Source organism: Dyadobacter sp. (assembly GCF_039919315.1).
Classification (GTDB): Bacteria; Bacteroidota; Bacteroidia; order Cytophagales; family Spirosomataceae; genus Dyadobacter.
The window spans coordinates 1-42,959 of the sequence record NZ_JBDSFX010000073.1; the positions used below are offsets into that span (position 1 = coordinate 1).

The window sequence follows — 42,959 nt, forward strand, 5'->3', positions numbered from 1 at the left end:
CGGCTATTGCTCAGTTCAACGCTCATCAGTTTGAACTCCTTGTCAAATACTCTTCTTTCTCCTGACATAAGTGTTAAGTTATAAAAGTTCCCTTAACTCAGTGTCCACTTAAAGGTATCAAGTCCAAAGTCGGGTGTTGCGATATTCGTATTTTTACAGGCCGCAACCAGTAAAAGAGCCGCCAATGCCAGGGGTATAATTTTCATTTCAACGATTTTAATTGAGCTTTTTTGCGAAGCTACATTGGTTATGAGGACAAGGGATGCTGTTCACAATGGTTTAATGCGTTCTATTTAATAGCACATACCAATGGGATCGCGGTAGCAAAATTGCAGAAAACTATATGGCCTACTGTTCTAACTTATCAATCCGAACATCAGGAATTTGATTGAAGCTCAATGGATTATGATTTTTCTTGAATTCGGTGGGGGTTTGACCCGTCGTTTTTTTGAAAGTGGTGTTGAAAACCGTTTTGGAGTTGAAGCCCGCCTCGTAAGCAATACCTACCAGGTTCAGGTGATTCATTTTCGGATCAAGAATCAGACGCTTCGCTTCTTCCACCCGGTAGCGGTTTATGAATTGAAAAAAGTTTTCACCAAAACCGTTATTGATAATGTAGGAGAGCAGATGGGGCGAAGTATCAAATTGCGATGCCAACCGTATCAGGCTGATCTCAAAATCCAGGTAGGGTTTTTCTACATTCATTAATTGCCCAAGCATTTGAACGTAATCTGCCAGTTTCTCATCCGTCACTAATTTCTTTTTGCCCTCAGCTTCTTTTTGAGCTTGGTCGATAATGGTATCAAGCTGTAATTTTTCAATGGTATTGAATGGAAATATTTCTTTTTGCTGCAAGCCATAATAAGCAATATAATAGATGCCAATAAAATACAGCAGGGTAGAAGTGTAGTCAAAAACAAGTGACCCTTCCGATATCTTAAATACGGCGTCAGCCAACCATAGCACGGCAATCAGGATTACACATACCACATTTTTTTTCAACCATTGCAGACTTATCCGCTCCGTGTTGGAGGCGTATGTTAAAAGATTTTGTTGGTAGCGGGTAATTTTATGAAAGGCAAAAAGGCAATAGGTAAAGACTTGCAGACAAAAGGCAGCAGTAAATATCAGTATCACTGCGGCCTCCACTTTCTTTTCAACAGCTGTTTCCGCCGAGCTTGGTGGTACAATAAATGAAAGGATTGTTAAAAGCAGCATCAGCACAACGAATAAAAAATGAAGGTTATCACGTTTTCTCCATTTTCGATTAGGCTCTACATAGTAGACAATGCTTAGGTAAAATACCGGCGCGATAATATAGCTAGCCAGGTTAATGAACGCGTCAATAGATGAGTTTTGGTCAAACATTTGGACGTCGTCAAAAAGGACACCTAACTCAATAATAAAAATCAAGAGTATAAAAGTGCCGAACCACCTATTGGCTTTGACATTTACATGATTAAAATTGGCATATATTAACAGCGCAACAATTAACGTTGGTCCAATGAAAAGGGCCTCAACTGTACGATTCATGGTGGCATGTTCATTTGCCTCAAATATAAGAACTTGGTTTGAGGGATTGCATCTCTAAAAAATACCGTTTCACAGATAACGCCGGTCAACCAGGATTACAGCGGTCGGCCATTGATATCCAGCTCCACCAATTTAGCTTTTCCAAGTTTTTTAACTTCCTCGAACTGAGTGGCTTTATCACCCACTACCAGGTATATCATTTCCTGCTCTTTCATTTGTTCTTGAATGGTCGTTTTAAAATCGGGCAATTGCATATTTATCAGCTGTTGTTGCTTGTCTTCCAGGAATTTTAGAGACTTGCCGTATTTACTGATCTCGCCCAGCATTGCTAGCTTGGACGCCTGGCTTTTATATAAGAGTGTATTTCTTTTCAATACCTTATTTTTAGTGATACTCACCTCAGGTTCTCCAAAAGTTTGCCCGTAATCACGAAGCATATCCCGGATAACTTCCAGGGAAGCCAGCGTAGCATTTGCCCTTACGCTCGTATAAATCGCAAAAGGCGAAGTTTCTTTTAATTTCACCAATGTCGAAGACGCACCATAAGTGTAGCCCTTGCCAATTCGGAGCACCTGCGTAAGTCTTCCGCTGGACCCGCTGCCGAGTATTTCATTGGCAAATTCAAGCCGGTCACTGTTCGGGTCCGTAGCCGGGACTGCTAATTTGCCCACATACAATACGGACTGTTTGGAGCCGGGTACATCAATAAAAAAAATAGATCCGGCATTTACCTCGACTGGAATTTGATAAGAAGGTAATGCTACCTGTTTTGGCTTCCAGTCATTTTCAAGTGCGGCAATTGACTTTTTTACTCTTTCCCGGGTGATATCACCGGCGATATGGAAGGACGCAATAGATGGTGAAAAATACTTGTCATAATAGGTTTTGAGATCTTCCAGGGTAATGACTGACACCGTCTTCAATGTCCCGGTAGCAGGATAGCCGAAGATATGCTGATCTCCGTAAAGCAGTTTGTTGAAGTTGATAGCGGCAATGGCTGTGGCATTGGCTTCCCTTCCTTTCAAATTCGTAAGAAGTGCCTGATACAAACGTTCATATTCCGTTTTATCCCAGCGTGGCTGCAGCAGTATTTCCTGCATTAATGCGAAAGTCCGTTCAAAGTTTCGTTGCAAACACGTAGCGCTGATCCGCATTTCCTCGTTGTGGCTAGTCACCGTAATGTTTGCGCCCAACAGGTCTATGGCCTCTTCCAGTTGTGCAGCTGTTTTGGTTGCCGTTCCCTGCATGAGCATACCTGCCAGCAGCGATGACACTCCGGACTTCTCCATCGGATCAGCCCAATGCCCCCCATTCAATACTACTTCAAAATTTACAAGCGGGATCTCACTGGTTTCCAGTCCGAACACTTTCATGCCGTTTGCTTGTGAGCTGGTCCAGATTGGTGGCATCCTGAACATGGGCGTTTCCCCGAAAGCAGGCTCAGAGCGATCGTGTTTCGTTTTTGTTTTTTCAAATTTGGCGTCCTCGCCCGGGGCCACATTTTCATTTTCTATCCCAGCAATAACCGGTTCTACCCAAACAGTTGCAGGTAAGGCACCATCCATCGCCAGTTCTTTTTTTCCTTTGGGTACAAAACTCGTGGCTATATAGGGCCTATTTTTAATGTATTGGTTAAATACCCTTTTCACATCTTCGCTGGTAACTGCCTGCAAAATGGCAGCCTCTTTGCTGATATAGCCAGGATCGCCCTTAAATTCATTATCCTGGCCGAGGCGCTGGGCTTTATCCAGAATGTTTTCAATGCTCAGGTATAGGTCGGTTTCTAACTTTGCCTTAATACGTTCGAGGTCTTTAACCGGAAATGGCGCTTTGTCGAATGTATTCAGAGCCTCATCAACTGCTGTTTTGATATCGTTCAGTTTGGTGCCAGCATTGCCTCTTATCCTGATATAAAATTCACCGGCAATTTCTTTGCTGTAATGGTAGGCATTTACAGAGGGCGCGAGTTTTTTATCTTCCACAATGACCTTATAGAGCGGAGCGGTTTTGCTGCCGCTGAGTAACTCTGCCAACACATTCAATACATACCCATCCTTATGGTATTCTTCGACAGTTGGAAAGACCAGGGTCAGTTCTGGCAGCGTCGCAAAATTATCTTCATAATAGAGTGACTTAGCCGCCGTTAGTTTTACAGGCCTGGGTTTTAGGGGCGCTACCGCCGGCCCTTTTCTTATTTCTCCAAACCAGAGCTTTACCCTTTCCTTTGTTTGGGCAATATCGATATCTCCTGCGATCACCAGGGTCGCATTGGCTGCCCCATAGTACTTGTCGTAAAACTCTTTAACGTCCTCTAAGGTAGCCGCCTGAAGGTCGGGGAGCAAACCGATCACCGTCCAGTTATAGGGATGTTCCTTAGGATACATGTTGGACATGATCACCTCATTCGTGTTTCCATACGGTACATTGTCATTGTTCTGACGCTTTTCATTTTTAACCACCTGTATTTCCTTTTCCAAAGCCTCTTTGGTTACTGTATTGATCATATAACCAAGTCGGTCCGAATCGATCCAAAGTATTTTTTCAAATGCATCCTTTGGGATCACTTCATAATAGATGGTCCCGTCATTCCACGTACCTCCATTCCGGCTACCGCCCCACTCCGGGATCAGCTTACGGTTTGCGCCCCGAGGCGTGTTCTCGGAATGGTTGAAAGACATATGTTCAAAGAAATGAGCAAAGCCAGTCTTACCTGGTTTCTCCCGGTTTGAGCCTACGTGGACGATGGTGGATACAGCCACAATAGGATCCGAGTGATCTTCGTGCAGCACGACCTCCAGTCCATTGTCCAGCACAAATTTTTCGTACTTAATACCAAAAGTTTTAGTTGCTGCACTTTGACTGGTTTGTGAAAATGCATGGCCGATACCAACCATGAGCAACATGGGGAGCAGGAGTTTCTTTAGCGCGGACATGGCGGTTGAATGATGATATGATGAAGGTAGTGAATTGTAAAAATTATCTTGCTACCTGTACCATCGTGCTGCTGGTGCTCGCCGTATTTTCAATCCGGATCCAGTAGCTACCTGCGGCCAGATTGGAAACATCAATCTGCTCCTGTTCTTTCAATCCGGCGATGTTTTTTCCGAAAATCAATTTCCCATCCACAGCGAATATGTTTATTCTGCCTGAATGGCCGACCAGATCGGGTCTTATTTTCACATGCAACTGGTTACTGACCGGATTGGGATAAAAGATCGTGTTTTCCGCATTGGTAAAATTGACCGCAACTACTTTACTGTAAGCGAAATCGCCATCGGTTTCGATGGATTTCAACCTGTAATAATTTATTCCAGGGGCCGGTTTGTGATGCGTAAAGCTGTAAAATGTGGTATCGACCGCTGGCGTTTCGCTAATGGCCTTGAACGTTTTGACATCCGTACTATGCTCTACCACATACTTTGACATATCGATCTGATCCGCTACTTCCCATCTTACGGTGACCAGATCACCTTCTCTCACGGCACTGAAATCCACTAGCGTGACCGGAAGCGAGGCTTCGGAGAAAAGAACGGATAGTCCATATTGATTTGATATCCAGAGGCTTTCATTTTTATCAACCCAGAGATCACCACCGAAATCCCGATAGGGTAGGGCGGCCCCGGCCTTTTCCCAGCTTGTGTTATTGAATTTGTAAGCCTGCGTTTCGTTACCGGATGCCAGCATATATGGTTTGCCTGAAGGTGAAAGAGCCAGACCGGTAATCTGGCTGCCAAAAGGAGCGTTTGATGCATTAAAAACCGACCAGACCGAACCATTATAATAGGCGATGGAATTTTGATAGGAGGAAAGATCGGTCTGTCGGAGCCAAATTTTTCCATCATTCTGAATTTCGATCTGATCGATAAAAGTCCCAATCGCCGGACTGGTTGAGGAATTGATCGTGTACATCGTGTTAGGGCTGACCAAGTCCATTACCTGGATTTCACTGCTGTAAACCGGGCTGGTATTGACCACGAGGATCCAGGCCTTATTGTTGTGAAACCTGACGTCCTGAATGCGCTGGCTGTCGGAAAGCTGCCGAAGCGCAACCGGCCCTGCAGATGTTTCTTTGAATATCTCCCGTTGCGTCCAGAAAATCCCGTTTTGCGGGTTGTAATCTCGTATATTACTCGTGGTAAGTATCTGCGTTACCAATGCGCCCGGCGAGGGTACTTCATTGACAAGCTTAACTTTGCGTAAGATACCGGCAAGTCCGGAATTGAGCACGTAAACATTCAGATCATCATCGGTACGAACGGCATTGTCCAGGCCTACGCCTAGCAGTCCATCGGTGTTTGACCTGTTGAATGCCTGATAGGCAAGCGTTTTCGGATCCATTTTGATAAATCCTGCATCAATCACTCCGAGCCAGATATGCTCCTTGGAGACTGTAATCTTTGGATTCCCGCGGCCGAAAACGAGCTGGTTCTTTTCGCTCAGGAATGTGAGCCCCGGTGGCGAGCTGATACTTCCTGTGTTGAATTCAACAACATAGTCCATCTGGTCGCGATCGGGATAATTAATCAGATCGTCGGGGCGCCCCTGCACGCGGAAATACAGCTTTGTATTGGCCGGCAAGTCCTTGGCAACATCAGCAATCTCTAAATAGGGCTTATAATTCCGCCGGAAGATCGGGTTGCTAAAGCCTGGGTTGTCAGCGATAGTAATTGTAATATTGAGATAAGTTTCAGAGGGCAAATAGGTGAACGGAAGCGTTCTGGGCACATTGAGCCCATTCTCAGCAATGGGTAGGAAAAGCCCGACAGAGTTAAGCTGCGGGTTAGCCGAAAAATAACTTGTCTCCGACCATTTTCCTTCTTTCCCGCCTTGAATAGCCTTCACGCGCCATTTGTAGCCGCCAAGATAAGTTGAATACACAAATTGGTTTTGCGTAATAATCTCCTCGGTCGGATAGGAAAATTCGAAATCATACAGTGGCGCTACCTGGATCCGGTATGAGGTTGCACCCGGAACATTTGAGAACGATAACGTCACAGATTGTTGTGACGGAAAAATAGAGCCTGCCGCCGGGCTAAGCGGCACGGGCACATCTGGCTGGTCGGGATCGATCTTGATTTTGATAGAATTCGACCAGTTTGAAATGCCAAAGGAATTGACCGCCCTGACGCGGACAAAATAGGTTGTCCCCAGGGTTTGCTGTAATAAGGAAATTCCGTTAAATGGAGTCGGACGGATGACCTCGCCCGTAAAACTGCTATTGGTAGCATAGCTGAATTGGTAGGATCCGGCACTCACGGAAGCTGGCCAGCTGTAAAAATTCCCTTTGATAGCCGTAATGTCGCCAGCAAGTGAAACTGGCAATGGCGCGGATTCTATTTTAGCAAAATTAGCCTCTGCATGCGCTTTAATCACGGCCTGTATGATCGGATGAAGCGGGCGCCCGGCAGCATTGCCGCCGCATGGGCTCATCAGCGATGAAGTAGTGCTCACTTCGAAGGATCTGTCATAACACTCGCTGCCTTCCACCCCGCCGCAAAAGTCGATCGGGCCACCTGGCCATTCGCAGCTATTGGAGTGCAGAGCCCCGAAGTTATGCGCTGTTTCGTGCAGAATGAGGAGGATATTTTCGAGCGCTGACACGTTGTAGGATCCTCCCAGAAAAGCAAGGCCAGTGAAACCGCCGGTTACCGGTTTGGTATAGAGGTATAGCTTTTTATCGAAAGTGGAGTTGGTACCACTGCTGGCCAGGATGTTAAGGAGTGCGTAAATGTCATTCTGAGCTGCGTAAGGATCAGGGCCACCATCTTTAAATATGCGGATGCTGGTGACCATCAGCCTGATATTTGTTTCCCTTTCAAAAAATTTCGAAGCTTTTTCAATATTTTCAATCACTTTCTGAATGATGGCGACTGTATCGCGTTCGTATTTTACATAGGTATCAGAATCAATGTCCACGGCAATGCGACATATTCTGGTCTCCCCGATGTTAGTCCGCGCGTTCTGCTGTGCCATGATCGCCGGAAGCCTGCTGATCATGCGCATCACTTCCTGCGGGGCGTCGTGATCTTTGGTGCCACACGCGAAGGGCTTTTCCTGGCCGAAAGCCGATCCGCAGGAAAGTAAAAGGATCAAAAGATATTTGAATCCCGTCGAGTTAAAATTGAATTCATTCATCAGGATGCGAGGTGACTTGTTAAGGATTCCCAGGTTTCGGGCACAATGAGATAGACACTACTTGGCAACACCACCGTTGCACTTTACGTGTAAATTTTATTGATATATGGCGGATGTGCAGGAAGCACTTGCTTCAATGCTTTGTAGGTTTTTTTTAACATTTTTTACGGTGAAATTCCGTCGCTCGCGCAACCAATTGCTGAGGAGCGCTGTCATGGTTTTATAACTCGTTAATTTTTTCCATGAAAACAATTCGCATCTGGATAGTTACTCTTTCTCTTGTCTCCATTTTTTCGGCCTGTTCACCAACAGAGACTGAGCAGATGATCAATGAGCCGGCAGGATCGGCGCGGTATTTTATCGATAACCAAAGCGACAAAGAGTTGATCGTTGAATTTCCAGTCCCCGTTTACAATTTTGAAAAAGATGCTATGCAGGATGTCGATAGTCTCATCCGTCTTAATAGCAGGACGAAGTCAGTTGTCTTTGAAGATGGAGGGTTTGGTATCAATCCGGATCCGGAAAAGTCTTTCAAAGAAATCCGTTTTTACACCATTACCAATGGGCAAAGATCTCTGGCCTTTACAATGAAGCCGATCAAAAACGCGGCATGGGCCAAACTCATTCGCAGCAGGGATAATTCCGGATATGGGTTAACCGAGTATTCATTTACAATTACAGAAGCTAATTTAAAGTGAAGGCCCAACACCTTTTTCTTACTATTTCCTCATATACGATTAAAATCAAGTTTGGAAGGTAACCGTGTTCCCTAGGTTTGCGTTGGTCAGGTCAACCTGATAGTTTCCTTTTTTAATTTCATAGAAAACCCTCATTAGCAGCTAAAAAAAGAAATAGAAAGACTGATTTGTACATTGACCGCCTATTATTGTAAACGATCCTCGCTGAGTCTGTGGGTTTGGTTTTTGTATTTGTCTGAGTTCATACTTATGGGTTCCTTCATTCAAATTGTAAGCAGTGACAGCACCATCTTGACCACAACGTGGAGCAATGACACGATGAGCGAATATCGCGGTTCCAACCAGGATGTCATCAACAAAAACCTGTACAGGAAGTCCGCCGAAATCGTATGTGTGAAACACAGCGGATCCGGTAATATTAGTAACAGAGATCTCCTTTTTTACAGAAACTTCACCAGCATTCCCAGAAGCTGTTACGCTCACCAGGTACCTCCCGTTAAGTCGATAGGAGTGTGTGGGTGACCTTTCACTGGAACTGGCTCCGTCGCCGAAATCCCACGAATAGGAATCAGTATTTGAAGAAATAAGATTGAATACAACTTGCCCTTCATTTCCGGGTGAAACGCTAAAATCGACAGTTGGCACCGGTACATGATCAACCAGCGTACACGAATGAAGCATTACCAAGACAGCAATACCACTAATCAGACAGCGAACAGTTTTCATATTGATTTCTAACGAGTTAAGTGTGCTAAAAGTAACAAAAAAAGTCAATCGCCTGCGGATGACCCGTAGAAAAACAGACTCGCAAGCAACAATCGATCATTGTTAAGACGTTTCGGGCGATGCCCGAAAGCTTTTGGTTACCCGACAGACAAAGGAAATATAGGTAATTAACAGTTTCAGAAGCAAGCCTTAGACGAATCATGCAAAGTAGACGCATCGGAGATAAGCCTTTGCTGAATATAGTCGGTATGCACTGCAACCTGTTTCCAAGATCCATTCTTTGCTTTTATGAAGATCATTTTTGTTTTCGGGATTCTTTGTGGCTTACTGGCCTCTTGTAAAACCAAGGAAAATCAACCACCACAGATTGCCGTACGCGATACCACCATTAAAGTTGAGAATTCTTTCACTGAACTTTTTATCGATACTACCGCGCTGAGCCGCTTTGTTAGTAGGCAAGCCACCCAGGATAGTCTGGCCAATAAAATGCAAAGTTTTTATAACCGCCGCAATTACCAGTTTGCATGGTTTTTTCCCGATGGGATGGCTGACTTCGTCCATACCTTTCTGAGCTTGCAGGATGATTATATCCATGATTCGGGGGATAGTTCACTCTACGATTCCAGACTGATGGCCCGCATCGATTCTTTGCAGCTGCGGAAGCGTATTCTGCCCACAGACTCAATGGTAATTCAGACTGAGCTGGGATTAACCGAGCATTTTTTCAGGTATGCCCAAAAGGCCTACTCGGGCGATGGTAGCATCAATATTCGGGAACTGGACTGGTTTATCCCGCGAAAAAAGATCAATCCAGGTGCTTTTCTGGATTCTCTTTTAAAAAATAAAGGTGAGAACCTGGCCTCCTATGAACCCGTAAACCGCCAGTACAATTTACTCAAAGAGCAGCTAAGGTCTTATTATGAGCTTCAAAAGCAGGATTGGACTGAACTTGAACCAGTTAAGAAACTCAGAAAAGGCGACAGCTCGTCTGTGATTCCCGAAATCAAGAGGAGGCTGGTTTTGTTGGGGGACATGGTCCCCGCCGATTCTACCGATATGTTTGACTCAACCCTTGTTGAAGGGGTCAAATCCTTCCAGGCGCGCTTTGGACTGAAAGCGTCGGGGGAGATAGGGGCGGGGTTTTTTACAGAATTGAATGTGCCGGTCAGCGAACGGATACGGCAGATGCTGATCAATATGGAGCGCATCCGCTGGGTGCCGGCAGCTCCTTCCACGGACTACATTCTGATTAATATTCCTGAATTTCGCCTGCATATGTATGAAAAAGGACAGCTTGCCTTTGATATGAATGTGGTCGTTGGTTCACAAGCGCATAGTACGGTGATATTTGCAGGAAAACTAAACCAGATCGTTTTCAGTCCCTACTGGAATGTACCGCCGGGCATCTTGAAAAATGAAATTTTGCCGGGTATTAGAAAAAATAAAAATTACCTGGCCAGACACCATATGGAATGGAACGGCAGCAGTGTGCGTCAGAAACCTGGGAAGTCCAACTCGCTGGGTCTGGTTAAATTCCTTTTCCCAAACAGCTATAACATCTATTTGCACGATACCCCTTCCAAGAGCCTTTTCGGGGAATCGCAGCGCGCATTCAGTCATGGATGCATCCGATTGTCTGAGCCTCAAAAACTGGCCCAGTTCCTGCTTCGCAAAGATTCCACCTGGACCAAAGAGAAGATAAAGGCTGCCATGGAAAGCGGCAAGGAAAAGTATGTCAGATTGCGCGGTATGAATGAAGTGCCCGTTTTTATCGGCTACTTTACCGCATGGGTAGACCATACCGGCAAGCTGAATTTTCGAAAAGATGTTTACGGCCACGATCAGAAAATGGCGCAAAGACTATTTGCATCAGCTAAACAAGTCTCTGCATTAGAGTCTGACTAGCACTATACCTTAACGCTCCACTTGCGGATCAAGGCCATAAGCTCTTCCAGTTTGATAGGCTTTCCGATGTAGTCGTCCATTCCCGCATTGAAGCAGTCTTGCTGGGTACCTTCCATGGCATTGGCCGTTAAGGCAACAATGATGGGTTGTTCAACGACCGTTTTGCGGATCACCCGCGTAGCTTCAAGGCCATCCATGCCCGGCATTTGCATGTCCATCAAAATTAGCCCGTAGTTTTTTTGATTGGCAGCTTCCACAGCGTCTTGTCCGTCGCTGACCAGATCGGGCTCATATCCAAGTTTTTGAAGGATACGCACGATCACGTGCTGATTGATCTCGTTATCTTCGGCCACCAACAGCCGGAACGGGTATTTTGCAGCGAAGTCCGCCGATAGTTTGTGCGATGCAATGACGTCTGTCTTAGCAAGCAATTTGGTTTGCAGCGCATTCATGATGTGGCTGCTAAGTACATGCTGCCTGATGGGTTTGGTCAGTATGGAGGTGAAAAGCTGCCGCTGCTGATCCTTGATATCCTCACCGATCGAGCTCAGCAAAATGATAGGGACCTGCGGCAAATAACGCTGGATGTGTACGGCCAGCGCAATGCCATCCATTTCAGGCATTTGCATATCGGTTAGGACCAGATCAACTTCCTGTCCGTCAAAGACGAGCTCCATGGCTTGTGATCCCGAAGAGGCCATAATGGGTTGCAACTTCCAATTTTCCATCTGCCGTTTGAGTATGGCCAGGTTGGTGGCATTGTCATCGACAATCAGGATTTTCTTTCCCCTGTGCTCATCCATATCCTGATCCACGTGTTTGGGCAAAATTTTGCTGCCTTTACTTGTTCTCAATGTAAAGGAGAACGTGGATCCGTGGTTTAGCTGACTGGCTACGCTGATTTTTCCACCCATCAGGTGCACTAGTTTTTCTGATATGGCAAGTCCCAGCCCGGTTCCGCCGTATTTGCGGGTTGTGGAAGAATCTACCTGGGAGAAAGCCTTGAAAAGCCGGTCTATTTTGTCTTCTGAAATGCCAATTCCGGTATCGCGGATATCAAACCGGAGGCGCAGTGTGCCGTCTTGCATTTGCTGTTGCAAACTCACCGATACACATACTTCCCCGTGCGTGGTAAATTTCATGGCATTGCCCACCAGGTTGATCAGGATTTGCTTTAAGCGTAGCTGGTCGCCGACGATCTGCTGCGGAACCAGCTCGTCGATCTGATAGACCAGATCCAATCCGATTTTGGCAGCTTTGCTTCCGAATATATCCAGGACATCCTCAATGTTTTGACGCAGATTGAAGTCTTCATTTTCTAATTCCAGGTTTCCGGATTCAATCTTTGAAAAATCAAGAATGTCATTGATCACGTTGATAAGCGTATCGCCGCAGGTTGCAATAGTTTCAGTAAACACACGCTGATCTTCGCTGAGCTGTGTTTCCTGCAGCAACGCAGCCATACCAATCACCCCATTCATGGGTGTGCGGATTTCGTGGCTCATGGTGGCCAGAAAAACGCTTTTTGCCATGTTGGCCTTGTCAGCTTCCTGTCTGGCTTTGACCAGCTCCGCGTTGGCTGCACGCAGGTGCGCATTGATGCTTTTTTGAATTTCTTCGTTTTGTTTGCGTACCTGGGAAAGCTGTGCTTCTTTTTGAAGTTCAGCCATTTGCATGGCCTGACTGATATGAAGCTCATAGTATTTGTTGAGCATATAAGCCCAAAGCCCGCAAATGAAAAAGATGGCTGCCGCCAGTAGAATGTGAATGACAAAGGTCAGTAGGTCAAAGTATTCCAGTCTGGTAAAATAAATCTCTGACTGGCCGCTATTTTGCAGATAAGCGAAGGAGGCATGATGAATCAGGACAATGAGCATCATCGGGATTTGCAGTTTCCATTTTTGGTAGGTAATCAATACTGCGCTGCCGATGAAGGCAAAAAAATGCATTTCAAACAATCCATGCATTTGATAGATGAACTGCGCCATATAAATACCCAAGACGACACTGAGTACATATTGGTACAAGTCAGAGTCGGGCAGGGCAAGTTTGACCGAGTAAAAGGCCACCATTAAAATTCCGCCCACCCCCACAGCGATAAACCATGTGTCGTAAAATGTGGCCAAAATCAGCCCTATTACAAAATAGCCTGCCAGAAAGAAATTCATCAGACGATCTGATCTTTCCCTGACTGCCAATTGAAAGTTACCGTCCGCGGCGTTTGCGGAAGCGCTCTTAGGATTCATATAGATTCAATAACGTTAATTTTTGCAAACCGGCAGCGTGCAGCCGTACGATTGTAAAGCCTTGGCACTCAGCATAGGAAGTGGTTGCCTTTGGAGCAATCCCTGGATTGCAATTTGGGCATAAGCCGTTTTTTCGTCACTACAATAGCGACTTGCGTTGTAATTGCCGCGGTAGTAAAGTTTTTGCTCGTTGTCAAGGAGTGCGGCCTGCGGCGTAGAATAGACCCCGCATTGGGTAGCAACCGATGCATCAAAAACGACAGGGATGGCAAGACCTACCTTCTCCTGAACTTCCTCGGCGGAATATTTCTTATCGGATAATACAACCACCACAAAGTCAATGTCTTTTCCATAGCGACGCACCAACGACTGGAAATGAGCGCGATTAAACTTGGAACACGGACATTGCGGATTATAGAAATGAAGAAAAACCGGTCTTCCCGGCTGCTGCGGGATTTTTTTATTTAAATCGATGGGTGTTCCGATCGAGACTGGCTTGTAATTTGCTGGAATCGGAGTAGGCAGCTGGTAGATCCAGTCATGATACCAGAACAATGCGCCAACCGCTGAAAGCAGTAGCGTAAGCCACATGATGACTAAGACCATTCTATTCATTTAACGAAAGAGTATGGAGCGTAATCTTGTAAAATTAATTTTCTCGTGTTTGTCAAATTTACTCTAAAAACATCAGAATCAGCCGCTTTTTCAAACTTAATTTTTGCTTTAATGCCGCCCGGCTGCGACTTGCTAAATCAGCTTGGGGCCAAATCCAGCATATTGATTCAAGCCGGTAGGGACTATATGATGTGGTTAATCGTTACATTTGTAGAATCAGTACGGCTTGTCTTGCTGATCGCGAACCCTTTAGGTGATACGCAAGACAAGGAAACAGGTTTAGCTGGGTAGCATCCAGTTATAAACATGCATAGATAATGTCAACGGGAAATCAGGAAGGTCACTGCCATGAGCGACTACAGGGAATTGATTGAATCTGGAATATTGGAACTTTATATTTTAGGCCAGACCAGCGCAGCAGAAACTGCGCAGGTCGAGCGCATGAAAGATGCCCACCAGGAGGTCAGAGATGCGCTTTTTGATTTGGAAGTAAGCCTGGAAAACTATGCGCTCAGTCAGGCGAAGGCTGTTGATCCGACCATCAAGCCGTTTTTAATGGCAACCATTAAGTATATGGACCGGCTTGCGGCAGGGGAGAAGGAGTCCTTCCCGCCCAGGCTGCATGCGCAGTCCCGAATTGAAGATTACCGCTTCTGGCTGGAAAGGCCCGACCTATCGCTGAGGATTCCTCTCGATCAGATCGATGCTCATATCATCGGTGCAAGTCCTACTTTGACCACAGCCATTGTATGGATAAAAAACGGCGCCCCGCCAGAGACCCATCGAAAAGAACTGGAAAGCTTTCTGATCCTGGAAGGAAGTTGCAATATTGTCGTCAATGGGCAGGATCATCACTTATATGCGGGAGATATCTTTACCATTCCCCTGCACTCATCCCATCACGTGCTGGTCACTTCTCAGATTCCCTGTAAACTAATTTTGCAACGGGCGGCAGTGGCAGCGTAATACCGCAGCTAGCTCCGCTGAACAAACTCATCCGCAACGCTAGCGAAAGCGACTTGATATTTTTTTATAGTCTATTAAACCTATATAGCTTATATTTTTTATATATTTGCCGCTGAACCAATCGTAAGTATGAGACAAGCTTTAAAATCCATCATCTATCTGGGTGCCATTCTGCTACCTATGCTCCTTTCTGCACAGGATACTCCCATTGTCAACTCAACGATCTCAGGGAAAGTGATCGATGCCGCCAATAGCCAGGCGCTCATCGGAGCAACCGTATCGATCAAAGGCACCACCAACGGCTCCTCCACCGATGCTAACGGAGAATTCAGCCTGATTACAGGTCAGAGACTGCCTTTTACGCTGATCGTATCCTATCTAGGCTATGTGAAAAAAGAAATTTTGATCAATGAGAAAAAAGTTGAGATCAAACTTGATGCCAATAGTAATCAATTAGATGACGTGATCGTTTCCTCGCGGCGCCGTCAGGAGTCCGTTCAGGATATACCCATTCCGATCACAGTGATTCGTGGCGCGACTGCCGAAGATGCAGGTGCGTTCAACCCCAACCGTCTGAAAGAACTGATCCCATCTGTGCAGCTTTATTCTTCCAATGGACGCAATACCACCCTGAACATTCGCGGACTGGGCTCGTCTTACGGTCTTACCAATGATGGTATCGACCCGGGTGTAGGATTTTACGTGGATGGTGTCTATTACGCACGTCCGGCGGCTACGGCCATTGACTTTGTGGATATCGATCAGATAGAGGTACTGCGCGGACCGCAAGGAACATTGTTTGGAAAAAATACCACTGCCGGTGCTTTCAATATCACAACCCGCCCTGCCAGCTTTACGCCGGGAGCTAGTTTTGAAACCAGTTATGGAAACCTGAACTACATACAAGCCAAAGCGTCGGTGACTGGCCCATTGGGAAAAAAACTTGCGGCCCGTCTTTCTTTTTCAGGTACGCAACGTGATGGAACCCTTTATAATCAAACTACGCTAAAGCCAGTTAATACACTCAATAACGTTGGTTTTAGGGCCCAGCTGCTGTATACACCGACTGACAAAATCAATATCACCTTTGCCGGCGACAACGCGCGCCAAAGACCCGATGGCAATGCGACAGTGGTAGCTGGCGTGGTGACCACCAAACGCGCCGCTTACCGGCAGTTCAACAACATCATTGCAGATCTTAACTATAAGCTGCCTTCCACGAATCCATTTGACAGGATTACCGATGCGGATTCACCGTGGCGTGTAAACAATGATTTTGGAGGCGCATCGATTAACATTGATGCCAAGATCGGGAGAGGTAAACTGACCTCGACCACCGCGTGGCGTTACTGGATATGGGATCCTTCCAATGATCGTGACTTTACGGGCCTGCCTGTGTTGACCAAATCACAGGGCAATTCAAGACACGACCAGTACACGCAGGAAATTCGTTATGCAGGACAGTTCTCAACCAGGCTTAGCGGGGTTTTTGGGATCTTTCTGATCAATCAGGACCTGAAATCTGACCCTGTACAGACAGAAGAATCCGGCTCTGCCCAGTGGCGCTTCTCGCAAAGCTCAACGAGCGCGCTTTGGAAAACGCCGGGGCTATTTGACGGCTTTGGTACCAACACGACATCCAGGCTGAAAACTTTCGGCGCGGCAGTATTCACCCAGTTCGACTGGGCGATCACTAATCAATTGCACCTTTTGCCTGGTCTGCGCTTTAATTATGATAAGAAAGATGTTGATTACAAGCGTCAGACTTATGGTGGACTTCAGACTACGGATGCTGCCCTGATTGCCTTGAAGAATGCGGTCTACACCAATCAGGCCTTCAAGTTCAAGGTGGATGAAAATAACTTTTCAGGTCAGATCACACTGGCCTATAAACCCAGCACCAATGTCAACCTGTTTGCCACCTACGCCAACAGTTACAAACCGGTGGGTGTCAATTTGGGAGGACTTCCTACGGCCAACGGCGCGGTATTAATTGACCTGGCAAGGGTTAAACCAGAATTTGTGACCCATTACGAGTTCGGCATCAAAACCAAGCCATCTGCCAAGTCAACCTTAAACTTGGTGGTCTATAACACAGAGATCAAAGACTATCAAACTTCGGTTCAAACCGCGGAAGTGGGCGTCAACAGAGGATATCTGGCCAATGCCGAGAAGGTTCGTGTAAGAGGCTTCGAGTTGGACGGAAACCTGCGGGTTAGCAGTAATTTTTCATTGACTGGCGCAGTTACATATACCAACGGCAAATACATTTCATTTAAAAATGCCCCGGTTCCTTTAGAGGAAACGGGCGGAGAATCTGCTTTTAAAGATATTTCGGGTGGCAGACTGCCCGGGATTTCTAAGTGGGCAGGCTCGCTGGGTGGTGAGGTTTCCAAGGATGGGGGCCTGCTAAGTTTGAAAGGCAAGTATTTCCTTGCATTGGATGGTTACTACCGCTCAGAATTCTCTTCGAGTGCCTCACCCTCTCAGTTTCTTAACATTGATGGTTACACACTGGTTAATGGCCGGGTAGGCTTCCGGGCTTCGAATGGTATCACCGTTTTGGTTTGGTCCCGTAATTTGACCAACAAAAACTACTTCGAGCAGCTGCTTCCTGCCGCAGGTAACGCAGGTCAGTACGCTGCGGTGCTGGGAGATCAAAGAACTTACGGCATTACTTTAAGATATTCTTTCTGATCGGTTACCACCAGGTGCCAGCATCAATTGCTTTTAATGAGACATGTTTCCGCCCCGATGGACAATTCCATCGGGGCGGTTTTGTTTTGTAAGTCTGCCCTTATTAGTAGACGAAAGCCGTTCATATACCTTTCCGGGTTGTATGTCGTCGTGTTTTTTTAATGTCCCAAATTCGCTCTTATTTTCCGCTATCAGCTGAATTTACTCATATCCTATTATGACCATGAAAAAACATTTATTCGTCTTTATGATGCTGGCAGGCGCTTTTCAGTCACTGCTGGCACAAAACAGAACGGTTACCGGAAGGGTTACCGATGCAGCTACGGGGGAGGCGCTTCCCGGTGTTAACGTTCTCATCAAAGGAACTCCGCTCGGGACAGCCTCCAATACCGAGGGTGCTTTCAAACTGGAAGCGCCGGCTGGACCCGTCACTTTGGTTTTTAGCTTTATTGGTTATGCCACCATGGAAACTCCTGTCGATAATTTGCGCAATATCGAAGTGTCCTTGCAGGCGGACGCCCGTCAGCTCAGCGAGGTGGTGGTTACTGCCCTGGGCGTAGAGCGGACCCGCAATTCGTTACCCTACGCTGCCACGCAGATCGATGGAAGCTCGGTAACTGCGGGACGCAATCCTAACCTGATCAATTCGCTTTCCGGTAAGGTAGCGGGATTGAATATTACACAAACCAACACGCTGGGCGGATCTTCCAATGTGGTCATCAGAGGTACCAAGTCCCTGACTGGAAACAATCAGGCGCTTTTTGTCATCGATGGCGTTCCTGTCAACAATGATGTGGCCAACACCCGCAGCCAGCGCACAGGGAGCGGTGGATATGACTATGGTAGTCCAGCTGCGGACATTAATCCCGATGACATCGCTTCGGTGAGCGTTCTCAAGGGGGCTGCTTCAACAGCATTGTACGGTTCGCGGGCATCCAATGGCGCAATTTTGATTACTACCAAAAAAGGTAAAAAAGGACTGGGTGTGACCATCAATAGCGGACTAACCATTGGCAAGGTCGACAAAAAGACATTGCCGGTCTATCAAAAAGCATATGGCGCAGGTTATGAAGGCATTTGGGGCGAGTTTGATGTGGACGGCGATGGCAAGGATGACAACACAGTCTCATTCTCAGACGATGCTTCGTATGGCTACGCCTTTGATCCCAATATCATGGTCTATCATTGGGACGCCTTTGATCCGGCCTCGCCAAACTTTAAGAAAACAAAGCCTTGGGTCGCAGCAGAGCACGGTCCCGAGTATTTCATGGAAAAATCAGTTTCCAGCACCAACAGCATTATGGTCGAAGGCGGCAATGAAAAAGCGACCTTTAAGGTGGGCTACAACCGCAGTATTGATAAAGGGATCATACCCAACAGCCGCATTACCAAGAATATGGTCAATTTGGCGGGCTCTTTGAAGATGACTTCCAAATTGTCAACCCAGGCCAATGTTAATTTTTCCCAGCAGGATGGTTTGGGGCGTTATGGCTCAGGATACGGCTCGGCAAACCCCATGCTGGGTTTCAGGCAATGGTTTCAAACCAATGTAGATATCAAAGAACAAAAGGAGGCATACTTCCGTAACAGAGAGAACATCACCTGGAACTGGAAGGGGCCCGACGTGCTGGCGGCAGCTTACTCTGACAACGTTTATTTTACCAGATATGAAAACTATGAAAACGATAAGCGATACCGCACTTTTGGTAACGTAGCTGCCATTTATGATCTGGCTAACTGGATTAAAATAACAGGCCGCGTTTCGCTGGACAGTTATGATGAGTTGCAGGAAGAAAGGTATGCGATCGGAAGTACGACCAATGAAGACGATCCGTCCTATACCCGCTACAATCGTACTTTCCGCGAGTTCAATTTCGACCTGTTTGCTAATTTTCAAAAAAGCCTCAGCAAAGAGCTCTCGTTGAATGGTCTGGTGGGGATGAATATGAGGCGCTCACAAGCCAATTCATTGCAGGCATCCACCAGCGGCGGCTTGGTAGTGCCGCGCCTGTATTCGCTGTCGAATTCCAAGAGCCTGCTTTCACCGCCGATTGAAAGCGCCCAAAAGATTGCTGTCGACGGGGTATTTGCCAATGCGACCCTGGGCTTTCGTGAAATGGTTTTTCTGGATTTGTCTGCACGAAGAGATCAATCCTCGACTTTGCCGAAGGCTAACAACGCTTACTTTTATCCATCGGCTGCTGTGAGCTTTGTATACTCCGAATTGCTGAAAAATGTATCTTGGCTCTCTTATGGAAAGTTCAGGGCCAACTATGCAGAGGTGGGCAGTGACGCCCCCTTTGGTGCTACCAATAAGTATTTCAATAAACAGGGTGATGAGATAGGAAGTCCGATAGGCGGCTTTGATGGCATTCCATTGTTTTCCGTACCTAACACCAGATTTAATTCAAGTTTAAAACCTGAAAGAACCAAAAGCTCTGAATTTGGCTTGGAAATGGCTTTTTTTAGTAACCGGCTCGGTTTTGATTTTACAACCTACAGTGCCCACACATTCAATCAGATCCTGCCTGTGAGTGTACCCACCACTACTGGTTATAGCTATAAATACATCAATGCCGGTGAGGTTTCCAATAATGGCGTTGAACTTTCAGTCTTTGTGACACCTGTTAAAACCCAATCATTCAGCTGGACATTGAATGCAAACTGGACGCGCAACCGAAACAAAGTAGAGGCCCTTGCAGAAGGCGACAATATGGTGCTGGCCACCTACCAAACCAGTGTAACCTCCAATGCAAGCGTGGGCAGGCCTTTTGGCGTGCTGCGGGGAACAGGCTATGTCATCCACGAAAACGGCGGGCGTGTCATCAATGAAAAAGGACAGTACAAAAAAACGGGTACCAGTACTGAAATCGGAGATCCGAACCCGGACTGGCTGGGCGGGATTTCCAATACATTGAATTTCAAGGGGCTTTCCCTGTATTTTCTAATAGATGTTAAAAAAGGCGGACAGCTCTATAACCTGGATACCTATTACGGCTTTGGGACAGGGTTGTACCCGGAAACGGCGGGCCTGAATGAGCTGGGCAATCCCTCACGGCTGCCGGTTGCGCAGGGTGGTGGCATCCTGCTGGATGGTGTCAAGGAGGACGGCTCACCCAATGATGTCAGACTCGAAAACGTAGCGTATGCACTGGGCTCGGATTCCCCCCAACAAACCCAGATTTACGGCGCTGGTTTTGTCAAACTCCGTGAAACTTCTCTGACTTATTCCTTACCTGCCAGCTTGATGGCCAGGCTGAAAGCATTCCAAGGAATTGATTTGTCGCTGGTTGGCCGCAATCTGTGGATCATTCACAAGGATGTGCCTTACTCGGATCCCGAATCAGGGTTTGGCGCAGGAAACCTGGGAATGGGCTTTCTAAGTGCAGCTTACCCTTCTGCCCGTAATGTCGGCTTCAACATTAAACTCAGATTTTGACAAACAAGATGAAAAAGATACTCTTATATGGTGTTTCGACGCTGTTTTTGACAACCGCCTGCGTCAGTGGCCTGGACGAGGACTACAACATTGACCCTAAAAAGGCCACGGAGGTGCCCGCTGTCACGCTGGTGGGCAATGCGCAATTTAACCTCACTAACATTATTACGACACCGGATTACAACCTGAATCCCTTCCGGTACTATCTGCAATACTGGGCCGCAGTGCAGTACCCCGACGAAAGCCAATACAACATCAGCGCGCGGGAAATCAACAGTAACTTTTGGGACATATTGTACCAGGATGTGCTGAGCGACTTGCGGGAAGCCAGAAAAACAGTTGAGATCAATACGGTACTTCCCCCGGCAGAAAAGGCCAATCAACTCGCCTCCATTGAAGTGCTGGAAGTTTATACCTGGTCGGTTTTAGTCAATACCTATGGCAATATTCCCTACGGCCAGGCGCTGGATATTACCAATGTTCAGGCCATATACGAGGACGATGCAGCTATTTACGCTGATTTGGTAAAGCGACTCGACGCGGCCATTGCAGCCTTCAACACCGATGCCCCGGGACTGGGCGATGGAGATCTTTACTATGGTGGAGATATGGAAGGTTGGATTAAATTTGCCAATTCACTCAAATTGAGAATCGGTATCACACTCGCCGATGTGGACCTGGCAACAGCCAAAAAGATCTCAGAGCAAGCTGCTCCGCATGTATTTGGATCCTCCACCGATAATGCGCAGCTGAACTACACGGCCAATCCGCCCACGGCTAGCCCGGTCTATGATAATTTGAGGCAGCGTAACGATAATGTCGGTGCTAATACCATGGTGGATATGTTAAATGGGTGGGCTGATCCGCGATTAAACGAATATTTGCGGCCTGCCACAGCGGGCGCGAATGCAGGCAAGTATGTAGGTGGCATTTACGGCAGTTCCAATGTATATGCGCAGTTTGCCCAACCCAGCTCCGTATTACGTGACCCGCAACTGGCAGGTGTGCTGATTTCCTATACGGAAGTTGAGTTCCTGCTGGCAGAGGCCAAAATGAGGGGTTTTAATGTGAATGGCGTTGCCAAGGATCATTACGATCAGGCAGTTACCTCCTCTATCGTCGAAGACTGGGGTGGTACAGTCGCCGAGGCTGCCACCTATCTGGCCAAACCCGCCGTCGCATTCGATGCCGCCAACTGGAAAAAGAGCATCGGCACACAGAAATGGATTGCACTATACAATCAGCCCGTGGAAGCCTGGAAGGAGTGGCGAAGACTTGACTTTCCCGCTTTGAAAAAACCCGCACAAGCCCAATCGGAGATGCCACTGCGTTTTCCTTATCCCTTTACAGAGCAAAACCTGAACAGTGCCAATTACCAGGCCGCATCCACAGCCATGGGCGGAGATGTGGTCACATCAAAGATATTCTGGGATCTGAAATAGTTGATCTGAGCGATCATTTTTTGCAAAATGGGCCTGAAGCATTACGCTTCAGGCCCATTTATTGGTTTCAAACAGCTCGTTATGACTTGGTAGCTACTTTTCTATAAATAAAAAGAAGAATCACTGCGCCCAGGATCGCCACAAAAAGACTTCCAATATTGAAGCCATCAACGGTCCCATAGCCAAGTAGAGAGGAGATCCAGCCGCCTAACACGGCTCCGGCAATACCAATAAGAATGGTAACAATAAAGCCTCCGGGGTCTTTTCCCGGGTGAATGGCTTTTGCGATAGCACCTGCGATAAGGCCGATAATGATCCATGTGATAATTCCCATAATTGCTCAGTTTAGATTAAATTGTTGTTGTCTTTGTACTGGCAAAAAGTGTGCCGAGTCACAGCAATTCATAAATTATAGGAATTTGCTCCCATATAGCTTTACCGCACTGATCCGATCAACTTTTGATTCACTCTCACATTGATCATCTCAAAGTCCTTGACAACGCTTTTGTCGCAAGAGGCATTCTTAGCGACAATATCCAGATTTTCAAACTTGAATTTGGATAGTTTATCGTATTCACCAGGGCTTACATCAAAGAAAACTTCACATTTTAACTTGATGTTTTTCAAGCTAATGTGATCACAAGACGAGAGAGGCACGTCTTTTCTTCCTTTCAGATCGAAAAACTGCTTCCAGGGCTTGACATAAATTAAACTGTAAGCATAGCCGTCGATATTTTCAACGCTGATAAACTCATACAGTTGAGGGGTGTCCGGTCGCATTTTGAGCCAGAGCACTCTCATTGCGTTAGTAATGTGAGAGTTTCGCATAATGATATTTTTATTGTGTATGGCCTCGCTTCCGCAGGTGAGTGCGGCATGGCAAAAACCAAACTCGCAATCTTCAATAATCACATTGGTATTAGCGCCATTACCGGGTTCTTTATCAGCATAAGGGCCTTTTCCTCCTTTTAAAGCAATGGCATCATCGTTGACGGCCAGATAGCAGCCTTTGATGAGTACATTGCTACACACATCCAGGTCTATGGCATCCGTACTGGGCGCTTTTACAGGTTCGTGCGGGGCTGTGATCCGCACATAGAGTATCTTGATGTTGTTGCATTGATAATAGTGACTAGTCCAGAAACCCGAATTTTGAAGCCGTACATCCTGCACCTGTACATCGTTACTTTTCCAGATAAAAACCAGGCGCGGCCGTGAGACTTCCAGATTGGTGCAATTGGGGTTCTCTTTTCTTCTTTGCCAAAACGCTTTCCAGTAATGGAGCCCATTACCATCAATGGTACCCTTACCTGAAATCGTAAAGCCATTTACACCATAGGCGTTGACCAGAGCAGGGAAGTAATCCAGGTTCTGCCCCTCCATCCTGGAGGGCATGAGCGGGTAATCCGAGATCCGGTCAGAACCCTTTAACACAGCCCCTTCGGAGACATATAAATGCGTGTTGGGCTTAAAAAATAGCGCGCCACTCATAAACGTCCCCTTTGGAATAATAATTACCCCACCCCCCTGCTGATGGGCCAGGTCAATGATCTGTTGGATAGCGACGGTTTGCACCACATTGCTGTCAGCCGAAGCACCATGTGCTGTGATCACAAACTGCTTGCCAAGATTCGCCAATTTTATTTTGGAACTGTCTGAAAACCAGTCAGGTATTTTGGTTCCGTCAGGAAACTTAGTTGATTTTGCCGTTTGGGGAAAAGCAGCTGCTGACAAGCAGGTGAAATAAAGGGAGAGCAGAAAGTGTTTGATCATAACCGTGGTTTGTATTAGCCGCTGACAGATAACAAAAGTATAGCATACCGTTAGTAATTTTGTTGCCTTGCCAGCAAAAGAAGTTCCTATTTTCTAAACCGCAATGTTATCACCAATGAGATAGGCTTCGTTAATTAGAGATTGGTATCATTAAAGGTTACCTTGTAGATATTCCATGGAATTAATTCCAATCCGCCTACCAAATGTTTGCAGGAGAACCACATCATATCATTGCCATAGGCGCTTCGGCGGGCGGCCTTGACGAAATAAATACTTTTTTTGACCACACTCCCCTCGATGGCGTTTCCTACGTCATTGTCCAGCATTTATCTGCCGAGTTCAAAAGCCGAATGGTTGAGCTGCTTTCCAAGCATAGTAAGCTCGTAGTCCAGCAGGCCGAGCACGGTATGACAATAAGGGGCAATCAGGTCTATCTGATTCCAAACGACAAGTTTATGACCGTTCGCGGGCACTGTCTGTATTTAAGCGACCGGGAGCATGACCGCAGTCCCCATATGACAATCAATACTTTTTTTTCATCGCTGGCCCTAGATTATGGCCCAAAGGCGATCGGGGTGATTCTTTCGGGGATGGGATCTGACGGCACCGATGGCATTAAGGCCATCAAAAAAGCGGGCGGCCTAGTCATCGCCAGAGAGCCGGAAGGTACAGAGTTTCATAGCATGCCTGCTAACGCGATCGCAACGGGGATGGTCGATTTTATCCTTGAACCCGCATTCATGCCTGCTGTGATAGAAGATTATGTGAAAAGAGATCTGGATTTAATGGCTTCAGGTATCAATGATGAGCGACACCTGATTGAAATCATCGAACTGATCAATCAGCAGTTACCACTTGATTTTTCTGATTACAAACAGTCCACCATCCTGCGAAGGATAAAAAGAAGGGCAGCGTCCAATAACTTCGGCGATCTGGAAAGCTACATTGAATTTGTTAAAGCAAATCCACAGGAGTTAGAAGCACTTGCCAAAGATTTTTTAATTAGCGTAACAGGCTTTTTTCGAGATACGGAGGCTTTTAATTTGATCGAAACCCAGGTGCTTCCTGCTATTATTACGGCCCTTGAGCCCCAGCAGGAGATCAGGATGTGGGTGGCAGGATGCGCTACCGGAGAAGAAGCATATTCGCTGGCTATGCTGATCAGTGAGCAGCTAGGGGATAAAATCAATGAATGTGTGGTCAAGATCTTCGCTACCGATATTGATCACGCAGCATTGGCACATGGTGGTAAGGGTCTATACCACTCCGGGATCATGGCCAGTGTAACCAAAGGGCGTCTTGAAAAGTTTTTTTCACTGGAAGGTGATAAGTACCGGGTAAAACCCGAGCTTCGAAAGATGGTTATTTTCGCCCAGCATGACTTGGTGAAAAATCCGCCTTACTGCAATATGCATTTGGTCAGCTGCCGTAACCTTTTGATCTACATGGCACCGGCACTACAAAAGAAAATTTACCTGATGCTGCTTTTTGGACTAAGACAGCATGGTTACCTCTTTTTGGGATCCAGTGAAAATCCCATTCCGATCATGCAGAGCCTGGAAGTGGTCAATAAAAAATTAAAAGTCTATAAGAACCTCGAGGCCAATCAGGCTGTCAGGTTTGATTCTTTTTTGTTGCCCGAACTCTCTTATAAAAAGCCTTCAGATCCATTCAATACGCAACAGGAAACATTGAAAAGCTCTGACCGAACCCTTGGCGATGCGGTCAGCGAGACTTTGAGCAAAGACCAGAAGGATCTTGTCATCTGTATTGATCAAAATGGAAAGATCCTGAAATTTTATGGGGATAATACAAAATTCCTGCTTCAGAAAATCATGACCAGCGATTTTACAGAGCTGCTTCCAGGGCCATTGTCGATCGCATATAAAACAATGATCAGCCATGTAATCAAGACCGGAGAAGCTTCCCTGGTTAGTGGAATAAAAATAAAACAGGGCGAGCATATCATTGAAGTGACTTTGTCGATTATCCCAATGATTTTTAAAGGCCGGCCCAATGGGTTTTTGGTAGTCCGTATTCATCAGGACAAATTACATCAGGTAGCCGCAAATGATGATGTGGTTTTTGATGAAGAAATTTATCTTAGTAAGTACACCCTCAGCCTGGAACAGGAAAACAGAGAGCTCAAAGAAAAACTTGCTGTTTCCAGTGAGAAATTGTTCTCCATGAATGAGAACATGCAGTCATTTAATGAAGAATTGCTGTCTGCAAATGAGGAAATGCAAAGTACAAGTGAAGAAATGCAGTCCATCAATGAAGAGCTGCATACCATCAATTCTGACTATCAATTTAAAAACAAAGAGCTTTTAGAGCTCAATGACGATCTCAATAATTATTTCCGCAGCAACGTTAACGGACAGCTAGTGAACTCCGGCTGATAAAATTTTCCCCTGGCGCAGTCAAACTGATTAACCTTGTCGACAGTGATATCGGAAGGCCGCTGGGCAACATTTCTACAAATTTCAGAATTGAGACTATTATTGAAGATATCAGGCAGGTATTGTCCAGCAATGATATGGTGGTAACAAAAGAAATTGAAGCTCAAAATGGTAAGTGGTATCAGGTCATGACCATGCCTTATGTCCGTCATAGCAGCAACAAAACTGCCGGAGCTATCATTACATTCAACGATATCACTGAGCTTAAAAGGACCCAGCAGCAACTCGATAAAAAAAATGAGATCCTGATGCGTATCAATGCGGATCTGGAAAATTTTGTCCACACGGCCTCACATGATCTGCTGGATCCGCTCAACAGCATAGAAGGAAGCATCACGGTAATGAATGCAATTAATGTCAACAATGCAGAGCTTAACGAATTTTTGCCGATCATCAACACCTCAGTGAAAAAATTCCGTTCCCTGATCAGTGAAATTGCCGTAGTGGCTAAAATTGAAAACGATTCTTTGGTAACCGAATTGGTCGACATGGACGAGATCCTGGATAACATCGATTGGAGCCTGAGCGAGAAGATCAAATCCAGCGGGGCAGTCATTAAAAGGGACGTGCGTGTGAAGCACATCGTATTTTCAAAAAAAAACCTGCGAAGTATACTTTATAACATCATTTCAAATGCAATAAAGTACAGATCAGAACGCGCGCCACTTATTGAAGTTCGTATAGCTTTTGAAAACGAGCATACCATACTTTCAGTCCAAGACAACGGAATGGGGATGGATAAACGCCATGTAGATAAAATCTTCGATAAGTATAGCAGGCTTCCGACCACCGTGGATGGTTATGGGATTGGGTTGTATCTGGCCAAAAAGATAGTTAATGCATCAGGCGGTACCATCACCGTAGAAAGCGAGCCCGACAAGGGAAGTAAGTTCTCCATTATATTTAGTAACCTGCCTGCTGTTATATAATTACTATTCAGTTACTGGCACCGATACAGAACTTTCTAGTATCTGGCTTGTGGTTGCTTGCAATTGAATCAAATTGTTTGCAAATGCTCAGATCGTTGTACATTAGGGTAGGCTTACGGAAGCCTACTTGAACTTAGGCCACATGATCGATGAATAAAAATGGAAATATCATTGTCATTGAAGATGACGCGGATGATCGATTCATGTTTGAGGAAGTCTTTGAACTTTTGGCTTATCCCAACAAGCGCCGCTATTTTTTTAACGGAATTGAGGCGCTGGAATACCTGAAAAGCACAACCGAGCTACCATTCATCATCTTTTCTGACATTAACATGCCCATGTTAGACGGGTTGGAGTTACGCAAAAAACTACATACCGACGCCCGTTTAAGTTTAAGGTGTATTCCTTATCTTTTCTTTTCTACGACCGTTGATCAACAGGCCGTAATTGATGCTTATAGCATGTCCGCACAAGGCTTTTTTGTCAAGCCTAACAAGTTCGAAGATCTAAAAACCACCATCAAGATCATTATCGATTACTGGAAGAAGTGCGCTGCCCCCAATAACTTTTAGGCCTGTGATCGGGAAGATATCGTCCCATTCACTGACTGAGAAAAATCTTAACCAACTGATCAGTAAGTCAATTCAACTGTCACCTTTCGTAACTATTGAATCAGATTACTTCGTTGCTAAAATTTGCTTTACATGCCACGCAGGTTTCTACTTTACGCCCTACCACTGCCCACGCTGGCAGCTGCTCAGAACAATATTTTTGCAGCCTTTGAGGAATATAAAAATAACAATTTTACAGTGCTGGGCTTCTCTTTGGATAGAGGCAATGCGCGCAGCGCCTGGGCTCCAGCAGAAAGGCTCGGAGATACTGGGCCCCAAAAAGTGAATTTAATATGGTTTTACTACTGATGGCATATACAGCAGTTGCCCTTGTCGCTTTTCTGAGTTGGAGCGGATTTCCCAGGTATTGCAAAGGGCGGCATGTTAAGCGGTCGCCTGATGCTCGCAGCATGAGGATATTGTTGATGGGTTTTCTGACTTCGCTGCTTTTTACAGAGGGCTGCGTCGAACCTTTTTCACCGCCGGAAATCAATACGGACCAAGGTTATCTGGTCGTCGACGGATTTTTCAATGTTGGGGCCACCGATACCAGCAGGATCGAATTACGACAAACACAACACATCAATCAAAGCGCCCAACCGGTTATCGAAACAGGCGCTTCGGTAGCAGTGGAAGAGCAGGCAGGACAGAGCTATCCTTTTTTTGAAGCCGGCGCGGGAATCTATTTATTGCCGCCGGGTTCCTATAATATGGCTGGTCAATATCGGATACGGATTAAAACCCAGAGCGGAAAAGAATACCTTTCCGATTACGTAGCGGTGAGCCGGACACCTGTGATTGACAGCATTACCAACCGGTTTGATCCCATTCAAGATGCGATGGTTTTTTATGTCAATACCCACGATGCAGCTAACCGGACGCAGTTTTACCGCTGGAAGTTTGATGAGACCTGGGAATACGAGGCGACCTACTATTCAGCCCTGGAGGTAGTCAATAATCAACTGCTGATCAGAGAGCAAAATATTAACAAATGCTGGGGCAGTAAAAAGTCAGGTAGTATTCTACTGGGGAGCACCGTCAGGCTAAGCGGTGATGTTATTAAGGATCTGCCCCTGAACCGGGTACCGGTCTCCACCAACAGGCTTTTCATTAAATACAGCATGCTCGTCAAGCAGTACGGCTTATCGCGCCAGGCATTTGAGTATTGGACAGACCTGGCCAAAACCACACAGGCAACCGGCAGTCTTTTTGATCCGCTCCCCTCGCAGGTCACCGGAAATATAACGAATCCTGCCGATCCCAAAGACCTGGTTTTTGGCTATTTCAGCGCCTCAACCGAGGAGACCAAACGAATTACGATTTCGCCCAACCTCGGGGTGTTTCCCAGGTGCACAGAACCAGACACCATTCCCGTCAGATGCAGCGGCCGCGCCGAGGAGCCTTGCGCGCTCAATACCCAGCAACTGCTGCTTACTTACTGGGGCCCGCGTGCCGAATATGTCTTGATAGCATCACCTGAATGTACCGACTGCCGCATGAAAGGGGGTACCACCAAGCGGCCTGTTTTCTGGTAGAGGCTTACCCTACAAAAAGCGCCGCCACATATATATCCCTCCCATTAATCTAGTCTTATCAAAAAAGGGAATCTAACGAGGGTGAATGGTAATGGCTACCTACTCGGCCAAACTTTACCGCTTCCTAATTTTCTTCGGATAAGTCTCTGATTCAGCGAAAAATACGCTAGCTTGACAGCGAAACTTGCTTAGATCATCATGATCCAATTCGCACTCCGGTATTTGCTTGCATTGGTGCTCGTTTTGATGAACGAAATAGCTGTTTTTGGTCAAAGTCCAATGCTGGAAACCATCAGTACCCCGCCCGGCTTTGACGCCCACGAAATAGCTGACATCCGTCAAGACAAACAGGGCTATCTATGGCTTGCTACCGGTTCAGGACTGCTACGTTTTGACGGCTACAACTGGAAGGTTTATCAACACGATGCCCAAAACGGCAATTCACTTGCGAGTGACAACATCCGAGCCGTGTGTCCGACCCGTGACGGACTGGTGTGGACTGGTGGGTGGAGCTCGGGTTTAGACTGTTTGAATCCTGAAAGCGGCAAAATTACCCACCATCCGCTCATCAAAGGAAAGCAATACAGGTATGAGGACAACGCCATCAGTGCGCTGTTGGAAGATCATTTGGGTAACCTTTGGGTCGGTACGGTGGGCGGTCTGTACCGGTTGGAAAAGAAGACAGGTAATTTCATTGCCTATCTATCTGTCGCAAAAAATGCACGCACCCTCAGTCACAGCCATATCAGCAGTATTTACGAGGATAGACAAGGTACGCTTTGGGTGGGAACAGGCGATCAGGGCAGCCCTAACCCTTTTGAAGGAGGACTCAATAAGCTCGACCGAAAGACTGAAACATTCACCCGCTACCTACACAGCCCGACTGACCCCGGCACCCTGGTTGAAAACAGGGTGCTGGCCATCTTCGAGGATAGCCGCGGAACTTTCTGGGTCGGAACAGGAGGGGACGGTCTGCATACTTTTGACCGCAAATCCGGCAGGTTCACCCGCTATCCTTTTCAGCAGGCTGATACAGACAGGCTAAGCCGGCCTTTTCCCAAGGAAAAAAACCTTCGCTCATTTCCTACAAGTGGCATCCGGTTTATCCAGGAAGATCCCGCAGGCGGGATCTGGATTGGAACAATGGACGCTGGGGCAAACCGGTACGATCCGCTCACACAGCGCGTAACATCGTATAGGACACCGGCGGAAGGACTCGCGGATTTTAACCTTTTTTCCGCCTGCCGCGCCCGTGACGGCACGCTTTGGATGGGTACCATACCGGGTCACCTGATCAAGGTACTTACCACCAAGAGCCTGGTCAAGAAAGTAAAAATGCGATCAGGTGTGCATTATTTTCAGGAAGACTCCTCTGGATTGCTTTGGATGGGCACCATCAGCGGGCTGGTGGCCGGGGAGGCCGTCACAAAGGGAGCTGGCAAGTGGTTTGAAAGGGTCAAAGAGCAAACGCAGCTTTTAACAGATCATGTCACAAGGCTCAACACAGACCAGCAAGCCAACCGATGGATCTCTACCTGGAATAACGGATTGTATTTTTATGAGCGTTCCAGCGGGCAGTTTACCCATTATGAGCACGACTCATCCAACGCATCCAGCATGAGTCCGGGGGAAGCGGCTGGCTTTTATCAGGACCGCAGCGGGACAAACTGGGTACTGACCGCAGGCGGCCTGGACAAACTCGATAGGCGTTTGCGCAAATTTAGTCATTACCGTCATCGGGATCGCGACAGCACCTCGATTAGTAATAACTACATTCTCTCAGTGCTAGAAGACCACGCGGGCCAGTTCTGGGTGGGGACTAATGGCGGGGGGCTTAACCTGATGGACCGCTTGACAGGAAAGTTTAAGCACTTTCTGCCATGGAGCATTGTCACTCAGCTTGTTGAAGATGCTTCCGGCAGATTATGGGTGACCTCCTCGCTGGGATTGCACTACTACGACCGTGGGCGCGGTATTTTTGTTTCTTTTGCCGATCCTGACTCCGGCAAGCCGCTCGCTTTTGTAAAAGCAATGGTTGAGGATAATCAAGGTAATCTGTGGATTGCCATGTCCAGCGGCATTGCAGCCATCAATTCCAATCGTAAAACCATGCGCCTGTTTGGCCGCAACTACGGTATTCCCATCGGGGAGGATTTCTTTTTTGGAGGCAGCTACAAACGCCGTGATGGTAGCATTTACTTCGGAAGCATGGACCGGTATTTTCATTTCCAGCCGGAGGTCCTGCTCAAAGACCAACCCGTACCGCCGTTACTTAATTTTTCTGCCTTCAGGGTGCATAATCAGTTGATGAGCCCTGCCGCGCAATCGTTTGAGCTCTCCTACAAGCAAAATGTTTTCTCCATTGACTTTGCGGCGATCGATTTTCGGCACCCTGAGCTTCACTTATATACCTATAAACTTGAAAATTACGACCTGCAATGGCATCCTTTGAGCGCTGAGCGCACCGCTAACTATTTCAACGTTCCCCCTGGCAGCTACAATTTTCACCTGAGAGCGGCCAATAGCGATGGAATTTGGGTTGAAAAATCCATGCCCATCCTCATTTCACCACCCTGGTGGCGTACTGCTTGGGCTTACGGGTTGTACGCGCTGGTGCTGGCAGGACTCTTCTTTGGCGGCTGGCAGCTGTTGCTCAGGGGAGAACGCGCAAAAAGTGCATTAAAAATCCGGGAGATTAAGGCCCAGCAGCTACTGGAAATGGACCGATTGAAATCCGATTTTTTTGCCAATATCACACACGAGTTTCGCACGCCTCTGACCCTTATTCTCAGTCCTTTGGAGCATTGGCTGAGCAGTTTGCCCAGTGAGAGTCCGTATGCCAGCCAGTTTAAAAGCATGCAACGAAATGGCAGGCGGCTTTTGCATCTGGTCAATCAGTTACTGGACCTCTCCAAGCTGGAAGCCGGCAAGATGCAGCTCGATGCCCAGCCAGGTGATCTGATTTATTTCGTAGATCGCATTACCGCTTCTTTTTCCGCTATGGCCCAGAGCCGGGGAATCACCTATCAGGTCTCAGTACCTCAAGGGAATCTTTGGCTTTACTTTGACGCTGATAAGCTCGAAAAAATTCTAAATAACCTGCTCTCGAATGCCTTTAAGTTCACACCCGACAATGGCCGGGTTACTGTGTCGCTACTTTTAGTTGCGAATCTGGAAGAACAAAAAAAGACTTCTGAGAAACCAAATATACTGGTTGAACTAAAAGTGACAGACAGTGGCAGCGGGATTCCAACCGAGCAGCTAGAACGGATCTTTGATCGCTTTCATCAGCTTGGCAATTCCGGTGACCGCCAGGCTGAGGGCTCTGGCATTGGCCTAGCCTTGACCCGCGAGCTGGTCGAACTGCATCAAGGTGCTATCACAGTGTTGAGCGCTGTGGGGCAGGGGAGTGAGTTTGTGGTTTCCTTACCACTGGAAATGCTTCATGCCGCCCAATCAGGACAGCTCTCATCGCTGGCATCACAAGTGACCCGTGCAGTCTCAGGCTTTACTGATCAGCATTTATCATCAGTATGGGAACAAAGCCAGCAGCAAAGCGGCAATGCCCATTCAGATGCGCCGATCGTTTTGGTGGTGGAAGACAATGCAGACCTGCGCAGTTTTATTTGCCAATCGTTGAGTGAACACTTGGTTTACCGCTTATTGGAGGCTGCTGATGGGGAGGCGGGTTACCTCCTGGCCCAGCGACACATTCCCGACCTGGTGATTTCCGATATTATGATGCCCAAAATGGATGGGATCATAATGTGCCAGCGGCTGAAAACGGATGAAAAAACCAGTCACATTCCTGTCATCTTACTAACCGCTAAAACTGCTACTGAAAATAAAGTACATGGACTTCAAACAGGAGCAGACGAGTATCTGACCAAACCATTTGAAGTCAAAGAGCTGCTGGCCCGGATCGATAATCTGATCCGGGGACGGCGACTGCTCAAAGAGCGGTATACTCGTCAGCTTACGCTGCAACCCTCCAACATTGCCATCACCTCTACCGATGAGCAATTTCTGACCCGCGCGATGCGTATCATCGAGCAGTACATGGCCGATGAGCAGTTCAGCGTCGATGTCTTCGGCAGGGAGATTGGGATGAGCCGGATGCAGCTCTACCGCAAGTTAAATGCCTTGACGGGGCAGTCACCCAGCGATTTTATCAGGACCATCCGCCTTCAACGCGCCGCGCAGTTGTTGTCAGCCCATAGCGGCACGGTATCCCAGATCGCCGACCAAGTGGGTTTTGGCTCGCATTCTTATTTCTCCAAATGTTTCCAGGAACTATACGGCAAGACGCCTTCTGCATTCCTGGCTGAGCTCGATACAGCCCTTTAATTCAAATCTGTTTGCAACTGCTTTCCTGATTTTGTTTGTGGCAGCTGGCAGCCATATCGGGCTCAGGATCGATGATGCCATCGCCCAGGAGCAAATTCCAAGAGGGGTTGAAGGAAGTTATAGACAGCATCCATGGTTACCATTGTTGCAGCTTTTGTTACAAGGGCGGTAGGGCCAAGTTTGAGAATAACACGGCTCTTTAAAGGACGTTACCAGATTTGTATATTGAGGGCTCTTCGTGCTAACTGCTGGCTGATATAGCAGATTACTTTTGGTTGAAAGATTTACATCGGTTCAACCATTCAAAATCCAATGAAAACAGATCTCCCCAACCAAGAAAAGACACTCATGCTATTGATGATCGTTACCTACTGGACAGTTATTTTGATTATCTGCTGGTTTTCCTACGAAAGTATAACACAGTTTGTAGTGCACACTTTTTCTCAGGCCCGTATCACTGCATTCTCGCGGCCATGATCAGTCCCGCGCAAGAAAGTGTTTATGCAGGAATGGATAAGCTTTCAAGTAAGAATAGTTCAGGAAGATATTTCTTTATGGTAATGGCCTGTGTGTTTTGCGTGATGGCAGTGGCAGGCTTTGTTCCCAGCTATCAGGCGGCATACGAGGGAACATTTCAATTCCATTGGTTCGTCCATGTGCACGGGGCGATTATGGCTAGCTGGTTGGGGCTGTTTTTTACGCAGGCTGTGTTGGTCAAAAAAGGTAATCTGAAACTGCACCGTAAACTGGGTTTGTATTCTATTGGGCTGGGGATATTGGTCTGGCTGTCAATGGGCATTGTCAGCTACCGCGTCGTGATTGGTTTTCCTGCACGCGTCCATAGTCTTAATGAGGTGATCTGGCCAGTGCTGTGGGTGCAATGCTCGGCCATGAATTTGTTTGGATTGTTTTTTACCTGGGCGATCCTTGCAAGAAAAGATGCCGCCGTCCATAAACGTCTGCTTTACATGGCTATGCTGGTTTTATTACAAGCGGCCGTTGGCCGGATGATCTGGCTTCCATGGTATGGCTTGGATCATCCCAATGCCTTTTTTCTTTATCTGGACTTGCTGCTGATCCCGCTGATCGTGTATGATCTGGTAACTACAAACCGGATTCATCGAATGACCATGATTGGAAGTTTGGGCATTATCGCAGTGCAGCTCGTTACCATCTCAGTGTTCTGAGACCTGTTTGTGATATGACCCGTTTGGTCTAAAACATTTCAAAAGCTCAATTATTATCATGGAAATTCTATTGGAAAACAAGGGCTCTAAGCACATTGCGCTCGGCAAGGGCCGCTTCTTTTTTGTCTCTATGGCCATTCTTTTTCCAATTCTTGTGGCGCTCGGCTTCGTTCCCGACTACCAGTTGATTGCGAGTGGGCAGATCAAAGTCCATTGGTTTCTGCATGTTCATGGCCTGATCATGACCGCATGGCTTGGCATCTTTCTGGCGCAAAGCCTGCTTGTGGCCAATGGAAATGTGAAACGGCACCGGCAACTGGGGCAAACTGGCTTTATATTGGGCATACTGGTCTGGATTTCGCTGGTAATCATCACCGTTCGCGCGCTGATTGTCAATAATCCACCGGAGGCCGACGGCCAGTTTGACATTCTCTTCATTCAATTGCAGGGTATGGTCCTGTTCGGGCTGTTCTTCGCCTGGGGCATGTGGATTCGCAAAAAGAATGCAGCAGCACACAAACGCCTGCTTTTTTTGGCAACCGCTATCCTCCTGCAAGCTGCGGTGGACCGGATCCGCTTCCTGCCCGGATTGCAGAATGCGCTATACATTCGGTTTCTTTACCTGGATTTGCTGCTGATCCCCTTATTTGTTTATGACTGGATTAGCCTCAAACGCATTCACTTGATGACATGGTTCGGCTCTGTGTTGATCTGCGCAGTGCAAGCAGGCATTGTCGTAGGGTGGGGCTCGCCGGTCTGGCACAGGTTCTGGTACAATTCCATTACACCATGGGTAGAGCGGGTCATCGAAGTGAAGCTTAGCACTGCGCAAAGTGATCAGCTTATTGGCAATTACGGGGATGCAAAATGGCATTTAACGATCAGCAGTACCGCCGGGAAACTTTATATGCAGCTTCCCGGGCAAGAGAAGCTCGAATTGGGCGCGGCGTCTGATACCAGCTTATTTGTCAAGGTCACGAATTGGAAACTTAATTTTGTCAAAGCACCTGATGGAAAGGTGACCAAATTGATAAACGATCAGATTGCATTTGTGTGGGAAGTACCGAAAATGCGGTGATGTTGACTGGGTTATAAAAAACAAACGGCTACCTGTCTTATACTAAAAGAGCCTGCGTCAATTAAGATGCAGGCTCTTTGTGCTTGTATATGCTATTCTTAAAGCGTTCTCTTCACCTCACGCAACTCGAAGCTTTCAATAATGTCACCTACTTCGATGTCATTGAAATTTTTGATGCTCAAACCACATTCGTAACCATTTTTTACCTCCTGAACATCATCTTTGTAACGTTTCAATGAGTCGATTTCTCCGGTCAGCAGTACAATACCGTCACGAACGATACGGATCTTGTTGCTTCGTTTCACGAAACCATCCGTCACATAACATCCGGCAATTGTACCAATACGGCTGATTTTAAATACTTCGCGAATTTCGATATTACCAGTGATAATTTCTTCAATCGTTGGAGCAAGCATACCTGTCATCGCGTCCTTGATCTCATCGATTGCACTATAAATTACAGAGTAATGACGGATTTCAATTTGATCCTGCTCCGCCATTTTCTTCGCATTGGAAGAAGGACGGACCTGGAATCCTACGATGATCGCATCGGCAGCAATGGCAAGATTAACATCGGATTCGGAAATCTGACCAACCGCTTTGTGAATGATATTTACCTGAACCTCAGAAGTTGAAAGTTGTAGTAACGAATCAGACAGCGCCTCAACGGATCCATCCACGTCACCTTTAACAATTAGGTTAAGCTCGCGGAAGCTACCAATCGCCTTACGACGGCCAATTTCTTCCAATGTAATATGCTTACGGGTACGAATCGTCTGCTCACGCTGAATCTGCTCCCGTTTGGTAGCGATATCACGTGCGTCACGCTCATTTTCGAAGACATTAAAACGATCACCGGCTTGTGGCGCACCATTCAAACCCAGTAATTGAACAGGCATGGATGGCCCGGCAGTTTTCAGCTTTTTACCAAGGTAATCGGTCATCGCTTTTACCTTACCGAAATGTGCTCCCGCCAAAACAACATCCCCCAATTTCAATGTACCTGTCTCCACCAGGATCGTTGTGACATATCCACGTCCTTTATCCAAAGATGCTTCTACAACAGTTCCGATCGCGCGGCGGTTTGGATTGGCTTTCAGTTCAAGCAATTCTGCTTCCAGAAGCACTTTTTCCAAAAGAAGATCAATACCCAGACCCGATTTGGATGAGATTTCCTGAGTCTGGTATTTACCACCCCATTCTTCCACCAAAATGTTCATATTAGCAAGCTCTTCACGTATTTTTTCCGTGTTAGCGCCGGCTTTATCTACCTTACTAAAAGCAAACACGATCGGAGCACCCGCAACCTGCGCATGGTTGATCGCTTCCCTTGTTTGTGGCATGATGCTATCATCTGCCGCAATGACGATAATGACAACGTCTGTCACTTTGGCTCCACGGGCACGCATCGCTGTAAATGCTTCGTGACCCGGTGTATCCAGGAATGTAACCTGTTTGCCTGTTTTTGTCTTCACACTATACGCGCCAATGTGCTGGGTGATACCACCTGCCTCGCCGCTGGCTACGTTTTCCTGACGGATATAGTCGAGAAGGGATGTTTTACCGTGATCGACGTGACCCATAACGGTCACGATCGGTGCTCTATCAATTAAGCTTTCCTCAGTATCAACTTCTTCTACAACATCGTTTTGAACTTCTTCTTCTGCTGATATAAAGGCAACTTCAAAGCCGAATTCATCAGCGATAAAGGTGATTGCTTCTGCATCCAAACGCTGGTTGATCGAAACGAACATACCCATGCTCATGCAAACCGAGATCACTTCTTGCACGGTCACTTCCATTAAAGAAGCCAGATCGTTTGCCGAAACAAACTCGGTTACCCGCAATACTTTTGTCTCTTCTTCTCCCGATCCGTTTGCATCGTTCTGGTCGGAACGGTCACGACGACGGCCTGATGCTTTGCCACGGGATGTATTTCTAGTGTTTCCACCTCCCATACGAGCCATCGTGGCTTTAATGTTGTCAGATACTTCTTTATCGGATACTTCCTCGCGCTTACCACCTCTGCGGTTGGCACCGGTACTGGCTCCACGGTTATTAGGACCAGTCCTGTTTGCACCTTGCTGGGTAGTTGTAGCCGGCGGCGTGGTGGAGGATCCACCTGTCGTACCGCCAGGTCTATTCCCAGTCCTGTTAGCCGTTCCAGCAGCTGCATTAGCATCCCTTGGAGCAGCGTCTGTGCCGGGTGTTGCGGTCGTGGCTGGTCTGGCCTCACCGGATACAACAACTCCGTCGCGAATTCTTTTTCTCTTTCTACGGCGTTTTTTGTCTGCCGCAGTATCGCTGCTGGAAGCAACAGGGTCTTTTTTCTTTACCTTATCAGAAGGAAGCTCTATTTTACCAACTACACGTAATCCGCGAAGCTGCTCTCCGCGGGCTTCAATCAATTCCGATTCGCCCGATTCTGGCGCGGCAGCCTCAATGGCCGGCGTGGCAACAGGAGCAACTTCGGTTATTGGAGCTACGGGAGCTGGAGGGGTTGTTGCAGCGGGCGTTTGAGCAGGCTGCGTTACGGCAACTTCCACAGCTGCTGGCGTAGCCTGCGGCGTTTCTTGGGTATGGCTGGCTACTGGGCTCTGAGCAGGGGCCTCCACTTTCGGCGCTGCGGGCGCCTCCTGTACAGGAATTGGCGCTGCGACTTCCTTGGACGCTTCAGCGACTGGTTTGGCTTCAACAGCGGCAGCCTCAGGCTTGGCCTGCTCTTTAATGACAGGGGCATCCGCTACGGGAGCCGCCTGCTTATTTTCTACGGGTACCTGCTGAGCTGGCTCAGTTTTCGGTTCTGCTGGTGCAGGTGGGGAGCTTGGCGCAGGTTTTCTTGCATCCAGGTCAATCCTACCAACAACCTTGATACCAGGAAGACGGTTTTCTAAGGATGTTTGTTCAGACGGAGCGGGCTCTTCCACCACCGACTTTTCTTCTACCTTAGGCGTATTGCGGAAATACAGTATGTCATCCACATCGCTTTTAACTTTTTCTTCCTTGATTTCTACCGGAGCTTCTGCTTGCGCAGGCTTATAGGATAGCGAAGATTTCAGATCGTCGGATTTGAAATCTTTTGCCAGAAATTCAATTTGATCAGCATTAATTTTGGTATTCGGGTTACTTTCCACCTTATACCCTTTGGCAGACAGATGATCTACGATCGTAGTAATTCCTACGTTCAGGATCCGTGCCACTTGGCTAAGGCGCATCATTTTATCTTCTGCCATATTAGCAATTAGTAGAAAAAGTTTTGCATTTGGCAGATCTAACCCCTGGATTAAACCTGCCGGTTGTGATAATTATTCAAACTCTTTTCGAAGTATGTCAAGAATTTCTTCCACCGTCGCTTCTTCAAGGTCGGTTCTTCTGACAAGTTCTTCCTTATTGAGCGCCAAAACACTTTTGGCAGTATCCAATCCGATTTTGTGGAGCTCACTGATAATCCATTCATCGATCTCATCGGAGAATTCAGTCAAATCCACATCTTCGTCATTTTGCTCTTCAATATCCCGGAAGACATCGATTTCCATTCCAACCAATTTTCCGGCCAGTTTGATATTTTGCCCTCCTTTACCGATAGCCAATGATACCTGGTCGGGTTTTAGGAAAACAGAAACACGCTTGGCCTCGCGGTCGATATGCATGGAGCTTACCTTAGCCGGACTTAGCGCCCTGCTAATGAGCAGTTCAAGATTGTCGGTGTAGTTGATTACATCTATATTCTCGTTTCCAAGTTCACGGACAATGGAATGTATCCTCGAACCTTTCATACCCACGCACGCACCCACCGGGTCAATTCTGTCATCATAGGATTCAACGGCCACTTTGGCGCGCTCTCCTGGTTCACGAACAACACGTCTGACCGAAATAATTCCATCATAGATCTCAGGAATTTCAACTTCAAACAATCGTTCCAGGAAAATAGGGGAGGTCCTGGATAGCGTGATCTTAGGAGATCCGTTGTTCATTTCCACTTTATGGATTACCGATTTAACGGATTCTCCTTTGCGGAAGCGGTCCTTTGAAATTTGCTCTGTTCTAGGCAGTGAAAGCTCGTTGCCCTCTCCGTCGACAATGATGACCTCGTGTCGGAGGGTCTGATAGACTTCGCCTGTGATCATCTCACCGACCTGATCTTTGTATTTCTCGAACATGATTTCTTTTTCCATGTCCTTGATTTTCTGAATCAGGGTCTGACGCGCTGTTTGAACCAGCCTGCGTCCGAATTCCACTAGTTTGACTTCCTCGGCAACTTCTTCACCTACTTCAAAGTCACTTTGAATTTTTCGTGCTTCGGCTAGCGGAATTTTATTGTAATCCCAGATGTCCTCAGAGTTGTCGTCTACGATCTCTCGTGTGCGCCACATTTCAAGGTCACCGCTTTCGGGGTTAATAATGACATCAAAATTATCGTCGGTGCCGTATTTTTTACGAATCATGGTACGAAATACTTCTTCTAAGACACTGATCATCGTGGGACGATCGATGTTTTTAGAGCTTGCAAACTCGGCGAATGACTCAATTAATATTCCGCTATCCATTGCTTATGTTAAAGAATATTTGCTGATACTAAGTTAGACATATTATATAATTGATTACAAGCCAGTTTGTTTGATTCTGGCTGGTAACTATTTGAAAGAGATTTCAATGAGGGCTTTTGAAATCTCACTAAATGAAATACTCCGGAGCAATGAGCCCTCCTCCACCGGCGTCTTTGATTTTTTCTTGGGTTCTGGCAGTTGCAGACTGATATGTTCATCAGTGACCTCTGTCAGGGTGCCCTGCATGATTTCTCCTGTACTAAGGGTTACCTTGAGATTCCGGCCAACGCTTTTTTGATATTGACGTGGCAGCACCAGTGGCTGGTCCAATCCGGGAGAAGAGACTTCCAGTGTATAGGCCTCAGCGAAAACTTCCAGTTCTTCCAGTTGCTTGGCAAGTCGCCGGCTGATGGATGTGCACTGCTGGATGGTAATTCCCTGGTCGCTATCAACTAGAATCGTTACTTTTTGACTTACCTTAGAAGGCTTAATGATGATATCTATCAGGAAACAATTGCCGTCTTCCAAAAAGGGGGCTACTAAAACTTCTAAATGTTCTTTTATTGTCATGTAAGGCTTACTGCAAATAAAAAAGGGGATTTAAGACCCCCTCAATCAACCGATCAAAATAGAATAGGATGCAAAGATAAAACTATTTTATCATTTCTACAAGTTGCATTGAAAGCCTTCTAAATCAATTTTGATCACCTATTTTTGCAAAAAACCGAATTTTGAATTAATGAGAGGGGTAAAAAAGTTTTTGTGGTTTCTCTATAAGTGTTTTGCTTTTTATACGCTACTGATTTACATACTGATACTGTGGATCCCATCGGGCGGCTGGCTGGCAGGTTTCATGATGATGTCCTTTCCGGTGGTAGTGATCATTCACCTGATATCAGTGCCCATCTGGTTCTTAATAGACAGAAAAAAGGCGCTATTGCCTTTGGTCTTACTGATCGGAAGCGGTATTTTCCTTTCACGCACCTACCGTTTTGGCAGCAAAGACGCTTCCATTGCAGATGAGAGCGGCAACACATTTACGGTCATGAACTACAATGTGCATTCCTTTCAGCGCTTCTCTGACGGGCCCGCCAAGCAGGTAGAAAATCAAATTGAAGACATGAAAAACTGGATTGCCACCAGTGGAGCCGATGTGCTTTGCATGCCGGAATACTTCGATGACGGCTCTGCCCGGTTCAATATGGGGGAGCTGCTCGGGAAAAAGGGGATTAAACATAGCGCGCACTATTCCAACAGTGATAAAAATTACCGTTTAGGGCTCGCCCTTTATTCCAGGTTTCCCATCATTGCCAGAAAGGATACGATTTTTGAAGCCCAAAACGGGATGATACAGGCCGATATCAAAATCAAAAAGGACACGGTGCGGATCATTGGCCTTCATCTTTTTTCGATGACACTCAAACTGAGCACCCTGGTCCATCAGAAAAAGATGGACGGCGTTGCCAAAGAAGGTAAGATCACTTTCTCGCGCATCAAGATGGGCTTTATCAGGCATGCGGCCGAGCTGGAAGTTTTAGAGTCCTGGATAGAGGATTCTCCTTACCCGGTCGTGGTCTGCGGAGACTTCAATGAGATGCCCTACGGCTATGTCTATGGCAACCTGCGAAAGAAACTTGACAATGGATTTGAAAAAGGTGGGAAAGGTTTTGGCTTTACCTTCAATCACCTGCCGTATTTTATCCGGATCGATCACCAGTTTTACAGTCCGGACAGGCTCGGTCTGCTGGACTTTACCACCTATAATAAAATTGGCTATTCAGATCACTACCCAGTCATGGGGCGCTATCAGGTCACCCCTAATCAGGCTGCGCATTAATATTGAATGCGCATACTATCCAACTCTTGGGTGGTAATGGTAGGAGGGAAGGTGCCCTGATCTAGTTTCTTTTGAACCAGTTCCGCTGTTTGGTGGGCAGCCGCTTCGGTTGCAAAGCCCACCTTGCCCGGGATGCCGGGTATAAAGCGCTGCTCAATGACAGCGGTCCTATCCTGGTAGATCCGGTATCCCCACCCCGCTGGCGCCTTGAATGTCTCTACCGAAAAACGAGAAAGGCCTTCGCGGCCCAAGCT

Annotated in this window: 28 protein-coding genes; 16 read left to right on the forward strand and 12 right to left on the reverse strand. The window is 46.8% G+C overall.

All coding sequences use genetic code 11. The features are described from left to right. Nucleotides 1-348: 348 nt before the first annotated feature. The 3 genes from ABIO93_RS20075 to ABIO93_RS20085 form a co-directional block, all read right to left on the reverse strand. The gene (locus ABIO93_RS20075) at nucleotides 349-1,368 is read right to left on the reverse strand and encodes an AraC family transcriptional regulator (RefSeq protein ID WP_348070917.1); all 1,020 of its coding nucleotides are present in this window, start codon (nucleotides 1,366-1,368) and stop codon (nucleotides 349-351) included. Nucleotides 1,369-1,628: 260 nt separating this feature from the next. Next, the gene (locus ABIO93_RS20080) at nucleotides 1,629-4,466 is read right to left on the reverse strand and encodes a pitrilysin family protein (protein WP_348070919.1); all 2,838 of its coding nucleotides are present in this window, start codon (nucleotides 4,464-4,466) and stop codon (nucleotides 1,629-1,631) included. A gap of 43 nt (nucleotides 4,467-4,509) precedes the next feature. Next, entirely contained in the window at nucleotides 4,510-7,668 is a 3,159-nt protein-coding gene (locus ABIO93_RS20085; RefSeq protein WP_348070921.1) for a M12 family metallo-peptidase, read from the reverse strand. Nucleotides 7,669-7,910: 242 nt separating this feature from the next. Between ABIO93_RS20085 and ABIO93_RS20090 the strand changes: the two genes are divergently transcribed. Further along, nucleotides 7,911-8,366 carry a hypothetical protein gene (locus ABIO93_RS20090; RefSeq protein WP_348070923.1) on the forward strand — a complete coding sequence of 152 codons (456 nt, stop codon included), beginning with the start codon at nucleotides 7,911-7,913 and terminating at the stop codon, nucleotides 8,364-8,366. Between the two features lie 141 nt (nucleotides 8,367-8,507). On the opposite strand, the gene ABIO93_RS20095 is transcribed toward ABIO93_RS20090, so the two are convergent. Then, nucleotides 8,508-9,092 carry a PKD domain-containing protein gene (locus ABIO93_RS20095; protein ID WP_348070925.1) on the reverse strand — a complete coding sequence of 195 codons (585 nt, stop codon included), beginning with the start codon at nucleotides 9,090-9,092 and terminating at the stop codon, nucleotides 8,508-8,510. A 288-nt stretch (nucleotides 9,093-9,380) separates the two neighbouring features. Between ABIO93_RS20095 and ABIO93_RS20100 the strand changes: the two genes are divergently transcribed. After that, entirely contained in the window at nucleotides 9,381-10,997 is a 1,617-nt protein-coding gene (locus ABIO93_RS20100) for a L,D-transpeptidase family protein (RefSeq protein ID WP_348070927.1), read from the forward strand. Between the two features lie 2 nt (nucleotides 10,998-10,999). Here the strand turns inward: ABIO93_RS20100 and ABIO93_RS20105 are convergent, their stop codons facing one another. Together ABIO93_RS20105 and ABIO93_RS20110 are read right to left on the reverse strand one after the other, a co-directional pair. Continuing rightward, nucleotides 11,000-13,243 (reverse strand): response regulator, encoded by a 2,244-nt coding sequence (locus ABIO93_RS20105; protein ID WP_348070929.1) that lies wholly within the window; start codon nucleotides 13,241-13,243, stop codon nucleotides 11,000-11,002. 15 nt (nucleotides 13,244-13,258) lie between these two features. Then, nucleotides 13,259-13,849, reverse strand: a complete 591-nt coding sequence (locus ABIO93_RS20110; protein WP_348070931.1) for a thioredoxin fold domain-containing protein — start codon at nucleotides 13,847-13,849, stop codon at nucleotides 13,259-13,261. Nucleotides 13,850-14,206: 357 nt separating this feature from the next. Between ABIO93_RS20110 and ABIO93_RS20115 the strand changes: the two genes are divergently transcribed. The 4 genes from ABIO93_RS20115 (at nucleotide 14,207) to ABIO93_RS20130 (ending at nucleotide 22,402) form a co-directional block, all read left to right on the forward strand. Further along, nucleotides 14,207-14,824: a cupin domain-containing protein gene (locus ABIO93_RS20115; RefSeq protein ID WP_348070933.1), complete on the forward strand. Its 618-nt coding sequence runs from the start codon at nucleotides 14,207-14,209 to the stop codon at nucleotides 14,822-14,824. A 129-nt stretch (nucleotides 14,825-14,953) separates the two neighbouring features. After that, nucleotides 14,954-17,521: a TonB-dependent receptor gene (locus tag ABIO93_RS20120; RefSeq protein WP_348070935.1), complete on the forward strand. Its 2,568-nt coding sequence runs from the start codon at nucleotides 14,954-14,956 to the stop codon at nucleotides 17,519-17,521. A gap of 223 nt (nucleotides 17,522-17,744) precedes the next feature. Then, the gene (locus ABIO93_RS20125; protein ID WP_348070937.1) at nucleotides 17,745-20,960 is read left to right on the forward strand and encodes a SusC/RagA family TonB-linked outer membrane protein; all 3,216 of its coding nucleotides are present in this window, start codon (nucleotides 17,745-17,747) and stop codon (nucleotides 20,958-20,960) included. Between the two features lie 8 nt (nucleotides 20,961-20,968). After that, entirely contained in the window at nucleotides 20,969-22,402 is a 1,434-nt protein-coding gene (locus ABIO93_RS20130; RefSeq protein ID WP_348070939.1) for a SusD/RagB family nutrient-binding outer membrane lipoprotein, read from the forward strand. A gap of 79 nt (nucleotides 22,403-22,481) precedes the next feature. On the opposite strand, the gene ABIO93_RS20135 is transcribed toward ABIO93_RS20130, so the two are convergent. Both ABIO93_RS20135 and ABIO93_RS20140 read right to left on the reverse strand, forming a co-directional pair. Continuing rightward, the gene (locus tag ABIO93_RS20135; RefSeq protein WP_348070941.1) at nucleotides 22,482-22,736 is read right to left on the reverse strand and encodes a GlsB/YeaQ/YmgE family stress response membrane protein; all 255 of its coding nucleotides are present in this window, start codon (nucleotides 22,734-22,736) and stop codon (nucleotides 22,482-22,484) included. 101 nt (nucleotides 22,737-22,837) lie between these two features. Next, entirely contained in the window at nucleotides 22,838-24,175 is a 1,338-nt protein-coding gene (locus ABIO93_RS20140; protein WP_348070943.1) for a glycosyl hydrolase family 28 protein, read from the reverse strand. A gap of 203 nt (nucleotides 24,176-24,378) precedes the next feature. On the opposite strand from ABIO93_RS20140, the gene ABIO93_RS20145 reads away from it, so the two are divergent. The 9 genes from ABIO93_RS20145 (at nucleotide 24,379) to ABIO93_RS20185 (ending at nucleotide 36,321) form a co-directional block, all read left to right on the forward strand. Next, nucleotides 24,379-26,574 carry a chemotaxis protein CheB gene (locus ABIO93_RS20145; protein WP_348070945.1) on the forward strand — a complete coding sequence of 732 codons (2,196 nt, stop codon included), beginning with the start codon at nucleotides 24,379-24,381 and terminating at the stop codon, nucleotides 26,572-26,574. A gap of 29 nt (nucleotides 26,575-26,603) precedes the next feature. After that, nucleotides 26,604-27,563 (forward strand): ATP-binding protein, encoded by a 960-nt coding sequence (locus tag ABIO93_RS20150; RefSeq protein WP_348070970.1) that lies wholly within the window; start codon nucleotides 26,604-26,606, stop codon nucleotides 27,561-27,563. Nucleotides 27,564-27,712: 149 nt separating this feature from the next. Next, nucleotides 27,713-28,135 (forward strand): response regulator, encoded by a 423-nt coding sequence (locus ABIO93_RS20155; protein ID WP_348070947.1) that lies wholly within the window; start codon nucleotides 27,713-27,715, stop codon nucleotides 28,133-28,135. Nucleotides 28,136-28,267: 132 nt separating this feature from the next. Continuing rightward, nucleotides 28,268-28,483, forward strand: a complete 216-nt coding sequence (locus ABIO93_RS20160; protein ID WP_348070949.1) for a hypothetical protein — start codon at nucleotides 28,268-28,270, stop codon at nucleotides 28,481-28,483. Beyond that, nucleotides 28,468-29,709, forward strand: coding sequence for a DUF4249 domain-containing protein (locus ABIO93_RS20165; RefSeq protein ID WP_348070951.1), 1,242 nt, complete (start codon nucleotides 28,468-28,470; stop codon nucleotides 29,707-29,709). Before ABIO93_RS20160 ends, ABIO93_RS20165 begins: the two co-directional genes overlap by 16 nt. Nucleotides 29,710-29,907: 198 nt before the next feature. Then, nucleotides 29,908-34,056: a two-component regulator propeller domain-containing protein gene (locus ABIO93_RS20170; RefSeq protein ID WP_348070953.1), complete on the forward strand. Its 4,149-nt coding sequence runs from the start codon at nucleotides 29,908-29,910 to the stop codon at nucleotides 34,054-34,056. Nucleotides 34,057-34,368: 312 nt separating this feature from the next. Next, on the forward strand, nucleotides 34,369-34,533 hold the full coding sequence (locus ABIO93_RS20175) for a hypothetical protein (RefSeq protein ID WP_348070955.1): 165 nt from the start codon (nucleotides 34,369-34,371) through the stop codon (nucleotides 34,531-34,533). Next, nucleotides 34,530-35,243, forward strand: coding sequence for a hypothetical protein (locus ABIO93_RS20180; protein ID WP_348070957.1), 714 nt, complete (start codon nucleotides 34,530-34,532; stop codon nucleotides 35,241-35,243). The genes ABIO93_RS20175 and ABIO93_RS20180 overlap by 4 nt, the downstream gene beginning before the upstream one ends. Nucleotides 35,244-35,301: 58 nt before the next feature. Next, nucleotides 35,302-36,321, forward strand: coding sequence for a hypothetical protein (locus ABIO93_RS20185; RefSeq protein ID WP_348070959.1), 1,020 nt, complete (start codon nucleotides 35,302-35,304; stop codon nucleotides 36,319-36,321). Nucleotides 36,322-36,419: 98 nt separating this feature from the next. Here ABIO93_RS20185 and infB read toward each other — a convergent pair whose 3' ends face one another. From infB to ABIO93_RS20200, 3 genes are all read right to left on the reverse strand, one after another. Further along, complete coding sequence (gene infB / locus ABIO93_RS20190) at nucleotides 36,420-39,554, reverse strand: translation initiation factor IF-2 (protein ID WP_348070961.1); 3,135 nt, start codon at nucleotides 39,552-39,554, stop codon at nucleotides 36,420-36,422. Nucleotides 39,555-39,626: 72 nt separating this feature from the next. Next, nucleotides 39,627-40,868 (reverse strand): transcription termination factor NusA, encoded by a 1,242-nt coding sequence (nusA, locus tag ABIO93_RS20195; RefSeq protein ID WP_348070963.1) that lies wholly within the window; start codon nucleotides 40,866-40,868, stop codon nucleotides 39,627-39,629. An 87-nt stretch (nucleotides 40,869-40,955) separates the two neighbouring features. Further along, nucleotides 40,956-41,438: a ribosome maturation factor RimP gene (locus tag ABIO93_RS20200; protein WP_348070964.1), complete on the reverse strand. Its 483-nt coding sequence runs from the start codon at nucleotides 41,436-41,438 to the stop codon at nucleotides 40,956-40,958. 169 nt (nucleotides 41,439-41,607) lie between these two features. Between ABIO93_RS20200 and ABIO93_RS20205 the strand changes: the two genes are divergently transcribed. Continuing rightward, nucleotides 41,608-42,705 (forward strand): endonuclease/exonuclease/phosphatase family protein, encoded by a 1,098-nt coding sequence (locus ABIO93_RS20205; protein WP_348070966.1) that lies wholly within the window; start codon nucleotides 41,608-41,610, stop codon nucleotides 42,703-42,705. Here the strand turns inward: ABIO93_RS20205 and ABIO93_RS20210 are convergent. After that, a partial coding sequence (locus ABIO93_RS20210; protein WP_348070968.1) for a DUF4907 domain-containing protein occupies nucleotides 42,702-42,959 on the reverse strand: 258 nt, incomplete at its 5' end. The genes ABIO93_RS20205 and ABIO93_RS20210 overlap by 4 nt on opposite strands.

Excerpts from the sequence above, each read along its gene's own strand:
- ABIO93_RS20130 (WP_348070939.1), top strand. The coding sequence starts at position 20,969 with ATGAAAAAGATACTCTTATATGGTGTTTCGACGCTGTTTTTGACAACC.
- ABIO93_RS20140 (WP_348070943.1), bottom strand. The coding sequence starts at position 24,175 with ATGATCAAACACTTTCTGCTCTCCCTTTATTTCACCTGCTTGTCAGCA.
- ABIO93_RS20115 (WP_348070933.1), top strand. The coding sequence starts at position 14,207 with ATGAGCGACTACAGGGAATTGATTGAATCTGGAATATTGGAACTTTAT.
- ABIO93_RS20085 (WP_348070921.1), bottom strand. The coding sequence starts at position 7,668 with ATGAATGAATTCAATTTTAACTCGACGGGATTCAAATATCTTTTGATC.
- ABIO93_RS20090 (WP_348070923.1), top strand. The coding sequence starts at position 7,911 with ATGAAAACAATTCGCATCTGGATAGTTACTCTTTCTCTTGTCTCCATT.
- ABIO93_RS20175 (WP_348070955.1), top strand. The coding sequence starts at position 34,369 with ATGAAAACAGATCTCCCCAACCAAGAAAAGACACTCATGCTATTGATG.
- nusA (WP_348070963.1), bottom strand. The coding sequence starts at position 40,868 with ATGGATAGCGGAATATTAATTGAGTCATTCGCCGAGTTTGCAAGCTCT.
- ABIO93_RS20160 (WP_348070949.1), top strand. The coding sequence starts at position 28,268 with ATGCCACGCAGGTTTCTACTTTACGCCCTACCACTGCCCACGCTGGCA.
- ABIO93_RS20110 (WP_348070931.1), bottom strand. The coding sequence starts at position 13,849 with ATGGTCTTAGTCATCATGTGGCTTACGCTACTGCTTTCAGCGGTTGGC.
- ABIO93_RS20205 (WP_348070966.1), top strand. The coding sequence starts at position 41,608 with ATGAGAGGGGTAAAAAAGTTTTTGTGGTTTCTCTATAAGTGTTTTGCT.
- ABIO93_RS20100 (WP_348070927.1), top strand. The coding sequence starts at position 9,381 with ATGAAGATCATTTTTGTTTTCGGGATTCTTTGTGGCTTACTGGCCTCT.
- ABIO93_RS20135 (WP_348070941.1), bottom strand. The coding sequence starts at position 22,736 with ATGGGAATTATCACATGGATCATTATCGGCCTTATCGCAGGTGCTATC.
- ABIO93_RS20145 (WP_348070945.1), top strand. The coding sequence starts at position 24,379 with ATGTTTGCAGGAGAACCACATCATATCATTGCCATAGGCGCTTCGGCG.
- ABIO93_RS20075 (WP_348070917.1), bottom strand. The coding sequence starts at position 1,368 with ATGTTTGACCAAAACTCATCTATTGACGCGTTCATTAACCTGGCTAGC.
- ABIO93_RS20200 (WP_348070964.1), bottom strand. The coding sequence starts at position 41,438 with ATGACAATAAAAGAACATTTAGAAGTTTTAGTAGCCCCCTTTTTGGAA.
- ABIO93_RS20185 (WP_348070959.1), top strand. The coding sequence starts at position 35,302 with ATGGAAATTCTATTGGAAAACAAGGGCTCTAAGCACATTGCGCTCGGC.
- ABIO93_RS20120 (WP_348070935.1), top strand. The coding sequence starts at position 14,954 with ATGAGACAAGCTTTAAAATCCATCATCTATCTGGGTGCCATTCTGCTA.
- ABIO93_RS20080 (WP_348070919.1), bottom strand. The coding sequence starts at position 4,466 with ATGTCCGCGCTAAAGAAACTCCTGCTCCCCATGTTGCTCATGGTTGGT.
- infB (WP_348070961.1), bottom strand. The coding sequence starts at position 39,554 with ATGGCAGAAGATAAAATGATGCGCCTTAGCCAAGTGGCACGGATCCTG.
- ABIO93_RS20125 (WP_348070937.1), top strand. The coding sequence starts at position 17,745 with ATGAAAAAACATTTATTCGTCTTTATGATGCTGGCAGGCGCTTTTCAG.
- ABIO93_RS20155 (WP_348070947.1), top strand. The coding sequence starts at position 27,713 with ATGAATAAAAATGGAAATATCATTGTCATTGAAGATGACGCGGATGAT.
- ABIO93_RS20170 (WP_348070953.1), top strand. The coding sequence starts at position 29,908 with ATGATCCAATTCGCACTCCGGTATTTGCTTGCATTGGTGCTCGTTTTG.
- ABIO93_RS20180 (WP_348070957.1), top strand. The coding sequence starts at position 34,530 with ATGATCAGTCCCGCGCAAGAAAGTGTTTATGCAGGAATGGATAAGCTT.
- ABIO93_RS20105 (WP_348070929.1), bottom strand. The coding sequence starts at position 13,243 with ATGAATCCTAAGAGCGCTTCCGCAAACGCCGCGGACGGTAACTTTCAA.
- ABIO93_RS20095 (WP_348070925.1), bottom strand. The coding sequence starts at position 9,092 with ATGAAAACTGTTCGCTGTCTGATTAGTGGTATTGCTGTCTTGGTAATG.
- ABIO93_RS20165 (WP_348070951.1), top strand. The coding sequence starts at position 28,468 with ATGGTTTTACTACTGATGGCATATACAGCAGTTGCCCTTGTCGCTTTT.